General features: G+C 45.0%; 50 protein-coding genes (2 of these 50 cut by a window edge). 28 read left to right on the top strand and 22 right to left on the bottom strand.

Annotated features, from left to right (window positions below; genetic code table 11):
- Together R7Z78_RS14835 and R7Z78_RS14840 are read right to left on the bottom strand one after the other, a co-directional pair.
- Window positions 1–171: the 5' portion of a sodium-dependent transporter gene (locus R7Z78_RS14835; protein WP_104975487.1), read on the bottom strand. 1296 nt of this gene lie to the left of the window's left edge; the window shows 171 of its 1467 coding nt (coding positions 1–171); the start codon lies at window positions 169–171; its stop codon lies beyond the left edge, outside the window.
- A 569-nt stretch (window positions 172–740) separates the two neighbouring features.
- Window positions 741–1331 carry an outer membrane protein gene (locus R7Z78_RS14840; RefSeq protein ID WP_005372968.1) on the bottom strand — a complete coding sequence of 197 codons (591 nt, stop codon included), beginning with the start codon at window positions 1329–1331 and terminating at the stop codon, window positions 741–743.
- Between the two features lie 127 nt (window positions 1332–1458).
- Between R7Z78_RS14840 and R7Z78_RS14845 the strand changes: the two genes are divergently transcribed.
- Both R7Z78_RS14845 and R7Z78_RS14850 read left to right on the top strand, forming a co-directional pair.
- Window positions 1459–1551 carry a YnhF family membrane protein gene (locus tag R7Z78_RS14845; RefSeq protein WP_005372970.1) on the top strand — a complete coding sequence of 31 codons (93 nt, stop codon included), beginning with the start codon at window positions 1459–1461 and terminating at the stop codon, window positions 1549–1551.
- A gap of 44 nt (window positions 1552–1595) precedes the next feature.
- A complete protein-coding gene (locus R7Z78_RS14850) occupies window positions 1596–2747 on the top strand; it encodes a patatin family protein (protein WP_005372971.1) in 1152 nt (383 codons plus the stop codon).
- A 108-nt stretch (window positions 2748–2855) separates the two neighbouring features.
- Here the strand turns inward: R7Z78_RS14850 and pyk are convergent, their stop codons facing one another.
- On the bottom strand, window positions 2856–4298 hold the full coding sequence (gene pyk / locus R7Z78_RS14855; protein ID WP_005372972.1) for a pyruvate kinase: 1443 nt from the start codon (window positions 4296–4298) through the stop codon (window positions 2856–2858).
- A 410-nt stretch (window positions 4299–4708) separates the two neighbouring features.
- Here pyk and R7Z78_RS14860 point away from each other — a divergent pair, with 410 nt between their 5' ends.
- Together R7Z78_RS14860 and R7Z78_RS14865 are read left to right on the top strand one after the other, a co-directional pair.
- On the top strand, window positions 4709–5926 hold the full coding sequence (locus R7Z78_RS14860; RefSeq protein WP_005385828.1) for an ROK family protein: 1218 nt from the start codon (window positions 4709–4711) through the stop codon (window positions 5924–5926).
- Between the two features lie 362 nt (window positions 5927–6288).
- Window positions 6289–7242 (top strand): chemotaxis protein CheV, encoded by a 954-nt coding sequence (locus tag R7Z78_RS14865; protein ID WP_005372976.1) that lies wholly within the window; start codon window positions 6289–6291, stop codon window positions 7240–7242.
- Window positions 7243–7314: 72 nt separating this feature from the next.
- On the opposite strand, the gene R7Z78_RS14870 is transcribed toward R7Z78_RS14865, so the two are convergent.
- The 4 genes from R7Z78_RS14870 to R7Z78_RS14885 all read right to left on the bottom strand — a co-directional run bounded on the left by R7Z78_RS14870 (window position 7315) and on the right by R7Z78_RS14885 (window position 13393).
- Window positions 7315–10389, bottom strand: coding sequence for an error-prone DNA polymerase (locus tag R7Z78_RS14870; protein WP_104975486.1), 3075 nt, complete (start codon window positions 10387–10389; stop codon window positions 7315–7317).
- A gap of 27 nt (window positions 10390–10416) precedes the next feature.
- Window positions 10417–11820 (bottom strand): Y-family DNA polymerase, encoded by a 1404-nt coding sequence (locus tag R7Z78_RS14875; RefSeq protein ID WP_005372978.1) that lies wholly within the window; start codon window positions 11818–11820, stop codon window positions 10417–10419.
- A gap of 4 nt (window positions 11821–11824) precedes the next feature.
- The gene (gene imuA / locus R7Z78_RS14880) at window positions 11825–12517 is read right to left on the bottom strand and encodes a translesion DNA synthesis-associated protein ImuA (RefSeq protein ID WP_005372979.1); all 693 of its coding nucleotides are present in this window, start codon (window positions 12515–12517) and stop codon (window positions 11825–11827) included.
- A gap of 129 nt (window positions 12518–12646) precedes the next feature.
- The gene (locus R7Z78_RS14885) at window positions 12647–13393 is read right to left on the bottom strand and encodes a YciK family oxidoreductase (protein ID WP_005372980.1); all 747 of its coding nucleotides are present in this window, start codon (window positions 13391–13393) and stop codon (window positions 12647–12649) included.
- A gap of 254 nt (window positions 13394–13647) precedes the next feature.
- Here R7Z78_RS14885 and sohB point away from each other — a divergent pair, with 254 nt between their 5' ends.
- The 8 genes from sohB to R7Z78_RS14925 all read left to right on the top strand — a co-directional run bounded on the left by sohB (window position 13648) and on the right by R7Z78_RS14925 (window position 22770).
- Window positions 13648–14709 (top strand): protease SohB, encoded by a 1062-nt coding sequence (sohB, locus tag R7Z78_RS14890; protein WP_005385819.1) that lies wholly within the window; start codon window positions 13648–13650, stop codon window positions 14707–14709.
- 208 nt (window positions 14710–14917) lie between these two features.
- Window positions 14918–15598, top strand: a complete 681-nt coding sequence (gene cmk, locus R7Z78_RS14895) for a (d)CMP kinase (RefSeq protein ID WP_021033981.1) — start codon at window positions 14918–14920, stop codon at window positions 15596–15598.
- 110 nt (window positions 15599–15708) lie between these two features.
- Window positions 15709–17379, top strand: a complete 1671-nt coding sequence (rpsA, locus tag R7Z78_RS14900; RefSeq protein WP_005385817.1) for a 30S ribosomal protein S1 — start codon at window positions 15709–15711, stop codon at window positions 17377–17379.
- Window positions 17380–17592: 213 nt separating this feature from the next.
- Complete coding sequence (ihfB, locus tag R7Z78_RS14905; RefSeq protein WP_005385816.1) at window positions 17593–17874, top strand: integration host factor subunit beta; 282 nt, start codon at window positions 17593–17595, stop codon at window positions 17872–17874.
- A 281-nt stretch (window positions 17875–18155) separates the two neighbouring features.
- Entirely contained in the window at window positions 18156–18452 is a 297-nt protein-coding gene (locus R7Z78_RS14910; RefSeq protein WP_005376663.1) for a LapA family protein, read from the top strand.
- Window positions 18453–18470: 18 nt separating this feature from the next.
- Window positions 18471–19646, top strand: coding sequence for a lipopolysaccharide assembly protein LapB (lapB, locus tag R7Z78_RS14915; protein ID WP_005376665.1), 1176 nt, complete (start codon window positions 18471–18473; stop codon window positions 19644–19646).
- An 84-nt stretch (window positions 19647–19730) separates the two neighbouring features.
- Window positions 19731–20432 (top strand): orotidine-5'-phosphate decarboxylase, encoded by a 702-nt coding sequence (pyrF, locus tag R7Z78_RS14920; RefSeq protein WP_017821659.1) that lies wholly within the window; start codon window positions 19731–19733, stop codon window positions 20430–20432.
- Window positions 20433–20931: 499 nt separating this feature from the next.
- Window positions 20932–22770: an extracellular solute-binding protein gene (locus R7Z78_RS14925; protein WP_005376669.1), complete on the top strand. Its 1839-nt coding sequence runs from the start codon at window positions 20932–20934 to the stop codon at window positions 22768–22770.
- Window positions 22771–22830: 60 nt separating this feature from the next.
- On the opposite strand, the gene R7Z78_RS14930 is transcribed toward R7Z78_RS14925, so the two are convergent.
- The 10 genes from R7Z78_RS14930 to dsrO form a co-directional block, all read right to left on the bottom strand.
- Complete coding sequence (locus R7Z78_RS14930; RefSeq protein WP_005376679.1) at window positions 22831–23070, bottom strand: hypothetical protein; 240 nt, start codon at window positions 23068–23070, stop codon at window positions 22831–22833.
- A gap of 206 nt (window positions 23071–23276) precedes the next feature.
- Window positions 23277–24050, bottom strand: a complete 774-nt coding sequence (locus R7Z78_RS14935; protein WP_031778929.1) for a hypothetical protein — start codon at window positions 24048–24050, stop codon at window positions 23277–23279.
- Window positions 24051–24152: 102 nt separating this feature from the next.
- Window positions 24153–24731 (bottom strand): membrane integrity-associated transporter subunit PqiC, encoded by a 579-nt coding sequence (locus R7Z78_RS14940; RefSeq protein WP_017821657.1) that lies wholly within the window; start codon window positions 24729–24731, stop codon window positions 24153–24155.
- Window positions 24731–26377 (bottom strand): intermembrane transport protein PqiB, encoded by a 1647-nt coding sequence (pqiB, locus tag R7Z78_RS14945; protein ID WP_017821656.1) that lies wholly within the window; start codon window positions 26375–26377, stop codon window positions 24731–24733. The genes R7Z78_RS14940 and pqiB overlap by 1 nt, the downstream gene beginning before the upstream one ends.
- Window positions 26370–27701, bottom strand: coding sequence for a paraquat-inducible protein A (locus R7Z78_RS14950; protein ID WP_005376683.1), 1332 nt, complete (start codon window positions 27699–27701; stop codon window positions 26370–26372). The genes pqiB and R7Z78_RS14950 overlap by 8 nt, the downstream gene beginning before the upstream one ends.
- A gap of 303 nt (window positions 27702–28004) precedes the next feature.
- Entirely contained in the window at window positions 28005–29057 is a 1053-nt protein-coding gene (locus tag R7Z78_RS14955; RefSeq protein ID WP_104975484.1) for a c-type cytochrome, read from the bottom strand.
- A gap of 8 nt (window positions 29058–29065) precedes the next feature.
- Window positions 29066–29629 carry a c-type cytochrome gene (locus tag R7Z78_RS14960; RefSeq protein ID WP_372059261.1) on the bottom strand — a complete coding sequence of 188 codons (564 nt, stop codon included), beginning with the start codon at window positions 29627–29629 and terminating at the stop codon, window positions 29066–29068.
- Between the two features lie 277 nt (window positions 29630–29906).
- Window positions 29907–32999 (bottom strand): tetrathionate reductase subunit A, encoded by a 3093-nt coding sequence (locus tag R7Z78_RS14965; protein ID WP_104975483.1) that lies wholly within the window; start codon window positions 32997–32999, stop codon window positions 29907–29909.
- 17 nt (window positions 33000–33016) lie between these two features.
- A complete protein-coding gene (nrfD, locus tag R7Z78_RS14970; RefSeq protein ID WP_104975482.1) occupies window positions 33017–34147 on the bottom strand; it encodes an NrfD/PsrC family molybdoenzyme membrane anchor subunit in 1131 nt (376 codons plus the stop codon).
- The gene (gene dsrO, locus R7Z78_RS14975) at window positions 34144–34911 is read right to left on the bottom strand and encodes a sulfate reduction electron transfer complex DsrMKJOP subunit DsrO (protein ID WP_104975481.1); all 768 of its coding nucleotides are present in this window, start codon (window positions 34909–34911) and stop codon (window positions 34144–34146) included. Before dsrO ends, nrfD begins: the two co-directional genes overlap by 4 nt.
- A 178-nt stretch (window positions 34912–35089) precedes the next feature.
- On the opposite strand from dsrO, the gene R7Z78_RS14980 reads away from it, so the two are divergent.
- From R7Z78_RS14980 to R7Z78_RS15000, 5 genes are all read left to right on the top strand, one after another.
- On the top strand, window positions 35090–36922 hold the full coding sequence (locus R7Z78_RS14980; RefSeq protein WP_042523068.1) for a sensor histidine kinase: 1833 nt from the start codon (window positions 35090–35092) through the stop codon (window positions 36920–36922).
- 25 nt (window positions 36923–36947) lie between these two features.
- Window positions 36948–37550 carry a response regulator transcription factor gene (locus R7Z78_RS14985; protein ID WP_033905719.1) on the top strand — a complete coding sequence of 201 codons (603 nt, stop codon included), beginning with the start codon at window positions 36948–36950 and terminating at the stop codon, window positions 37548–37550.
- Window positions 37551–37652: 102 nt separating this feature from the next.
- Window positions 37653–38051 carry a hypothetical protein gene (locus R7Z78_RS14990; RefSeq protein WP_033905718.1) on the top strand — a complete coding sequence of 133 codons (399 nt, stop codon included), beginning with the start codon at window positions 37653–37655 and terminating at the stop codon, window positions 38049–38051.
- A gap of 64 nt (window positions 38052–38115) precedes the next feature.
- Entirely contained in the window at window positions 38116–40227 is a 2112-nt protein-coding gene (locus R7Z78_RS14995) for a protein-disulfide reductase DsbD family protein (protein ID WP_042523066.1), read from the top strand.
- Window positions 40224–40739 (top strand): protein disulfide oxidoreductase, encoded by a 516-nt coding sequence (locus R7Z78_RS15000; RefSeq protein ID WP_033905715.1) that lies wholly within the window; start codon window positions 40224–40226, stop codon window positions 40737–40739. Before R7Z78_RS14995 ends, R7Z78_RS15000 begins: the two co-directional genes overlap by 4 nt.
- A gap of 49 nt (window positions 40740–40788) precedes the next feature.
- Here the strand turns inward: R7Z78_RS15000 and R7Z78_RS15005 are convergent, their stop codons facing one another.
- Entirely contained in the window at window positions 40789–40920 is a 132-nt protein-coding gene (locus R7Z78_RS15005; RefSeq protein WP_258480658.1) for a hypothetical protein, read from the bottom strand.
- 515 nt (window positions 40921–41435) lie between these two features.
- Between R7Z78_RS15005 and R7Z78_RS15010 the strand changes: the two genes are divergently transcribed.
- The 7 genes from R7Z78_RS15010 (at window position 41436) to R7Z78_RS15040 (ending at window position 48534) form a co-directional block, all read left to right on the top strand.
- Window positions 41436–42248: a TIGR02594 family protein gene (locus R7Z78_RS15010; RefSeq protein ID WP_017821644.1), complete on the top strand. Its 813-nt coding sequence runs from the start codon at window positions 41436–41438 to the stop codon at window positions 42246–42248.
- A 2-nt stretch (window positions 42249–42250) separates the two neighbouring features.
- Window positions 42251–42685: a hypothetical protein gene (locus R7Z78_RS15015; RefSeq protein ID WP_104975479.1), complete on the top strand. Its 435-nt coding sequence runs from the start codon at window positions 42251–42253 to the stop codon at window positions 42683–42685.
- A gap of 227 nt (window positions 42686–42912) precedes the next feature.
- A complete protein-coding gene (locus tag R7Z78_RS15020) occupies window positions 42913–44046 on the top strand; it encodes an efflux RND transporter periplasmic adaptor subunit (protein ID WP_104975478.1) in 1134 nt (377 codons plus the stop codon).
- Window positions 44039–45310 carry a TolC family protein gene (locus tag R7Z78_RS15025; RefSeq protein WP_104975477.1) on the top strand — a complete coding sequence of 424 codons (1272 nt, stop codon included), beginning with the start codon at window positions 44039–44041 and terminating at the stop codon, window positions 45308–45310. The genes R7Z78_RS15020 and R7Z78_RS15025 overlap by 8 nt, the downstream gene beginning before the upstream one ends.
- Entirely contained in the window at window positions 45307–46521 is a 1215-nt protein-coding gene (locus R7Z78_RS15030; RefSeq protein ID WP_104975476.1) for an ABC transporter permease, read from the top strand. Before R7Z78_RS15025 ends, R7Z78_RS15030 begins: the two co-directional genes overlap by 4 nt.
- Before the next feature lie 2 nt (window positions 46522–46523).
- Window positions 46524–47807 (top strand): ABC transporter permease, encoded by a 1284-nt coding sequence (locus R7Z78_RS15035; protein ID WP_054574777.1) that lies wholly within the window; start codon window positions 46524–46526, stop codon window positions 47805–47807.
- A gap of 22 nt (window positions 47808–47829) precedes the next feature.
- Window positions 47830–48534, top strand: a complete 705-nt coding sequence (locus R7Z78_RS15040) for an ABC transporter ATP-binding protein (protein ID WP_025767247.1) — start codon at window positions 47830–47832, stop codon at window positions 48532–48534.
- Between the two features lie 65 nt (window positions 48535–48599).
- Here the strand turns inward: R7Z78_RS15040 and R7Z78_RS15045 are convergent, their stop codons facing one another.
- Together R7Z78_RS15045 and R7Z78_RS15050 are read right to left on the bottom strand one after the other, a co-directional pair.
- Window positions 48600–49283, bottom strand: a complete 684-nt coding sequence (locus R7Z78_RS15045) for a hypothetical protein (protein ID WP_053349643.1) — start codon at window positions 49281–49283, stop codon at window positions 48600–48602.
- Window positions 49284–49358: 75 nt separating this feature from the next.
- Window positions 49359–50276 (bottom strand): leukocidin family pore-forming toxin, encoded by a 918-nt coding sequence (locus R7Z78_RS15050; protein WP_005376731.1) that lies wholly within the window; start codon window positions 50274–50276, stop codon window positions 49359–49361.
- A gap of 1103 nt (window positions 50277–51379) precedes the next feature.
- Here R7Z78_RS15050 and R7Z78_RS15055 point away from each other — a divergent pair.
- Together R7Z78_RS15055 and R7Z78_RS15060 are read left to right on the top strand one after the other, a co-directional pair.
- Window positions 51380–52354 (top strand): DUF1852 domain-containing protein, encoded by a 975-nt coding sequence (locus R7Z78_RS15055; RefSeq protein ID WP_104975475.1) that lies wholly within the window; start codon window positions 51380–51382, stop codon window positions 52352–52354.
- A gap of 30 nt (window positions 52355–52384) precedes the next feature.
- Window positions 52385–53413 (top strand): methionine synthase, encoded by a 1029-nt coding sequence (locus R7Z78_RS15060; protein WP_047103352.1) that lies wholly within the window; start codon window positions 52385–52387, stop codon window positions 53411–53413.
- 817 nt (window positions 53414–54230) lie between these two features.
- On the opposite strand, the gene R7Z78_RS15065 is transcribed toward R7Z78_RS15060, so the two are convergent.
- Window positions 54231–55244 carry a DUF2955 domain-containing protein gene (locus R7Z78_RS15065; protein ID WP_169644163.1) on the bottom strand — a complete coding sequence of 338 codons (1014 nt, stop codon included), beginning with the start codon at window positions 55242–55244 and terminating at the stop codon, window positions 54231–54233.
- Window positions 55245–55253: 9 nt separating this feature from the next.
- Window positions 55254–56318, bottom strand: a complete 1065-nt coding sequence (locus R7Z78_RS15070; RefSeq protein ID WP_104975474.1) for an HlyD family secretion protein — start codon at window positions 56316–56318, stop codon at window positions 55254–55256.
- A gap of 99 nt (window positions 56319–56417) precedes the next feature.
- On the opposite strand from R7Z78_RS15070, the gene R7Z78_RS15075 reads away from it, so the two are divergent.
- Together R7Z78_RS15075 and R7Z78_RS15080 are read left to right on the top strand one after the other, a co-directional pair.
- Complete coding sequence (locus R7Z78_RS15075; protein WP_054577055.1) at window positions 56418–57278, top strand: LysR family transcriptional regulator; 861 nt, start codon at window positions 56418–56420, stop codon at window positions 57276–57278.
- A 150-nt stretch (window positions 57279–57428) separates the two neighbouring features.
- On the top strand, window positions 57429–57671 hold the 5' end (the start) of the coding sequence (locus tag R7Z78_RS15080; RefSeq protein ID WP_054577054.1) for an isochorismatase family protein. The gene runs 300 nt beyond the window's last position; 243 of the gene's 543 nt are visible here — the first part of the coding sequence; its start codon is at window positions 57429–57431; its stop codon lies off the right edge, out of view.

Genomic DNA, 57671 nt, shown 5'->3' on the forward strand with positions numbered 1-57671 from the left:
CATAAATGGAATACCGGCAGTGATCATGGCAAAAATGTAAGGAATAAAAAATGCGCCGCCACCGTTTTCATAGGCCATGTATGGGAAACGCCAAATGTTTCCCAAACCGATAGCAGACCCAACTGCTGCTAAGATGAATCCCGCCCGGGATCCCCATTGTTCTCGCTTCATATTTGACTCCTATAAGACTCCCTGAGGAATGAAGCTCTCTACGTAACACAGTAATAATTGCGCAAATAGTTGGAAGAAAGGACCGCTGTTATCCATCAGCTTTTCTATCCTTAATTCTAACTTCTTATAATTTTATAGAGCTATATTCTGGCTACTGTAAGAGAAAGTAGATTATTAATCTTAAAATTTTGATGTGTGTTTGATAAAACTGAAATATTTATCTGTTTTCACTGATCAGACTAACTTCTAATAATACTTAGCGCAATAGAATCTAAATGTTAATTCAGATGCGTTGTCTGGTTTTAATCTTGTTAAATTTGAGTTTGATTGTGGTTTTATGTGGGTGTGTGGTTGTTTGTCTGGAATAAATGACTGGGATCTAATAATTGCTTTGGTGTTTAAGACTATTTTGATTAATTAGGGCGTACGGCTATCTTTTGTGCACCTATCTAGATGATGCTTCGTTACTTTGCCAAACAATGGTGTTTAGACGATATCCTTTATCGGCTCTGTGCAGGACTCGTTCAGCGTTCTTTGTGACGAGTCCTATAAAGGAACATGCATAAAAATTAGAAGCGGAAACTAAAACCGACATTTGATTGGAATTGGTTCATCCAATCAGTATCGAACTTAATGATACAGTTTGAGCCGTCATTAGGTAGAGTACAGGCGCCAGATGTATCGTTATCAACGACCGTTCCTAACCATCTCAGTTGGGCTGTTAATGCAAAGTTCTTTGAAAATTCATATTCCAGCCCTGCAAAAGCGCTAGCCGAAAATCCGTATTTTTTGTCTACCCAATCCACATCGGCGTAAGAAGCGCCCAAACCTACACCGATATAGGTTTGCCATTTTTCTGCGACAGGATAGTACATGCTGCTTTGGAAGTGCAGATAATGGATATCTGCCGAGTTGGACAGCTTTTCAAGTTCCGTCGATTGATTGGAGTAAAACAATCCGATCCTTCCTTTTTCTAAGGGAGTCTCGACTGAAAGAGCGTAATTCACTGCGGGGTCGAGATCGTATGTATTACCACTTTCATCCTCTACTTGGCCGCCTCCTGTATAGCCTATGTATGGTGTAACGATGATATTCGCTTGTGCATTGATAGCAGTACTCATCATCATGATTCCTACTAGCCAGCTGAGTTTTTGGTTCATGCCCTATCTCCTTATTATGACTAAGCTAATTGTGATGGGTTAGTCAAAATTGCGCGACTAAATTAAGCAAATCTTGAACATATTTCACACCGGTGTTATTAATTTGTTACATATTAAGGAGGTGTTTATGGAACACGATCTAAAATCCGCATTAATCATTGTGGTGACTGTTTTTGCAGTGCTTTTGTCATTTGGCATCATTGCTATTACAACAGCTTAAGATAACCACTTTTACCAAACGTTTTAACAAAACGGCGTGAGCCTATGATACGTAACAGCGGTATAATCACAGAAAGCCATGCAGAGCTTGATGTAAAAGTTTATGAGCACTTTAGGCATGGTAAAACTGCTTTAGTCACGCAAGGTGGAGGGCAGAGAGGGATTTTTACCGCTGGCGTTTTAGACGCCTTTTTACTTTCCAACTTCGATCCTTTCGATGAATTCTATGGCACCTCTGCCGGAGCACTTAACTTATGTTCTTACTTGTGTCGTCAACATGGCATGGGCAAAGCTTTTATTACCGAGCTGACAACGTCTCCTGAATTTTTTAATCTGTTTCGCTATATCCGAAAGCAGCAGTACTTAGGTTTAGAGTGGGCATTAGAACGGATTCAAGATTTCCCATACAAGCTTGACCTTGATTTAGGTCGCAGTGCATTGGGAAAACGAGGGGCGTTTGCTGCGGTAACGAATATAGAGACGCTATCAGATCAATATCTACCAATCTTGGATGACTCGTGGTTTAACACTATGCTAGCGACATGTGCGATTCCCAAGTTATATCACGGACCTGTCGACGTAAATGGCAATAAGTTTGTGGATGGCGGCGTGTCTGCCTCTATCCCTGTTCAAGAAGCGTGGCGTCAGAATGCTCGCAACATTATTGTCATTCGCACAGAGCCGTTTTCAGAGATTGAAGCGAGAGCCCAAAGTGAGGTGGGGGATGTGCCTGTCGAATGGTATCGGGAGTCTATCAACTCAGTACAGCAATCATGGCAGCAAAAAGTGAATCAGTGGAAGCTGGATTGGGCGTCGTTCTTCCAACAAAAAATTAATGCAGCACATCAATCGAAGCTTGCAGGGAAAATGCTGTTAAATGGAGGCCGTTGGTTGTTCGGTGCCGATAACTTGTATCGTTTAAGTCATCTGATTGGTGAGAATTTTGATTCAGGTTTAGCCGACATGCTGATGATTCATTATCAAACATTTGAGCTCACTCAGGCCTTTATATCTGCTCCACCTGACGACACTTTTATTTTACAAGTTGCGCCTAAAGAGGGACTTCGTTCTTCTTCTTTGTTAAGTGACCAAGAGTCACTAGAGCATGACTATCAACTTGGGCTTCAAGCTGGGTTTAACCTAGTTCAACTCTATGACCAGCTGGATGTTGAAATTGATGGTAGAGAGAGTGCATAAACCTTCTTACGTTCACGATGTGCGCAATATACAAAGCATATAAATAAGGCTCCATTTTCGGAGCCTTATTTGCGGGTTCTTGTGGTTAACTCCGGTTAGGTATAACGACTACGCTTGTAGAATGCGCATGCAGTTGGTTGAGCCCACAACATCCATTACATCGCCTTGAGTAATAATGACTAAATCACCTTTGTGCAAGAACCCTTGCTCTTTAAGGCTAGTAATCGCTGCTTGAGCCGTTGGTAAACCCGCATCACTTTTTGACTCGAAATATACAGGTGTCACGCCTCGGTATAATGCTGCTCGATTTAGTGTCGATTCATTCCGTGATAAGGCAAATATTGGCAAGCCAGAGCTTAAGCGAGACATCATCAACGCAGTCCTGCCGGACTCAGTTAACGAGATCATCGCTTTAATTCCTTCCATGTGATTCGCAGAGTACATGGTTGCCATTGCGATGGTTTCTTCAGCGGTTTCGAAGGTTCTATCTAAGCGATAGGTTGATAGACTTGCCTCCGACATTTTTTCTGCCCCCACACATACTTCGGCCATGGATTTGACCGTTTCTACAGGATATTTACCTGCAGCGGTCTCTCCAGAAAGCATCACCGCGTCAGTGCCGTCTAGAACCGCATTGGCCACATCCATCACTTCAGCACGCGTTGGCATTGGGCTAGTAATCATGGACTCCATCATTTGTGTCGCAGTAATCACGATACGGTTTAAACTGCGTGCGCGGCGAATCAGTTTTTTCTGGACACCTATGAGCTCAGGGTCACCGATTTCTACACCAAGGTCACCACGTGCAACCATCACCACATCGGATGCGAGAATAATGTCGTCAATAGACTCATTGGTCGCGACGGTTTCTGCTCGTTCGACTTTAGCCACTAACATGGCTTCAAGGCCTGCATCTCTGGCTAAGCGTCGAGCGTAATGCATATCTTCGCCGTTACGCGGGAATGAAATAGCAAGGTAGTCTACTTGAATTGCTGCGGCGGTAAGAATGTCGGCTTTATCTTTCTCTGTGAGCGCATCGGCTGACAATCCGCCGCCTTTTTTGTTGATCCCTTTATTGTTGGACAGTGGACCACCGACAATCACACGGGTATGAACTTTATTACCCTCTACTTTGGTAACTTGCAGCTGAACGCGTCCATCATCGAGTAATAAAATGTCATTTGGTGAAACATCTTGCGGTAGTTCTTTATAATCTAACCCTACAGATTCTTGATTGCCTTCACCTTTTGGTAAATCACTATCTAATGTGAATTTATCGCCCACATTCAAAATGACTTGGCCGTCTTTAAACGTTGATACACGGATTTTAGGGCCTTGTAAGTCACCAAGAATTGCAACCTGACGCCCAAGTCTTGCTGCAATGGTACGGACTTTGTTCGCACGTTGAATGTGGTCTTCACTGGTTCCATGTGAAAAATTCATACGGACAACGTTTGCACCGGCTTTGATGATCTCCTCAAGTATATTGTCCTTATCCGTTGAAGGACCCAGCGTAGTGACAATTTTTGTTCGTCTTAATTTGGAAGTCATAGATTCTCCGATGAATGTGTGTGTAAAGGTAACTTGAACTCTATCCTTACTTTACGCAATCGCTCTCAAGGTTAGCCTCGTTGCTGAGCCCACACCTTAAAGCTATTTGAATATAAGTATATGCACAGAATGTTTACATTAAGAGTAACCCCGGTAAAACAGACAGATATTCGACAGGCAATGGCCTTATTGATAAAAATGCGCTGCTTTAAAGGCACTACTTCATAATTTAGTGGATAAAAATAAGTTATTTTTCAAACAATTTAACAGGAGTAGATTCTTCGTTATTTGATTGAATACACAAACAAACAGGTTTATACGTGATGCTTGTCACGGGGATTTATTAATTCACTTCACAATTAGTTCGCAAAGTAAAAAAATTGTCCCGTTATAGAATTTCGGAGTGCAAGATGTACATGGCTCAACCGGGCCATATTGATCATATCAAACAGGTCAATGCTGGTCGTGTATATAAACTAATTGACCTAAAAGGTCCTATTTCTCGAATTGATTTGTCCAAGCAGAGTGAGCTTGCTCCTGCTAGTATCACCAAAATCACTCGAGAATTAATTGAAGCGCACTTGATTCATGAAACGACAGTACAAGAAGCGACGAGTCGTGGTCGACCTGCTGTCGGTTTGCAGGTCAATAATGAAGGCTGGCAATTTTTGTCAATGCGTTTGGGGCGGGGTTATTTAACCATTGCTTTGCATGAGTTAGGCGGTGATGTACTAATCGATACTAAAATCGAGATACACGAGCTTGATCAAGACGATGTGCTTGAGCGCCTGCTTTACGAAATTGATGAATTCTTTCAGACTTACGCGGATCAACTTGATCGGGTTACCAGTATTGCCCTTACGCTGCCTGGTCTCGTGAACTCAGAGCAAGGTGTCGTTTTGCAGATGCCTCATTACAATGTCGAAAATCTTGCTCTTGGACCAGAGATATACAAAGCAACAGGCTTGCCAGTTTTCATTGCCAATGACACGCGAGCTTGGGCATTAGCAGAAAAGCTTTTTGGTCATTCTCAAGATAATGACAACTCCGTTCTTATCTCTATCCACCACGGTTTAGGTGCGGGCATCATTCTGGATGGGCGCGTTTTGCAAGGCCGTCACGGTAACATTGGTGAACTCGGGCATATTCAAATTGACCCAAATGGAAAACGTTGTCATTGCGGCAATATTGGCTGTTTGGAAACCGTTGCCAGTTCTCAGGCAATTCGTGAAGAAGTCGTAAGACGAATCGCTGATGGCGAAGACTCTATTCTTGCTAAACAAGAGGAAATGAGTATTGAGAGCATTTGTGAAGCCGCTGCAAACGGTGATCCTTTGGCCGTCGATGTGATTGAAAAACTTGGACGCTACTTAGGCTCTGCAATTGCTATTGTGATCAACTTATTTAACCCTGAGAAAATCTTGATCGGTGGTGTGATTAACCAAGCAAAAGATGTGCTTTATCCTGCGGTTCGTCGCTGTATCGAAGAGCAGAGTTTACCTGTTTATCACCAAGATCTTGAGCTGGTGGAGTCTCGTTTCTATAAGCAAGCCACAATGCCTGGTGCCGCATTGATTAAGCAAGCGTTGTACGATGGTCAACTATTGATGAAGGTTGTGGAAGGTTAAGTCTTTTTAACATGATGATGTGCCGGGCTGTTGAGACTGCATTTGTAGGTGATTTAGGGTGAGACTTAACGGCTCACCCTTTTTGATCGCCTATTACTAGAAAGGGAATTTGAGTTATGTTGCATTGCTATATCTGCGCCATTCATGTAATTTCCTAAAAAGCTCAAGTAAATAAACAAAATGGCTTTCAATGTGCTGCGTGACTTTGCGTCTGATGCAAAGAGAAGTAATACGCTAAAACTGTTGTACTTTAAAGCTGTGCTCGAAAAGCCAAATATTTTAAGGTTATTTGGTTATATAACCTTGCTGTGTCTGTACTGATTTCGAGTAAAATAAGAATTATCCATAATTTAGGTAGTAGTATGTCCGGAGTGTTAAATACGGTTGACCAGCGTACAAACTTGGTTGGTGAAAATCGACTAGAGCTTCTGCTGTTCACTTTAAATAGTCGCCAATTATTTGCGATTAATGTGTTCAAAGTGAAAGAGGTCATCAAGCTTCCACCGTTAACCAAGCTCCCTGGATCGCACTACAATATTCGTGGGGTTGCTTCTCTACGAGGTGAAGCGGTACCAGTGATTGATTTACGAGGCGCAATTGGTTTTCCTGCTTTACGTGGTGAAGCGGAAGAAGAAAATTTGATCGTGACAGAGTACAACCGCACGGTGCAGGGCTTCTTAGTCGGTCCGGTTAAAAACATTATTAATACGGCATGGACTGAAATTCAGCCGCCTCCTTCCACGTCTGGTCGCTCGAATTACCTCACGGCTATCACGCAAATCAAAGAGGGGGATGCCTCTCAAATTGTCGAAATTATTGACGTTGAAAAAGTTTTAGCGGAGATCGTACATTACGACGTGACTATCTCGGAGGACATTCTCGATCAAGAATTGGCCCAAGCAATGGTCGGGCGTAATGTTCTGATTGTGGATGATTCCTCTACAGCTCGTAATCAAGTTCGCGATACGCTTTCTCAATTAGGTATGAATATCATCGAGTGTCGTGACGGGCTAGAAGCGTTAACGGTTTTAAAACGTTGGTGTGATGAAGGTAAAGATGTAGAAAAAGAGCTGTTGATGATGATTACGGATGCTGAAATGCCTGAAATGGATGGTTATAAACTGACCCATGAAGTGCGCCAAGATCCACGTATGTCTAAGTTGTTTATCACATTGAACACTTCTCTGAGCGGTAGTTTTAATGAAGCCATGGTACAAAAAGTAGGCTGTGATCGCTTTATATCTAAATTCCAACCGGATCTGCTGGTTGAAGTTGCTCAAGACCGATTACGCCAGATGCTTTCTAAAAGTGCATGATTAGATCTAGTGAAATCAGAGGGAGCGCACCTCTCTCTGATTTTTAACATCTCTCTCCTTAATTCCTCTGTACTAATGGAAATCCCGAGATTTACTTTGTAGATTGTTCAAGTAGTGCGTGCAATCAATCAACTTACCAGCAATAACGTGCGTGACTTCTCCCTCTCTTTCAAGAATGCCTTTCACCATTAATACTTTAGCGCCTAAATACGCTTGCTTTTGGGCTCGTGCTGTCGCTTGCCAAACGACCACATTAATGTTGCCCGTGTCATCTTCTAACGTAAAAAATGTCACGCCAGCGGCGGTGCCTGGAGATTGTCTTCCTGTTACCACACCTACCACTGTGACCAGTGACTTATGCGGTTTCTCTGTCAGTTGCCTCATGCGGGTAAAGTGAGGGAGTTTGCCCGTTTCTTCTAATAATTTAATTGGATGGCGGCTAAGAGATAGTCCCGTGCTTGCGTAATCCTCAACTAAATTTTCATATTCAGAGGGTCGAGTCTGGTAGCTAACATTGGGTTCTTCGACCTTGTGAAACAATGGTAGGTCAGATAAGGAATCCATTGCTGCCCAGCGAGCGTTATAACGATTTCCCGATAAGGCCTGAAATGCATTGGCTGAAGCCAATAATTCAATGTCACTTCGGCTTCTTAATACCTGCTTTACTTCTTGAATCGATCGGTAACCATTAAGTGGTTTGCGCTCAATAAGCCTTTGTGCGCTTTCTGCGTTAAAGCCTTTCACCAAGCGAAAACCAAGTTGCACGCCGAGCCTGCCATTCGGACGTGAGACGAGATGATGTTGATATTTTGAATGATTGACGCACACCGGCAATACTTCGACGCCATGTCGGCGAGCATCTTGTACTAATTGCGATGGGCTATAAAATCCCATTGGTTGGCTGTTCAACAATGCAGTGTAAAATTCGGCTGGGTAATAATATTTTAACCATGCAGAACAATATGCCAGCACTGCGAAAGACGCTGAATGACTTTCAGGGAAGCCGTACTCACCAAAGCCGCAAATCTGATCGAAAATGCGCTCAGCAAACGCTAAGTCATAACCTCTCTCTTGCATACCATTGATCAGTTTTGGTCTGAATTTAGCGAGATCGCCATTCTTTTTCCATGATGCCATCGCTCGACGGAGTTGATCGGCCTCGCCGCCGCTAAACCCTGCGGCTACCATGGCTAGCTTGATGACTTGCTCTTGGAAAATAGGGACGCCCATAGTCCGCTCAAGAACGCTTTTTACTTCTTCCGATGGATAACTGACAGGCTCTTTGTGATCTCGTCGTTTTAAAAAAGGATGCACCATATCACCCTGAATAGGGCCTGGACGAACAATTGCAATTTGAATCACTAAGTCGTAATAACAAGCAGGCTTTAGGCGAGGAAGCATGCTCATTTGTGCACGAGATTCTATTTGGAATACGCCTATCGTGTCAGCTTTTTGGATCATGCGATACACGTGTGGATCATCTTGTCGGCGAGTGATTTCGGAAATAGAGAGGGATCGCTGGTGATGTTTCTCGACCAGCTGAAAGCACTTTTTGATGGCGTTTAACATGCCGAGTGCGAGCACATCGACTTTTAGTAGCTTCAAGCTTTCTAAATCGTCTTTATCCCATTGAATGATAGTGCGATCTTCCATCGAGGCATTTTCAACAGGTACCAACTCATATAAAGGGCCAGATGAAATTACAAAGCCACCTACGTGCTGAGATAAATGGCGTGGGAAGCCAATGATCTCGTTGACCAATTGGATAAACTGCTGCCCTTTGAGAGATTCTGGTTGTAAGCCAAGTTCAATAATTTGAGCTTGCCAGCCTTGGCTGCGATCTCGGCGATTAACATTCTTAATGAAAAAATCTAATTGGGTCTCTTCAATCCCTAGTGCTTTACCGACTTCACGCACGGCACTTTTAAAGCGATAGCTGATCACTGTTGCAGCAAGTGCTGCACGCTCACGGCCATATTTTTTGTAAATATACTGGATAACTTCTTCACGGCGCTCGTGTTCAAAGTCCACATCAATATCCGGCGGTTCCTTACGTTCTTTACTGATAAATCGTTCGAATAAGACAGCGATTTGTCGAGGATCGACGGCGGTAATTTCCAGGCAATAACACACCACAGAGTTTGCAGCGGAACCTCGCCCTTGGTAAAGAATGCCTTGCTGTTTCGCGAACATTACGATGTCGTGAATAGTAAGGAAGTAGTAGTGGTATTTCAGCTCTTGAATAAGCGCCAGTTCATTCTCGATGGTTTGATTGACTTCTGCTGGCACGCCTTCAGGAAAACGCAGCCTTTTACCACGTTCGACCAACATACGTAAGTAAGAGTCGGGTGTATAACCATCTGGGATCAGCTCGGTAGGATATTCGTATTTTAAATCGGAGAGCTTAAACTCGCATAAATCGGCGATGTAAGTACTTTCTTCCAGCCATTCTGGTTTGTAAATCCGAATCAACTTTTTAAAAGGACGAAGCGCTCGCTCAGTATTCGAAATACGGCCAAAACCGAGTTTATCGACGCTACACCCATGCTTTATAGCAGTAAGTACATGCTGTAATGGCAAGCGTTCAACATCATGCATGAGAACGCCTCCGCAGGCAGTTATAGGTAATTGAAATTCATGTGCTAACTGCTCGCAGTGCGCAATGTACTCAGTATCGTTGTTACTCAAATGGCGCTGAATCGCTACCCACAAACGATTAGCGTGGTGTTGATTGAGCCAGCGCCCCCAATAGTGATCACTCTCTTGATGTGTGGGCAGCCACAATACCAAACAATGTCGAACCGACATCAAATCCCATTCGAACAGTTGATAGTTGCCTTTTTCACTACGTCTTCTTGCGTTTGTGATGATACGACACAACTCGGCATAAGCCTTGCGACAAGGGCAAAGCAGTACGATTTGGCATTCATCATTTAACCAAAACATACTTCCAACGATTTGTTTGATATCGAGTTTATGTTGTTCGATGGTCGCATGGGCTTTGACAACGCCCGCGACTGAACATTCATCCGTTATAGCTAGAGCTTGATAGCGATAGAAAGCAGCTTGGAGTACCAGCTCTTCTGCATGAGAAGCTCCAGTCAAAAAAGAGAAGTTAGACTGACAAAATAGTTCCGCGTAACTCATAATGACCCAACAAAAATAACTGTCGATTTAACAAAAATAGCCATGAAGAAACCAGTGCTTGTGCTGATCGCGAAATATCCATAACCAGCGGCCTTGCTTGGTGTGTGCAATGTAGTAATCACGCATGATCTCATCACCATCCCACCACCCAGAAACTATTCGCTCAGGTCCGTGGACCAAAGAAACTTGTTCTTGCAATACAATGGGAGTGGGTAATTGCATTGCGGGGCGTAGTATGGAGGGTATGGCGTGCCCCTTTTTATCTGGAGCATCAGCAGGGCGATACTGACTGGCCTTTTCTGGTCTAGGATCGCAAGCAATATTGGGTTTTAAAACGGCACTTTTCCCCAATTTAGCTTGCAGTAAAGAGAGCAGCTCTAAAGCATTCATGTTTCCTTTCTGCCCAGCAAAGAGATCGCGTGATGCACTAAGAGGCTCACCTTGACGGATGACTTTTAACGTTAGCCCTGTGACTGGGCCATTAAGCGAGAGTGACTCTAAGCTCAAACTCGCTAACTGTTGCCAACGCTGACATAGGTAATCACCTTGCGCAGAAGTGAGTTGAAGGTGTTGCTCTTGTTTCTCACGCTGGTGGAGTGTTAAACACAGTTCAAAAGCGACCTTATCTCTTAATTTAAGAAAGGTTTCGAGTTGACGAAGTAATTTGGCCAACGGTTTTTCAATCCACTGAACGTTTTCGATCTCAAACAACAGCTCTAAATAAACTTGGAAGGATTCGGTAGGGTGATAAAGGTCGACAGGGTGTTTAAACTGCCCAGTCAGTCGACCAACGTAGTTCACCAAATCGATATCAAAGCGTCGTGCGATGTCTTGCAATGGCAGTTCAAGCAGGTTTTGCAATGTGGTGACGCCTACACGTTGTAACTTCTCTACTGTAGCGCTTGATAAATCTGCCAGTGTTAACGGTAATGGTGATAGGACTTTTTGTATGGCAGATTTGTCTTCACTGATGACGTTCGCTCCTGATATTGCCATCAATTTGGCAGCAAAAGGCGAAAAACCACATCCGAATTGAAAACTCAGTTTCAGCTCCGATAAGTGAGCTCTGACTTTATTCCAATAGTTTTCAAGCCCTTCATACAGAGCGAGCATTGGAGTAGCACGCAGTAAAATACCTTGGTTTGGCATCAACACAACGTCAGATGTGATCAAATACAGCCATTGAGCAATTTCTTGTAACTTGCTCCATTCGGTGTGCGGATGATAAGGATGCACTTGTAAATCTCGACACAAGGACGCAGCACTGCCTAGGCCCATACCTGGTTTAATGCCTTGTTGTTCGGCAATCTCGTTGTATTGAATAATCTGGCAACGTTGGCTTTCGACAATCACCACGGGTTGTTCTTGGTTATCACCAAAGAGTGCGTCTAGCTGCAGGCGAGGGAAGTGCAAGTAAATCCACAGAGCCATATCACTAACCTTGGTTCGCCAGTGGGAAATTGACCACAGTCGAGTGCACAGTTTCAGATGATGGTTTCACCAGTTGCGGATAATGGTGTTGGAAGCCGATACTAACGCTACCTCTATTCCAGCCTCCTTTCCTTTTCAGCACTTCAACATGAATCCCTTGCTCGTCGCCTTTCAGTTTTAAACTGAGTGACACAGGCAAAGACAAGCGGTTGATAGTATCTGTTTTAAGCATAAAGAGAGGGCAAGTACCTTGTTCACTCGCTACCTGTAAGCGTTTCACTTGGTGTATTTCAAGCTCTTCTTGCCATAACAAAACATTACTGCATACCCCACTTTTCAGACATTGCTCTGCAGCCCAAAGAGCATCTTTGGGGTGAGTTGGAGTAACAACCCACACTTGGTTTATATCCAACCCGATGTAGTGTAAAAACAGAGAATTCACTAGCGCAGGTGGTTGAATAAATGCGGTCATACCATTGGTCTGAGTGGCTTTTAAATAGGGAGCGAGCAAACGCAATTCACCAATACTACCAATAGATTCCATCTCCACTACGCCATGAGGTGGAAAGCCTCCGCCGAGCAAATCATCTAATTCAGAAAAACCGGAACTAGTCTGCAACTGCTGAGGATCTGCTTTCGTTAAATTTGCTTGCCAAACAAGGTGTTGGCTTTTTAAGTTCTGAATAATATCTTGCATAATAAATACCTGTATATATGTACAGTATATTTCTGTGGGAGAAAGTCGCAAGATTTTTATGAAGAGAGAAATGAAAAAAGGCAGCGTTTGCTGCCTTTTCAATCGATTATGTGAGGTAACCTGAATGAGTTATTTACGCTTCGGTTGAGCGTCGATGCACTGACCGTTCACATCGGTAACCGCAGGATCCATTAAGTGCAAATATAGCGGCATGATATCCAGTGGCGTTTTGAGAGTATTCGCATCTTCACCCGGATATGCTTTTTCACGCATGCGAGTACGAGTGGCACCAGGGTTAATTGCGTTAACGCGGATCGGTGTATCACTCAGCTCGTCAGCTAAAACTTGCATCATGCCTTCTACGGCAAATTTAGAGATAGCGTATGGCCCCCAGAATGCGCGGCCAGAGTGGCCGACAGTTGAAGAGGTAAAGATAATACGCCCAGCTTCTGATTTACGCATCACAGGCAGTAATGCTTGAGTCATTAGCACTTCGGCTTTCACGTTGATCTGCATGATATCGTCGAAGTCTTCCTCTTTGATTTGATCAAATGGACACAGCGAACTCAAGACACCTGCGTTGTGTAATAGACCATCCAAGCGACCAAACTGTCCTTCGATTGTCTCTGCCATATCAATGTAATTCTGCTGAGTTGCACCCTTGAGATCCAATGGAATGATAGCAGCTTGTGGATAGCCAGCAGCTTCAATCTCATCATAGATAGATTCAAGGTTTTGCACATTTCTACCCAAGAGAATAACAGTTGCACCGTGCTCGGCATAAGAAAGCGCGGCTTGACGGCCGATGCCATTACCAGCGCCAGTAACAAGAATGACTTTACCTTTTAGAGCATCAGCTGAAACGGAGTAGTTCACGGCGATAAATCCTTATTATTGTAAGAGGGTCCATGATAGTTAATTGACGCTAAAAAACGCCTGTTTCTCAATGGAAAATCTTGGTAATCGTGACAAGATGGTTACAATACACCAATTCATGTGTTATACCAATTCCAGAACTTTCGTTAGGTATGCTATCAATCAGAACAAGTGGTTACAAACCGCGCTGCCTTCTCGCTGATGTTTCTGCGTAACATACTAACGTCATCTGAAATGAGATAAAGGAGCTCTCGTTGGAATTTTTATTAGATTATGGTCTGTTTCTGGCCAAAATTATCACGGTGGTTGCTGCGATAATTGTTCTGCTCATTATTGCAAAATCGGCTGGTGGCAAATCGGGTGCGGCGAAAGGGGAGTTAGAGATTACCAACCTTTCAGAGCAACACAAACAATCTGTTGAGCAGTTAGAGCATCATTTGCATGACGATGCTTTCATCAAGGCTCGAGATAAAGCCGTCAAGAAAGAAGAAAAAGAGAAGAACAAATCTCGCGAGAAAGAAATCAAACAAGCGAGCAAAGACGGTTCATTAGATAGCAAGCGTGAACCACACCTATTTGTTCTTGATTTCAACGGTAGCATAGACGCAAAAGAAGTCGCGTCTCTACGTGAAGAAATCACCGCTATTTTGGCTGTCGCACGTGAAGGTGATGAAGTGTTACTTCGCTTAGAGTCTGGCGGTGGTATGGTTCATGGTTACGGCCTTGCCTCTTCTCAACTGGACCGAATCAAAGCTGCGGGTCTTCCTCTGACCATCTCTGTTGACAAAGTTGCGGCAAGTGGTGGTTACATGATGGCATGTGTAGCAGATAAGATTGTTTCTGCACCATTTGCAATTGTGGGGTCTATTGGCGTTATCGCACAAATTCCTAACTTCAACAAACTGTTGAAGAAACATGACATTGAGTACGAACAACTAACAGCGGGTGAATATAAACGCACGCTAACGATGTTCGGTGAGAATACCGATAAAGCGCGCGATAAGTTTAAGCAAGAACTTGAAGAAACACATGTCTTGTTTAAAGACTTCATCCGTGAGCGTCGTCCTAGTTTGGACCTAGACAAAGTAGCCACTGGTGAGCACTGGTTCGGTACACAAGCGAAAGAGCTTGGTTTGGTGGATGACATTAGTACATCTGATGATATCGTTGTTGCGGCATGCAAAGATAAAACCGTACTTTCTGTGCATTATGTGCAGAAGAAAAAGCTGGCAGACAAGCTAGCAGGTGTCGCGGGCAAAGTTGCTGACAGTGTGATCTTAAAGTTAGCTGAGCGTGGTCAAAAACCGATTGTTTAATCGAGCTTAAGTTCATGACATTTAAAACGGCGAGGGCAGAAGCTCTCGCCGTTTTTGTTGAACTTTATGTTTATTGATGAATCCAATTACGCATTAGGTGTAATGCTTTACACGACATTTTTCCTCGCTCCAAAGACTGATTACCCGTATAATGTGCGCCTCGAAAACCGAGCAAATTGCTGAAAAGAAACTATTGGTGGAGAAGAACATGTCCTCTCAAACTCCGGTTGTAACCGTAGATGGACCTAGTGGTGCAGGTAAAGGCACTTTATGTATGTTGCTGGCGAAAAAGTTGGGTTTCCAACTCTTAGATTCTGGCGCAATTTATCGTGTACTTGCACTCGCTGCGATTCACCACGGTGTCGACACCGAGTCAGAAGATGCTCTTGTCCCACTAGCAACCCACCTAGACGTTCAATTTATCGCGGAAGGTGACTTAGTTAAGGTCATTCTAGAAGGCGAAGACGTGTCAGGGGAGCTTCGCAAAGAAGAAACAGGCATGGCAGCATCTAAAGTTGCGGCTTTGCCACGTGTTCGTGAAGCATTACTACGTCGTCAGCGTGCATTTGAGACCGCTCCGGGTCTGGTTGCTGATGGTCGTGATATGGGCACAATTGTATTCCCGAGTGCGCAAGCAAAAATCTTCCTTGATGCGAGTGCTGAAGAGCGTGCAAATCGACGCCTTAAACAGTTGCAAGAGAAAGGGTTAGATGTTAGATTTGCTGACCTTTTAAGCGAGATCCAAGAGCGTGACGACCGAGATCGTAACCGCCCAGTGGCGCCATTACGCCCTGCTGAGGATGCGCTTGTGCTAGATTCTACGTCGATGACTATCGACGAAGTAGTAGAAAAGGCACTACAATATATCGAATCGAAGCTAGCTGAGTAATAATACTCGACTAGGCTAAGAGCGTTGGTCGCAAGGATGATGACTGGCGAATTTAATAACCCCATGCGGTAGGATACCCGTGGAAGTTTAATTTATTGAAGATTAATTAAATGACTGAATCTTTTGCTCAACTCTTTGAAGAGTTTCTAAACGAAACAGAATTCCAACAAGGCAGCATCGTTAAAGGTACTGTAGTAGCTATCGAGAACGGTTTCGTTCTTGTTGACGCTGGTCTTAAGTCTGAATCTGCTATCCCTGCTGAACAGTTCAAGAACGCTGCTGGCGAACTTGAAGTTGAAGTTGGCGCTGAAGTAGACGTAGCTCTAGACGCTGTTGAAGATGGTTTCGGTGAAACTCAACTTTCTCGTGAGAAAGCTAAGCGTCACGAAGCTTGGATCGTACTTGAGAAAGCTTACGAAGAAGCTGAAACTGTTGTTGGTATCATCAACGGTAAAGTTAAAGGCGGTTTCACTGTTGAACTAAACGGTATCCGTGCTTTCCTTCCTGGCTCTCTAGTAGACGTACGTCCAATCCGCGACACTGCTCACCTAGAAAACAAAGAGCTAGAGTTCAAAGTTATCAAACTTGACCAAAAACGTAACAACGTAGTTGTTTCACGTCGTGCAGTTATCGAATCAGAGAACAGCGTTGAGCGTGACGAGCTTCTAGAAACTCTACAAGAAGGTTCTGAAGTTAAAGGTATCGTTAAGAACCTTACTGACTACGGTGCGTTCGTTGACCTAGGTGGCGTTGACGGTCTTCTACATATCACTGATATGGCTTGGAAGCGCGTTAAGCACCCATCTGAAATCGTTAACGTTGGTGACGAGATCCAAGTTAAAGTTCTTAAGTTCGACCGTGAGCGTACTCGCGTATCACTAGGTCTTAAGCAACTAGGCGAAGATCCATGGGTAGCAATCGCTAAGCGTTACCCAGAAGGTCACAAACTAACTGGTCGCGTAACTAACCTAACTGACTACGGCTGCTTCGTTGAAATCGAAGAAGGCGTTGAAGGTCTAGTTCACGTTTCAGAAATGGATTGGACTAACAAGAACATCCACCCTTCTAAAGTTGTTAATGTTGGCGACGAAGTTGAGGTTATGGTTCTTGAAATCGACGAAGAACGTCGTCGTATCTCTCTAGGTCTGAAACAGTGTAAAGCTAACCCATGGCAGTCATTCGCTGAAGCACAAGCTAAAGGCGACAAAGTTACTGGTAAGATCAAGTCTATCACTGACTTCGGTATCTTCATCGGTCTAGAAGGCGGCATCGATGGTCTAGTTCACCTATCTGACATTTCTTGGAATGTTGCTGGCGAAGAAGCTGTACGTGAGTACAAGAAAGGCGACGAGATCTCTGCAGTTGTTCTAGCAGTAGACGCTGAGCGTGAGCGCATCTCTCTAGGCATCAAGCAAATGGAAAATGACCCATTCAATGCTTACGTTGCTGACAACAAGAAAGGTGTTCTAGTTAACGCTACTGTAACTGCTGTTGACGCTAAAGGCGCTACTGTTGAAATCGCAGAAGGCGTTGAAGGTTACATCCGTGCTTCTGAAGTATCACGCGATCGCGTAGAAGATGCTTCTCTAATCCTAAGCGCTGGTGATGTTGTTGAAGCGAAGTTCACAGGTGTAGACCGTAAGAACCGCGTAATCAACCTATCTATCAAAGCTAAAGACGAAGCTGACGAGCAAGAAGCAATGGCATCTATCAACAAGCAAGATGACAATGCATTCGGTAACGCAATGGCTGACGCTTTCAAAGCTGCTAAAGGCGAATAATATACTCGCTTAAGCAAAAAAGGAGCCGCAAGGCTCCTTTTTTATATTTGGTCATATTTAAGTAGTAATACTAATGACAGTAAACTATCTTAATAAAAGGCATTTCTTCATTGCGCATTTTGCATAAAATTTGTCTAGAATTGTCAGCAAGTGTTTGTTGGAATTAGTATTACTTACTATAATAAGTGATAAAGATACTCAAAGAGGGCAACTATGACTAAGTCTGAACTGATTGAAAGACTCTGCGCTGAGCAAACACACTTATCAGCGAAAGAGGTAGAGGATGCTGTAAAAGATATTTTAGAGCACATGGCCTCTACACTAGAGAGCGGTGACCGTATCGAGATCCGTGGCTTTGGTAGTTTTTCTCTTCATTACCGCGAGCCTCGCGTAGGTCGTAACCCTAAAACGGGCGATAAAGTGGAATTGGAAGGTAAATACGTTCCACATTTCAAACCTGGTAAAGAACTTCGTGAGCGTGTAAATATTGGTTAATGCACTCTTATTAGTTTGAAAAAAGCGGCATACGTTTGTGTATGCCGCTTTTTTGTAATGTATCCAAGTTAGTCATACATCCAAGATCGTTTACTAATCTAATTGTGGATTCAGCTGTTTTCTTTGCTGCTTTCTATACCCAAATAACTTTAACTTCTAAGCATGTCTACAAACTAAGCATCTTGAGGTTACTTGGGTATAGATTATTGCTAATATACGTAGTCTGAAGAAGCATTTTCCTGCATAATCTTACCGACTTACTCCTAGAAGGGTGATGTAACATGAAAATTATAAAAATCGTTGCTGTTTTAGCTCTCTTTTTAATTGCATTGGCGTTAGGTTCCCAAAACCAAGAGCTCGTGACTTTTAACTATCTTCTAGCAAAAGGAGAGTTCCACTTATCTACGCTATTAGGTGTAGTATTTGTGGTTGGCTTTGCTTTAGCGTGGGTTATCTTTGGTAGCATCCAACTGAAAACTCAGCTACAGGTCCGTCGTTTAAAGAAAAAACTGAAAAAGTACGAACCAACTGAATCAAACAACGCTGCTGATAAGCCAGCCATTGAAAAACAGGCATAAGGATAAGGCTTAACTTTAATGCTTGAACTACTCTTCTTGTTGTTGCCTATAGCTGCTGCGTATGGCTGGTATATGGGGCATCGCAGCGCTCAGCAAGACAAGCAGAAGCAATCTCATCAAATCTCTCGTCAGTATATGACGGGTCTTAATCTGCTGCTCTCTGACCAATCAGATAAGGCTGTCGATCACTTTATTGAATTGCTCCAAGTTGATAACGAGACCATCGATACTCACCTTGCGTTGGGTAACCTGTTCCGGTCTCGTGGTGAAGTCGACCGCGCAATCAGAATTCACCAAAATCTTATTTCTCGTTCAGGCTTAACACTGGACCAAAAGAACCTCGCCCTTCAACAGTTAGCGAAAGACTACATGGTCTCAGGTTTTCTTGATCGTGCAGAGAAAATCTTCGAACAGTTAGTCGAAGAGCCAGATTACAAAGAGGCGGCTCTTCAACAATTAGTGACCATTTATCAGCAAACACGAGAATGGGAAAAGGCGATTTATTACGCGAACCAATTGGCTAAGTTAGGTAATAAACGCTCAAGGATGCGTGCAAATATTGCCCATTTTTGGTGTGAAATAGCCATGCTCGACCAAGCTGATGGGAATACTAATAAGGCAATACAGCATTTTAAAAAAGCGTTAGCGGAAGACCCGAAGTGTGTTCGAGCAAGTATTGCTTTGGGACGAATTTATCTAGAGTCTGAAGACTATAAGCACACCATCAAATATCTGACAGGGGTACTTGAGCAAGATAAAGACTTTATCAGTGATGTCTTGCCAACTATTGCAGAATGCTATCATCATCTGGGCCAGGAAGATGAACTTGTCGAGTTTCTGCGAGCTTGTATTGATAAGAAAGCAGGCGTATCAGCCGAGTTGATGTTGGCTCAATTAGTTGCTCATCACGAGAACGTTGGGGCTGCTCAAGAGTTACTGACGAAACAATTGCTGAAAAACCCAACCATGAAGGGCTTCTACCGTTTAATTGACTACCACATTGCAGAAGCAGAAGATGGTCGAGCGAAAGACAGCCTATCAACACTACAAGCGATGGTGGGTGAACAGTTAAAAGTGAAACCACATTACCGATGCCGGAAGTGTGGATTTTCTACCCATTCCCTTTATTGGCATTGTCCGTCCTGTAAAGGATGGGGGACGATCAAGCCAATCCGCGGATTGGATGGTGAATAATTCTTAATGCAGCTGGCAGAGTTTCTGTCCGCTGCATTTTTTTAACTTTTTATTTAATAAGAACCAAAACAGTTAGGAGATGAAATGATCGACCAAAAAGTTATTGTCGCACTGGATTATGATAACCAAGCAGATGCACTTGCGTTTGTAGATAGAATTGATCCTGCGTCATGCCGACTAAAAGTTGGCAAGGAGATGTTTACGCTATTTGGTCCTGATTTTGTACGTGAACTCCATAAACGTGGTTTCTCGGTATTCCTAGATTTAAAATTTCACGATATTCCAAACACCTGTTCGAAAGCAGTTCGCGCTGCGGCTGAAATGGGTGTATGGATGGTGAACGTACACGCGAGCGGTGGTGAGCGTATGATGACGGCATCACGTGAAATTCTTGAGCCATATGGTAAAGATCGTCCACTTCTTATCGGTGTAACGGTACTAACCAGTATGGAACAAAGTGATTTAGCTGGTATTGGTTTGAATGTTGCGCCTCAGGAGCAAGTGATTCGTCTAGCAACCTTGACCAAAAACGCGGGCTTAGATGGTGTCGTATGTTCAGCGCAAGAGTCCTCACTACTGAAGAGCGAACTAGGCCAAGAATTTAAATTAGTGACCCCTGGTATTCGACCTGCTGGTTCAGAACAAGGTGACCAACGCCGTATCATGACGCCAGTAGACGCTATCCAATCAGGTTCAGATTATCTTGTGATTGGTCGCCCTATCACTCAAGCGTCAAATCCTGCAGAAGTGCTGAAGTCGATCAATGAGAGCTTATCTAAAATGTAAGCACTGTCTCGATTGTATGGAGAAAAGTGAGGCTAAGATGCCTCACTTTTTATATCGAATGAAAATACTGATCGCGGTAAACAACCATTCCTTTTAACCAGCTATGTCTGATCATTTACTCGCTGTAACTGGTATATCGGGGCCAATTGAGATAAAGGTTCTGCGGTTTATTCTGAGTAAAGTAGGGCTTGGTACTATGCTGATCACACTTTTGTAACATAACTCACTGTGATGCCTCGAAAATGCAATCATGTGTTATTGATGGCTTGCGTTACAAATATCTAAAGAATACTATGGCGAAGATGCATTCACTGCGTTGTAAGGTCTAGGATGACCTAGTGAAACTCTTTGAAATTAATATAGAAGCTGGCAGGACGTCACTTCATATTACGTTCCTATTATTTCCTATCTGCGTATTTTAAATCGCAGCTTTCTGTGAGCTTTCACACGCTGTCTTCCTTGTTACGACCTTAGTGCGCAAACACAACAAGGAAGAAACATGACTAAAAAACTGCCATTTTCAGTACTAGCAACACTGACCGCTGCCAGTTTTCAACTGAGTGCGGCAGAATTGCCAGCTGATATCGAATGGATTTCAAACAACAACGAACCTCTATTTGCCTCTGAAGAAGCGGTACGAGGTGGCACCTATCGCACTTACATTCAGAGCTTTCCGCAAACATTACGAAGTGTTGGTCCAGATGCGAACTCAGGTTTGCGCCAATACTTAATGGATGGTTCACCAAAACTGGCTCAGCGTCATCCAAATACTGGCAAATGGATCCCTCAACTTGCTAAGTCATGGGCATTTGGAGAGGACAACAAAACCGTATTCTTTAAACTCGACGAAACGGCCGAGTGGTCAGATGGTGAAAAAATTACAGCAGATGATTACGTCTTTATGATGAAGTACTACACGTCAAAAGACATTATCGACCCGTGGTATAACGACTTCTTCACAAACAGTATTGTGAGTGTTGAAAAAATTGATGACTACACGATCAAAGTCAATCTTGCTGTAGCTCAAAGTCATGACTCACTTATGGTTATGATTAACATGCCAAGTAATGGTTTTCAGCCTCGTCCTGAACACTTCTTTGAAGGAGAAAAGGACGCAAATAACGATGGCATGCCTGATAACTTCGTCAGAAAGTTTAACTTTAAATCTGAGCCAACCGCAGCGCCTTACTACATTGATCAAGTGAAGAAAGGTAAGAGCGTGACATTCAAACATGTCGGTGAAGATTGGTGGGGATACAACAACCGCTACTATAAAAACCGTTATAACGTTGAAAAGGTTCGCATTAAGGTAATTCGCGATCCTGATATTGCCATGAAGCACTTTGAGAAAGGCAACTTAGACTACTTTGAGATGGTGCTACCAAGCTTTTGGCATGACAAAACCAATAGTGATGTGTACAAAAAAGGCTATATCCAAAAGTACTGGGGCTTTAACGAAGCACCGCAAGGAGCAGGTGGTCTTTGGATGAACACAGCGATGCCGATGTTGGATAACCTAGAAGTGCGTAAAGGTGTTATGGCAGCCACTGACTATGACGGCATGATTGAAAACATCATGCGTGGAGATTATTCACGTAAACCGCATGGACTCGGCTTTGGTCATGGCGAATACGATGATCCTAACAATACACCGCCAAAGTTTGATGCTGATGCGGCGGTTAAACACTTCGAAAAAGCGGGCTTTGACAAAGTGGGCGCAGATGGTATTCGTATTAACGACAAGGGCCAACGCTTGAGCTTTGCTATCACCTATGGATACAACTCTTGGACACCGCGTATTGCATACCTGAAAGAGCAAGCGAAACTTGCTGGTCTTGAGTTCACGTTAAATTTGGTGGATGGCTCATCTGCGTTTAAATACATTCTTGAGAAAAAGCATCAGCTAGCGTTTTTGAATATGGGCTCTGGTGAGATCCCTGCGTATTGGGAATACCTACACTCGGATAATGCAAATCGACCACAAACGAATGCTCACACCAACTACAGCAGCCCTGAGCTAGACAAGTTAATTGAAGCGTATGATTCTGAGTTTGATCAGGAGAAGCGTTACGACTTGTCGCATCAAATCCAAAACTATGTCAGCAAAGCGAACATCATCGTTCCTGGCTACATGGTGCCTTATTCTCGAGTTGCTCATTGGCGCTGGGTTAAAATTCCTAAAAACGGCATGACAAAAGCGACAGAATGGGTGCTTCATCCAATGGATATCGGTAATTTCTGGATTGATAACCAAGTAAAAGAAGAGACAGAAGAAGCGATGGACGAGGGTAAAACCTTCCCAGAATTAACGGTAATTGATGATCGTTACAAATTGTAAATCAGTAGTTTAGATAGAAAATGATAGCCCCGGTAATGAATTTTATCGGGGCTTTCTTTTTTACTTAATAAGGTAAGACGCTTCTAAAAGGTAGGTTTTTGCATCACCAAGCAAAGAGAACGCTTTATCGATGGTTTTAAATCGATCATCAAGCGAGTCGCTTGATATCAGCTGGCTGAATGTTTGCAACGAGAAAGCTTCGTTTGCTTTGAAGAACTGATGTACGTTTTCAAGCTGCACTTTATGAATATGCTCCACCTTATTTAGGGCGGTGGTTAAATCGGAAATGTTAATCGACATTGCTATTCGGGAACCTTATCAACAAGACCTATATGAGGTCATAGAGTGGGGTTTTATATTTTGTGACAGAGAGTAGCACCGAAGAGCAATTTATAGTCTGATGAAGATCAATTTGCCTTATTTAAGCATCTGTAACGTGGCACTAGACGTGTACCTAGAGTTGGTACAAGTTACAACGCTTGAATATAGGCTAGGGTTCAACCTAATCAAAAGTAAAAGCCAAGTCCGACTAAAAGCCCTTGAGAAGCCGTATCATATTCAAATACCTCTTCATTTTTGTAATCGACCCAGGTCGACTTGTAAGCTAAGTTGAGATCAGACCATTCGTTAAAGCTATAACGAACACCAGTTTGAATGGCATAAGTGAAGTGAGTATCGTTGCCAAGTCCGGCGTCGATGCTGGCATGAAATCGCCAGTTTTCGCTCAATTCATCAATGAGTCGCAAGCCAACTAAAAAATCGACCCAATCTTCTTGTAATGACAGTCTATCTTCTAGTACCCGGTTGTCATTACGATACAGCTTGCCGGTGATGTCATTGTCCCACCAACGTAATCCAAACATATAATCCAGTTTACCAAATGAATATTGTTCGCGTTGGAATGCCTTTGCTTCTAGAACACCTTGCCGTATTTCGATGTCCGCACGATAACGAGCGTTAGGCAGAGCGCCCTTGATATTATTAACATCACCACTTAAGTTCATGAAACTATAATCTATGTAGTAGCCCCACTTACTTTGGTAAATACTCTCGAATCGCAACATCGCCCCAATATCGAGGTGGTCTACGATGAACTTAGGATCGACATCCACCTCTGATGAAAAGCGACCAATACTGGTATCCCCGTGGATATTCAGTCCTAGCATGTACACTTCTATGCTATTTCGCCAACGAGATTCTTGTGTCTCGGCTGAGAGCGCTACTGATGTAGGTAATACAAGAATGAGTGAGGAGAGTGATAGCAGGTTACATGGTTTCATCCAATTTCCTTTTCGGCTTTTCGTCAGCTTTCAGCTTAGTAGAAGTCGCTACACTCTGCATAAAAAAGGGAAGCAACTTGCTTCCCTGTAATTAACATTGACTTAGAGTTGTTTGGCAATGTCTGAGGTTAGGCTTTCTAAGCCTATGGATAAAGCGTTGACGAGCGCTTCATAGCCCTCATCTTGAAGCGGCTGAGAGATTTGTATTGGCGCGCTGTTTTCTACCTTACCTTCGGCATTAATGAGTAACCATTCCCCCTCAATTTCGATATTACCTTTGTAGCTGCCATTAAATTTATTTAACGTAAGCTGGAGTTTGGCTTCACCGCTTTGATCCAACAGATTATTCATTTCAGTCGGCCAGTAATGACTTTGCTTGTGACGTAGTTCCGCGACGACTCTCTGAGTGATTTGCTCAGAAATACTGTGCGCCCATTGATTGTGCTTCGCCTGAATAACTTGGGTCTCAGAGGTTCGATAAACAATGCCATTATCATTCAAATAACTTGCCAATGTCACTGGACGAACAACTAAAGTTGGGCGCTGAGCGATATCAGAAGAGCTCAGCGTCACTGGTTCCGCCTTAGGTAGAAGGTACATAGCTCCTTTAGTTTGCGGAGCGCTACTGCAACCCGTTAGACCGACAAATAGCGCGATAGACAGAAAGAATACTCGTTTCATTAGTTTTTGCCTTTAACTGGTATTGGGTCACTGATTTCATCTTCTCCAAACACGAGAGAGTTTGGCTTTTCGTTTAGCTGTTTAAGTACGGGTTTAAACTCTGTCATTACGCTTTCTAATTCTTTTAGCGTGGCTTCCATTTCGCTGTACATGGTTGAGTTGGGCCCATAACCATCGAGTGTTTTTTGTAATTGCTGTAAGCTTTGGCGAATATCTGTTGGGATCTCTTGCGTTTCTTTTTGATTCAAAAGTTTATCAATACTGTCCGCCACGCGTTCTGCTGAAGCTAACGTTTTTTCAGACGTTTTTAACGTTGAATTGAGAGAATCTAGCGTTTCTTCCATCGGTAAGTTATTAATCTTATTTAGGAAGTCGTTCACTTGGCGCTGAACCTGCGCAAAACCACCACGCATGGTTGGGAAAACATCTAAATCAGCAAACTTACTCGGGACGTAAGGCTCGTCATTTGGATAGAAGTCGGCGTCAACATACAGTGCGCCTGTTAATAAGTTACCTGTTTTTAAAGTACCACGTAGGCCTTTAGCAAACTCACTCTTCAATTTATCTTTTAACATTGGTAAAGATTGGGATTGGAAATCGCCATAAACACGGCCGAGCTCGATACGTACCAATACAGGGATTTTTTTCGCAGAAAAGTTCTCTTCTGGGGTTGGAAGTCGCATTGGTACACGCATCACAGTACCAATTCTCAAGCCTCGATATTCGACAGGTGCCTTACGTTTAAGTCCTCGTACCGATTCATCAAAAAGCATAACGAATTCAATATAATCATCGTACATACCTTCTCGAAGTTGTTTAATATCATCGTACAAGCGGAAGTTGACCATATTTTCAGTGAGCTGTTCACCGGATTCAAGACCTGGAACGGTATCGAAGGTAACACCACCCGTTAGCATGCTCTCTAATGAGCCAAACTTGACTTCGAACCCTTCAGCATTGAGCTGTAAATCTACGCCAGAATTCAGCCAGAACTTGGTACGAGTGCGCACTAAGCTGTCATAAGGCTTGAAAATAAAGAGTTGGTATAACGCTTTGCGAGTGTCAACATCAAAGCTAGTTTTCTCTACACGACCAACCGTAAAGCCTTTATAAATGACGGGGTCACCAACGCCTAGCTTACCAGCCTCGCGGTGTGTTAACACAAGGCGTAACCCCTCTGCATCAGGAGAGGCCACTGGGGGAACATCTAAGACCGTAAAGCGCTCTTTCTCTATCTTAGATTTACCCGGCTGAAGTTGGATATAAGCGCCAGAGAGCAAGGTCTCTAAACCTGAAACGCCATCACGGCCAATACGAGGCTTCACCACCCAAAACATGGTGTCATCTCGCAGCATGCGTTCTGCATCCTTGTTCATTTGTGCCTTAGCGATGATGTGATCGTAATTTTCACTGAGAGTGACTTCAGTAATCAGTCCGACTTTTACATTCAATGCTCGGATTTCGGTTTTGCCAACCTCAATCCCATCTGCGGTTGGCAGTTGGAGAGTAATTTGTGGGCCTGTACTGTTGATATATTGGAACAGCATCCACGCTCCCATGGCTAGCGCAAGGATCGGGACAATCCATATCGCAGAAATCTGCTTTTGCGGTTTTATTTGAGCGGTTACGTTGTTCTCATCACTCATATTTGGCTTTCTCGTTTAAGTTGTCAGAAATCGGCTCCTGCACTTCGTTTTGTGGCAATTGCCACAACAAACGTGAGTCAAATATCATTGCAGAAAGCATAGTAAAAATGACCACTGCCGCGAAAGAGAGCGCAGCAGGACCTGGATAAATCGCCATTAAGTTTTGCAGCTGAACCAGTGCAACTAAGATCGCGACGACGAAGATATCGATCATGGACCAACGGCCAATAAACTCAGTTATACGGTAGATCTTTAAGCGTGAAATACTCTCTTCGTGCGGAAGATATCGCGCTTTTTGCGCATTGTAATACAGCCACGCGAGTGCCAGCATTTTCGCCATTGGAATAAATACGCTAGCAAAGAAAATTACCATCGCAATAGGGTAAGAACCTAAATGCCAAAGCAATATTACCCCCTCCATGATAGTTGAACCTTCTGCATGTCCAAGGCTTACGGTGTACATCATAGGGTAGAGGTTCGCAGGGATATAGAAAATGATTGAAGCAAACAAAAGCGCCCAAGCTTTTTGTAAATTGTCTGCGGGGTTGTATTTGTGAATAGGGCTTTTACAACGAATGCAGTGTTGGTGTTTTTTAGCTTCAATAGGGTTGAGCTGGTGGCACGTATGACAACCAATATGGTTGTGGTTATGGTGCGTATCACCCTCTTTTACATCAGGTAGCTCGATAGCTGGAATAAAGTGCCCCCAGAGCCAGCTTTTGTCGACCATTGATATGCATTTGACTACCAGAACGGTATATACACAAAACGCCCAGAATGAAGTGCCCATTCCTATGTCTGCGAGGGAAGCGATTTTAATTAAGCTGACCAACACGCCAATCAAAAATACATCCACCATTAACCAAGGTTCGACTCGAAACAGAAGACGGCATAAAACTTTTGCCATTCGTTGCTGCTTTTTAGAGGGGGTATGTTTACGTGCTTTTAATGCTTCAAGGTGAAGAAAGAGAATGAGACCAACATAGATTGCAGGCAAAACGATAACTGTTGCGAGTAGCAGCACACCCAAAAGCACATTTTGAAACTCAGCCAGCATTTTGGCAGCGTGCAACAAGGTGATTTCTTGCGACAACCCTTGCACGCTGAACGACATAAAAGGGAAAGAAATGCTTAGCACTAACATGATCAAACATGCCGATGATATGGCGATCACGCTTTGGTAAGGCTTGGCATTCACTTTAGTCAGCGAATGCGAACATCGAGGACATTGTGCTTTTTGCCCCTGTTCGATATCGGGAATGCGAACAACAAGGCCGCACTCTTCGCATGAAATTAACTGACGGGAATTAGGTTGAATACTCATCGGGTAGGTTTTAGATTCATTTGCTTTAAGAATACTCTTTTTTCACTAGGCACGCTTGTTTTGATTCAGGAGTTTACGAGTTTCTTACTTTTGGCATTAGAGGATATGGGAGATCTAAGACATAAACGAAGTCACGTTTGGTACAAGATTTTACGGCGAAGATGAGTATGTTGGAAGTCGAAAATAATGTGATATTGCTTGTCTGTGGAGGGGGGTAATTACTTGTTTTTAAGGGTAAGTAACCCTGCCCAGATAATCTGAGCAGGGAAAAAGAGCATTTTATTTAAGGTGCTTAGTTGTACTTTACTTGACCGTTCCGCTCTTAAAGGCATTGGAGCCGACTTGCGTACCGTTGAGCGTTTTGCCGTAATAGCCTTGGTGCTGGTGATATTTCTCCGCGTTTGCGGTGACATTGCCTTTGAATCGAGGATCTTGTGGACGCTCATGGCTGTTGACGTATGCTGCGACATCCCAAGCTTCTTGCTCTGTCAGCTGTACACTTTTCCCAAGCGGCATGTTTTCGTAAATAAAATAGGCCGCTGTGTTAATCCGGTGCATACCTGCGCCCCAGTTATACGCATATTCGCCCCAAAGTGGTGGAATGTATGAATGGTCGTTGGTGTCTTTGATGCCTGAACCGTCGGCGCGATGGCAAGTTTCACAGTTCTTTTCGTAGACCAATGCGCCTCGCTCTATTGATGGTTCTTGCTCAGGGGCGGCGATTTTTGGGTAGCCACGCCCAGAGAGATTACCTCGCTTTTCAACTGGTAATGCTTGTGCGATGGCTTCGGGCAACGGAAAGTCTTTTGCTTTTCCACCAATTTGCAACGCTTTTGCGTCTAGCTCTGGAATGGGTTCATCCGCCATACCATGTTTGTCAAGCAAACCGCCCATCGCTAACCAGTAGGCGTAAGCACTAAGGGCAACAATTTCTGGCGAATCGTAAGCGGGCGCTTTACCGTTCATGGAATACTCGAAACAACCCTGGATACGGTCAGCATAGCTATTTACGCGATCGTTTTTCTTACGATATGCCGGGTATGCCATGTAAGCTGCCCACAGTGGCGCAGCGTTTGCTTTTCGTCCTGCCTCCATATGGCAGTTCACACAGTTTTGTTCGTTGCCAACGTATTTTCCGCGCATTTGTTGTGAGTTAGAAAAGAGCGAGTAACCGCGTTTTACTTGCTCACCAAATGCGGTGTTTGGGATTGTGCTGAGACCACGCGGTTTTAAGTATTCACCGTGCTTTTCTTTTTCTATCGAAGGTAGCTCTTTCTGGCGGTCCGGTAACAGATCGTTAGCTAATACGAGCGTAGAAATGAAAGGCAGTGCGAACAAAGAATAGAAACGTTTCATGACTGCTCCTAGTAACGTAATGAGGCAAAGTAGTAAGCAAGATTTTCGATCTCTTTGTCAGTGAGATTTTTTGCGATGGTCCCCATCATATTGAGCGGGTCGCCACTGCGAGTGCCGTTTTTCCATGCCATCAATTGCGTTTTTAAGTAATCAGCATGTTGGCTTGCGAGGCGAGGGAACTTGTCGACGCCCATACCGCTGGCTCCATGACAAGTTGCGCAAGCTGGAATATTTCTATCCCAATCGCCTTGGAAAATTAACTTACGATACGGGTTACGAATATCAGCTTGGTCGCCGCGTTGTTCTGGATTCGTGAACTCATAGCTCGGGAGGTTAGCAAAGTACTCCATAACTTCCTTACGGCCTGCGGGATCGCTGAGTTCCTTCGCCATGCCTTGCATGACCACATTTTGGCGTTCGCCACTAAGGAATAGTTCGATTTGAGTGTTGAGATAATTCGCGTTTAAACCAGCGATCATCGGCGCGATATTTGGCTGTCCCATGCCATCTTGGCCGTGACAACCGCTACATACGCTGGCTTTTTCCGGAATAGACGAGGCGCTTGCGCCCATAGTGGTTGCTAACAAACAGGCCACCACCACTGGAAGAATTTTTGACATGCTGACTCACTTTAATTTTTATTAATATGTCTAAGTGCTACTTGGTAGTCACTCGGACGATATTGTCGGCCTTGTCAATAATGAAAGGTATTGTGGATTTCCACATATTTAATAAGTGTAAATGGCCGTATTTGTTTTTATTGGTTGTTCTATAAGCTATAAAAACAAAGTGGTGAAGAGCTGCACAAATCGGCAGCTCTAAGTGGTAGAGACGTCTTAACGTGCGGCGTTACGCTTTGCGGATTTTGGCCGGCAAGGACTGACGTGCCGCCGCGCCCACTACCCAATCCAACAATACACCTTTACCTTCTCGGGTAGGATCAATTAAGCCAATGTCGTTAATGTTGACGCCATCTTGGCTGCGCGTTTTTACGGGTTGTTGTTTATCGCCGATCCAGTGCGAGCGTTGTCCTAGCTCGGTATGACCAAACCCATGTTCAAATCCGAGTGTGCCAGGGCGAATCCCGCTGACTATCATCGCAAGTGCTTTGGTGCTTGCAGATGGTGTCTCGATAACAAACTCATCACCCGTTTTAATGCCTGCGCGCTCGGCATCGATTGGATGGATGTACACTGGGTTTACGCCTTTAATCGAGTTCAACCTTGGCGATAGGTTGGATACCGCACTGTGAATGTTGGATTTAAAGTTCGTTAGGCTGAAAGGCCATTCTGAGCTTGGGAACTGGTCTTCCATTGGTGTGCCATCGGCCAGTTTTTGTGGATGCCATGTTGGGCAACCCGTGTAGAAATCACCGGTCATGGTGTTTCTTGCGCTGCCGACACGTTCATTCCATATCGCGACAGGTCGTGTCCATTTGTGCTTCATTTGCTCACCTTGATACGCTTCGGTTGCATTTTCAAAACGTCCACCGCGAGCAAAAATAAACGCCACACGTTTCATCTCATCCGCTGTCAGCGTCTTCTGCATGGCTGGCATTAAACGCTCTAGGCCGGACCACGCAATGTCTTCTGCCGAAACTTCAGGCACCCCGCCTTTCACATAAGCCAAGTTTGCCGCGGAACGTAAGTAGAAATCTTCAGCGCTGTGGAGAGCGTGCCAATTCCCTTGCGCATCTTGAATCGCGTTGTCACCAAAGCCGCCTAGTTGCATTTTCTTGGCGACATCAATCAAAAAGTTTTCTAAGCAAATTGAACGACCATCGGCGGTTTTCTCTGTTCGCGCTCCCACAATCGGCCAGCGAGCGGTGACGGTTTTCACCGGAACGTCGTGCCAAGGCGTTGCCATACCCCAGCTTTCGTAGGTGACCGTGTCCGGCACAATATAGTCCGACAATGCGGTGGTTTCGTTAATGAACGCATCAACAGACACAATCAAACCGAGTTGTTTTGGATCTTTAAGCTTGTCTTCCAGCAGCGCTTTCAAACCGGGTACACCATACATTGGGTTCGCCATGTGATTGATCCACGCTTTAACGCGGTATGGATAACCATCAATAGCCGCAGATAGGTGCTCTGTCAGCAGTGGCGCTGCAAACGGATACCAAGGTGCGCGAGTTGGGTAAGGGGATTTTCCTGCCTCAACGCGACGCTTGTATTCGCTGGTTTTGTGGTAGGGGAATTTACTGCGCGATAGAAAGACGCCTTTCGGGCCGACCTTACCCGCAAATTTGGTGAAGTCGTAACGAGGACCCGCAGCGGAAGTTGGGTAGCCACCCGCTTTGGCCATCGCGCCGCCTTTCATGTTGATATTACCAATCAATGCATTGAGCATCATGATGGTAAACGAGTTATAGAACCCATTGGTGTGCATGTTGCCACCGTGGGTATCGACCACCGCTTTTGTGCCGTAGCTGGTGAAGCGTTTCGCTAGTTCTGCGATTTGCTCAACAGGGATCTCACATTGTTTGCTGTAGAACGCAAGGCTGTATTTGAACGCCTCTTCTTTGAGCCTTTGTAGAGACGATTTTACTCGTACTTCGCCTGATGCAAGCGAAACCGTTTTATCGACAAACAGTGCCGCTTCTTCTGTCTGGGTATGCACACCAAATTCGCCGCTTTGATCATCCACGATGACGTACGGGTCGGAGTCAGACAACGCTTCGCCCTCGAATGGCAGATTCAAGTCCGACGCGCGTAAAAACGTGCCGTTTCTCGGGTGCTGATTATCGCTTATCACAAGATGCGTAGCATTACACCAGTGCGCGGTGCCGGCTCGTTTCATCGCGTTTGCCCCCGGCTGCGCCAAGAAGGTTTTGTTGTAGCGTTGGTTTTCGATGATCCACTGGATCATGCCAAGCACGAGGGCAGAGTCGGTGCCCGGTTTGATTGGTATCCAGCGGTTGTTGTCACCGGCGGCCAAGCTCGATGAACCCGCCGGCAAACTTGGTGTGATGATGGTGTATTCCAAGCTGCCTTCTGTTCGCGCATTGGCGAGTTGGCGCGCCTGACGCTTAAAAGGGTTACCCGCTTGAGCTGGCGACATACCGATGAAGATGATGTATTCCGCATTATCAAAATCTGGCTTTAAGTGTGCGTTCTTATCTAAGTCGTTCATAAATGCGCCGCTGCCAGCACGAAATGCATAGCCGCAGTAAGAGCCATGATGCCCAAAGTTACGTGTACCATAGCTGTTGAACGCGAAGCGTTTGAATATGTCGTCTCGGCCTTCGTTACCGGCGTTGGTCATTAACAATTGGTTGGCTTTCGGTCCATATTCTGGGTTTTCAGGATCTACGGGCGTTGTTAAATCGCGGATGTCGCGTAAGCCATCAATATGGCCTTCACCAAATAAATCACCACCCTCTACGACTTCTTCTATCAATTGCTCGTAGCTGATCGGAATCCATTTTCCTTCGCCGCGTTTTCCAACTCGTTTCAGTGGCTGAGTAATGCGGTACGGGCTGTTGCGAATTTCTAGCATCCCATTGCCACGTGCGCATGCTGTTGAACGACCGTCAAGGCCCGCTTCTCCTGCCAAACTTAAATAAGCATCTTTGACTGGCGTTTCGAACGGAATGTTTTGCTGATGAGAGAGTGGGTGATATGGGTTGCCAGTAATACGCAAAATATCGTCGCTGCGGTTATCAATGCGTACACGCAATCCGCACAGTGACCAACAACCAAAGCACATCGATGGCGCAACGCGCTGATTTGGATTAGGGATTAGGTTGCCTTTGCTGTTGACCGTGTACTCTGGTTCAAGCGAGTTACCGTGGTGAATATCACGCGTTTTTTCTCCCGCAGTGCCTTCGAGCGCACCCTCGACTATGTGTTTGGTGGTGGTAGCGTAACCCGCAGCGAATGCGCCAAGCCCACCCACTGCAATGCCTGATTTCAAAAACTGACGGCGTTTGTTATCCATGATGAAATCCTCTTTGATTAGCGTTCAGTTAAGGTGAGTGATGAGGCTTTTACTTCGATCTTTTGTTTTGACTGAACCAGCTCCGAACCGAGCAGTGCCAGTGCAAGCCATAATCCGAGCATGCCGATAATGCCTATCCAGCCATTTCCATCCATAGTGAGTTGGTATGGATACAGCCCTGCATCGAACTTGGCGATGGTTTGCACTTCCATGATGGTAAACCAGCGAATCAGCCATGCACTTGCCAGTGCGGCAGCAGACACAAAACTGAGCCCTATGACGTGACGAAATCTGGCTGATGCGGACTTTTTGGTATCGCGCAAGAAGATGAAAGCGAGCAAAACACAACCTAAAACGACAAAAGTGAGCAGGGCAATGTTGTGCATCCATTGTTCGCTAGAATAGAGCGAAAATGCGGAATTGTTGGATGCCCAAATCGGTAGCAGTATCAGCGTTAATACACCGCTGGTAACCACTGATTTTTTAAGTAAATTAGTATCGCCAGATGTCAGCGTCTTTGACTGACTAGGCAGCAAGAGCCAAATCAACAGAGAAAATCCGACCGCGCCCATAAATGCAGTGACAAACCAAAGAATTGGTGACGCGGGTTGGTGCCATAAAGAGCGCGATTTAACGACTGCAATTTCAGCGCCTGTGTAGACTGCAATGGTGATGCCTGATAGCACCGTGATAACAGATACCATAAGCATGAATCTACGAGAGAGCGCCCAGTCACCCAGTGACAGCTTTGAAATTAGAGGCAGTACTTTCCCTGGCTGATTACGTAAGTTGATCAGATCCTGGCGGAGATACAGCCATGCAGTCACTACCGCTAAACCTGAGAAAACAGGCAAGAAAAGCGACCCTAAAGACATCCATGACCACGGAGTGATGTGTGCGTAAAAATGCCATGCGCGTCCCGGTTGGTGAAGGTCGCCAGTTAACGCTAATGGCCCCACGATGGCGCCGATGGCCAGCGTCAGAACAAGCGCAGCGCGCAGTCTGTGACTGGTGTGTCTTTCAAATAATAGGGCGATTAGGAATAAAACAGCAGCCGCATAAGCCGAACCGATGTAGAAGAAATACTGCACCGCCCACGGGAGCCAAGCCATCGCTTGAGGTTGGACTAACACTTCGGTGATGTTCATGCGCGATCTCCTTGTGGGTCGTAAATAGCAGGTTGTCCGTCGATGTGGCTGGTGAAGCGTTCATCCATGCCGATGTAAAACACGTGTGGCTTGGTCTCTTCGTTGGGTTTTAGCACTTTGATGTCGTCTTGGTGCTGCGCAATTAAGCGGCGGACTTCACTTGATGGATCATTCAAATCACCAATTACACGTGCTCCGCCAACACAGGTTTCCACGCAGGCAGGTAATAGACCTTGTTCTAGACGGTGAGCGCAGAAGGTGCATTTGTCTGCGGTGAGGGTGTCCTCATTGATAAAACGCGCATCGTAAGGGCAAGCCTGTACGCAATACGCGCAGGCGACACAGCGACTGTTATCCACCATGACGATGCCATCTTCGCGCTGAAAGGTCGCTTGAACCGGACACACAGCCACGCAGGGTGGGTTTTCGCAGTGGTTACAAAGGCGAGGGAGCATAAAGGCTTTCGCTTCTCGCGTGGCTGTAGAGCCATCATCTAACGTAACTTCGTATTGCTTTACGGTGGTTCGGAATTGACCGATAGGCACTTGGTTCTCGATGCTGCAACCCACAGTGCAAGCCTGGCATCCGACACATTTACGCAAATCCACCACCATGGCATAACGCTTGCCGACTTGTCCTTTTCGGTCAGCGGACTGGTTATTTCGAATAATGTTTCCCGCAGTTGCCGTGCCAATGCCTGCGGCTGGAATTAACGCGGCTCCGGCTGTGACCGCGCTGAGAAAGCGACGTTTGGTGGAATCCATAACTCACCTGCTTTTTTGTTGTATTTGAATTGACTGATTCCATTGTGAGAAATGCGCCGCGAGGCTTATATTGTGGATTTCCACATACCCAGATCAAACTTGATCTAAAACAAATGTGGTTTAGGGAAGGTAGCTGTTATTCTTGTCGTACTCTCTTGACGGAACGATTCGACTCATCATGAAAAAAGCACTGTGGCTTCAGCTTTGGATTCTTTGCTTAGTTGCCTTTGCATCTTTGGCTCAGGGCGCAGTTTCTGAACAAGCAGATCTGCAAGGAATGCAAGAGCAAAAAGCAGAGCAGCCACAGGCCAAGCAAAAAGTCGAAGTGGGCGTGTTAGCGATACGTGGTCATCTTTATGCTGAGCAGAGATGGCAACCGACCATTGATTGGCTCAATCAGCAAATTTCCGATGTGCATTTTGTCCTTCATCCCCTTAACTTGGATGAAATGGGCGAAGCGGTGAAGTTTCAGAAGATAGATTTCATCTTAACCAACCCAGGTCAGGCAGTGCGATTGGGCAGGCAATACGCGCTGTCGTGGATGGCAACGCTAACCAGCAGAGCACCACAAAACTCGAATTACGGCATTGGTTCGGCGCTTGTGGTTCGAGCCAATTCAAGTTATCAAACGGTGCAAGATGTCTCAGGACGTCCCGTTGCAGCGGTATCAGAAAAAGCCTTTGGTGGTTATCTCACGATGCGCTATCAAATAGTCAAAATGGGTCTTAATCCAAACGATTTCTTTTCTGATGTCCGCTATCTTGGTTTTCCTATTGATGCCAACCTGTATCAACTACGTGATGGCAATGTGGAAGCGGCCGTTGTCCCTGCTTGTTTATTGGAACAGATGCTAAGTGAAGGGCTTTTACAACCGAGTAATTACCGAGTTTTAAATCAACAGCCGAACGAGCGTTCGTTATGCGCTGTTTCCACACCGCTTTATCCGAACTGGTCATTTGCCAAAACAGAGCGCGGCTCATCTCAGATTGCCAAACAGATTGCGCAAGTATTGTTAGCGATGCCACCTGAACACCCTGCGGTTATTGCGGCAGGCGCGTCAGGTTGGACGTCCCCCGTCAGCTTGCTGAGTATCGACAAACTGTATCAGGCGTTGGATCTCCATCCGTTGCAACAACCTTGGTGGAGTGAGGCTCTACGCTGGCTGCGTAGTCATCAAGAATGGGCATGGGCGCTGTTCATGTTTGTGATTGTGTTGAACGCGTACCACTTTTGGCTTGAGTATCGATTTAGCAAGAGTAAGCAAGCGTTGGAGCAGACATCGTTACGATTAAAAGAGAAAAGTGAACAGTTAGAACATTCACAAAGGGTCGCGATTGTCGGAGAAATCGGCACTAGTCTTGCTCATGAACTCAATCAGCCATTGGCAGCCATTCGCAATTATAGTGAAGGCGGTTTACTTCGCTTGGCCAAAAAACGCCCACATGAAGATATTGTCCCTGTACTTGAGAAAATACAGGGCCAAGTTGAAAGAGCCGATGCAATTATTCAGCGATTAAGAACGTTGATTCGCAAGCGCAGTGTCGACAAAACGTCGTGCGATCTTCAAGTACTCATTGATGACACGATTGAGTTGCTCCATTTTAGAATGCAGAAGCAAAACATTTCTATTGTGGCCAGTACAGAAGGGAACATTCGTCCGTTACTTGTCGATGCAGTTGGCGTACAACAGGTTTTAGTTAATGTGATCAGCAACGCGATTGATGCGTGTACTTTGTTCCAAGAGAAATATCACTCATCAGGCTATCAAGGTAAAATTGCCCTGCATTGCGATTACCAAATCAATCAACTCTCTATTCGAGTGTTAGACAATGGTACAGGGTTGCAGCAAGAGAATCCGACTCAAGCGTTTGTGAGTAGCAAAGAAGAAGGGCTTGGGCTAGGGTTAGCCATTTGTCGCGATGTGATGGAAATGCATGGTGGCGAGTTTGTCATCAGCTCGACAGCACCACATGGTTGTTTGGTTGAGCTTGTGTTTCCATATCAAAACTAATCTGAACTAGGCATAGGAGCATTCAATGAGCAGCGGTGAAAAGCAGCTACCTGTTTTTGTAGTCGATGATGATGAATCGGTGCGTGACTCGCTCGCTTTTATGCTGGAAGAGCATGAGTTCAAGGTGACGACTTTTGCTGATGGGCAATCTTTTCTCGATAAAGTGAACATTCATCAGGCCGGATGCGTGATCCTTGATAGCCGAATGCCCAACCTTCGTGGTCAGCAAGTGCACCAAGTTTTAAATAAAGCCAACAGCCCGTTAGCCGTTATTTATCTGACAGGGCATGGTGATGTCCCGATGGCGGTCGATGCATTGCAAGCTGGGGCGGTCAATTTCTTCCAAAAGCCAGTCAAAGGCGATGAACTGGCACGAGCCATTTTACAGGGACAGGCGCAGTCTGCCACAAACCTCGATATGGCAGCAGCTAAATCGGCTTATGAATCGCTCACACCTAGAGAAAAAGACATTTTACGTTTGATCATTGAAGGAAAGCGCAACATTCGTATTGCTGACGAACTTTGCATAGCAATGCGAACGGTTGAAGTACACCGAGCTAATCTATTGAAGAAGTTCTCGGCAAAAACCGTCGCAGAGTTGGCATATATTTATGGCAAGCTAGATTAAAGCTTACCGAGTGAAGCCTCTTAAGGCTATTTAGAGGATACAACTTGAGCTTTATGACGACTCGCGTATTATCTTCTTCGTTCTTACTTTATCTGAATTCTTATGAGTTTGTTGACTAAACGACATCACACGCCACATAAGCGGGCAAAATGGCTACTGGCGATTATTGGCTGGGTGGTCGTTGTGTGTCTGATGCAAAATTCAGGTTTTGCCTCGTCATGCTCTATGAAATATGAGACGGAATCGCCCGCGGTTTCACTTACTGATGAGCGTTCGAGCGTCAAGTCGATTGATACTAAAGAAACCAGCAAGTGCGAATTGTCTGAAAAGTTAATTCAGTTTTCTCAACATCAACTCGATGTATTTATTGTTGTTCTGTTTGTGGGTCTTTTTGCTTCGGCAATTTGGTTGTGCAGTGCCTATATTGGTGCGCAACATTGGACGGAACCGATAGGCCGTAAGTATCGAGTCCATCTGACTTTCTGTGTGTTCCGAGAATAAAAGCGTGCTTTCTGACCACTAGCGTCAGTTATTTAGCACCTTTGTCTTTTAACTAGGAATCACTATGAATCAAATTACTAAACTGACTCAGTTTGCGTCCATGTTTTTTATGACGCTTGCTTTGAGTTTGCTCTCTCTGAGTATTTCAGCTCAAACTACTGATACAGGTTGGCTAACCAACCCACAACATCCTCCAGTGCAAACGCGCTTTGTGCTCACTGGTCAACAAGATCCGCAAGCCAAAACAATTACTGGTTATCTGGACGTCAAGTTGGCTGGGGACTGGAAAACTTACTGGCGTTCACCTGGTGAGGGCGGCGTAGCACCATCTATTGATTGGCAAAATTCACAAAATTTATCCAAAGTGGATTGGCAATGGCCGCACCCACAAAAATTCGAACTATTAGGTATCGAGACTCTTGGGTATAAAGGCGACACTTTGTTCCCCATGACGCTGCACGTCGAAGACATGTCCAAACCTGTCACGATTGATGCGGTACTGACACTTTCTTCTTGTACGACGATTTGTGTGCTGACCGACTATCAAATTCAATTGACGTTCTTGCCTTCTGATCTAAAAGTCGATGAAGACGTGATGTTCAGTTACGCTCAAGCAGTGAGTAACGTGCCGCAGCCATCGCCGTTTATTGATGTTACTCAGGCGAGTTGGGATGCGAACCAATCGAAACTACAAATCAAGCTACAGAACAGTCAGGGTTGGCAACAACCACAAGTGCTGGTGGATGGTGTCGATGAAGCAACGCGAGACTATAGCTTCAAGCTTGAAGGAATGCATCCAGAAGGAAACATCGTCACCGCGAGCTATATCGTTGATACTTGGCTGGGCGATGTGGAGTTAGATGGTCAGTCGCTGTTTGTGACCATCAAAGACACCAATTTACTAGCAGAAGAAACCACTCAAGCAACTGCTGAGGCAATAGTTGAACCGCTGCCGAGCACGTCTCTAACGAGTGTTTTTCTATTCGCGTTGCTCGGCGGTTTAATTCTTAACATTATGCCTTGCGTTCTTCCGGTTTTGGGGATGAAGCTAAGTAGTATTGTTGCCGCTCAAGGTATCGAGCGTCGTCAAATTCGCGCTCAGTTTGTTGCCTCGTCACTTGGTATATTAACGTCGTTCTGGATTCTCGCTGGTTTTATTTTGGTGCTCAAGCTAACAGGTAATGCCATTGGTTGGGGCGTGCAATTTCAAAGCCCCTGGTTCTTAGGTTTGATGGTGTTGGTCACCACTTTGTTTGGGGCCAATATGCTGGGGCTGTTTGAAGTCCGTCTATCATCGGGTACCAATACATGGCTGGCCTCGAAAGGTGACAACTCGTTAGCTGGACACTATGTGCAAGGGATGTTTGCAACCTTGCTTGCTACGCCGTGTTCTGCGCCTTTCCTAGGAACGGCCGTGGCGTTTGCTTTGGGTGCCGATGTGGTTACGCTGTTTGCTATTTTCACCGCCTTAGCGTTGGGGATGGCGTTGCCTTGGATTATGGTGGCAATTTTCCCAAGTATTGCGCTTAAATTGCCGAAGCCGGGTCAGTGGATGAACGTGGTCAAAAACGTATTTGGTGTGATGATGTTGGCCACCAGCGTTTGGCTACTGTCTTTGATGGCCAATCACCTCCCAGTGTTTTGGGTCATTTTCGCCGGTTTAGTCGCGTTTATTGTTCTGATGATTCGCGTTAAACGCGTTCATGGCGATAAAGCACTCGTACTATCCGGCTCTGCATCGCTTATCTTAATTGCTGGCGGGCTGCTACTTGGTAGTATCACTGCCGACCAATGGGCGACACCGCTTCCTGAGGACTTAGCGTGGCAGAAGCTTTCTAACTCGGCGATAGAACAGCACGTCAATAATGGGCGAGTGGTGTTTGTGGATGTCACTGCGGATTGGTGTGTCACGTGTAAAGCGAACAAGATCGGCGTGATCTGGCAAGATCCTGTCTACTCATTGCTGCAAAGCCCTAATGTGGCGACGTTAAAAGGGGATTGGACACATCCGGACGGCTCGGTAACGGACTTTTTACGAGCTCATGGGCGTTACGGTGTGCCGTTTAACATCGTCTATGGCCCGGCGGCGCCACAAGGTATCCCGTTACCTGTTATTCTGACTGATGATGTTGTTTTAAGCGCGGTGAAACAAGCGAGTGGGGGAACCATTCAATGAGTTCGACAAAGCAGCGTAGAACATTCCGATATTGGCTCGTTCAAATCGTACAGATGGTGCTCATTGTCACCGCGATTTCTATCGCGATGGATTGGTATCGCACCAAAGATATTCCTAAACAGGAGGCTCCACCATTGAGCTCCGTATTGAGCGATGGTGAATACTTCGATGCAATCGCGCAAAGTTATGAACAACCTGTCGTTGTTTATTTTTGGGCTACTTGGTGTCCCGCTTGTAAATTTGTAAGCCCAAGCGTGAGTTGGCTGAGTGATGACTACACCGTAGTTGGCGTTTCTGGATCGTCGGGACCGAATGAGCGTGTGGCGCAGTTTATGAGGGCAAAAGAATATCGTTTCGAAAACATAAACGATCCTTCAAGCGATATTATGCGTGAATGGAAAATTAGCGTGACCCCAACCATTTATGTTTTAAGAAATGGTGAAATTTCCTCCGTCACAACTGGCGTTACTACTCCGATAGGAATATTAGCGAGAATTTGGTTAGCTCGATAACGTAATAAAAATCCGATATTCAAAATATTGAGTATCGGATTTTTTCTTTTTATTTTCTTGCTCTAACGGGAATAATAATGTGTGCGTATGGCATACCATTCCACATCACGTATGGGCCATCATAACTTGAACCGATGGGTAGATAGTCGAGCAACACTTGGTCTAGGGTAATAATCATCATGTGTGGTCCTTCCACAATCCATTGGTTATCGTCCGTTATTCCTTCTGAAAATGGGTCGGTGTTATTGGCGCCGCCATCACCCGCTAACATGCCAAAAAGTACAATTAACTGAAATGAAATTAGTTAAATAGTCAGATTAATAAATTAAAGCTCAATTTAATAAAAATTAAAGTTTGATAAATTTAATTATAGAGTGCCTTTAAAAAGGAAGTGTTATTTAAATTTAAAATAGTAATTGATAGTTTTACTATGTTAATTTAAGTGTTCATTTATAAACATTTTTTCGTCTATTAATACGCATGGTTTAAAACATCTTGGCTGTCCTGCTTTGAAGTGTGACCAAAAGGTGATAAATAGGTGTTTTTAGTGATATGAGCTGAGTTTATTTGTAATCTATATTTTCAACACCTAATTCCCCTCGTATGGCTAATCGTATAAAACAACATTTTATCTTTATTGTTGTCACGCTAAAGCGTACTTTCTTAATTATATGATTAGTTATAAAGGTAACGAGAATGGGATTAAAAATCCGTGGCTCTGTTGGTATAAATGGCACTAATTCGAAAAATGATGTTAAAGCAGTTCAACAATTTTTAAATGATAACCAAAAGAGAATAGGTTTTACCCGACTGTTGGTTGTTGATGGCTCGTTAGGGCGGAGTCCTCATTTGTCGAAAACAGTAGAGGCAATAAAAGTGTGTCAGCGTAAGCTACTTTATATGGTAAAGCCAGATGGTCGGATCGATGTAAATGGTAGAACTCATCGTAAGCTCAATGGATTACCATCCTATAGTTCAGTGAAAAATGATCCTCATGATGCTCAAAAACTAGTAACCAAAGTGCCTTGGATGAAAACAGCGTTGGGAGAAATTGGACAAAAAGAAGTTTCAGGCACTAAGGCCAATCCAAGGATTTTAGAGTATTTTACAGCATCTAAGTTCTGGGGCACTGATGACTCTGGAGGTCAAAATGCTTGGTGTGGTTCGTTTGCCGCTTGGGTTTTTAAACAACACGGAATCACTCCAGTAAAAGAAGCTTATCGAGCAAAGGAGTGGAAGGGTTTTGGTAAAAACATCTCAGAACCTATACATGGAGCTCTAGGGATTAAATCGAGAAAAGGTGGTGGGCATGTTGCTTTTGTCGTGGGAAAGAGCCCTGATGGTAGGCATTTGTACATGTTAGGAGGAAACCAAAGCAACCAAGTCAATATAGCAAAGTACTCTATTGATGTCTGGGACAAGTTCGTAGTACCGAGTAACTACGATGAAACAAAAGGTACTTTACCTGTATATACAAAAGGCTCTGCCTTAGCAGGAACGGAAAGTTAAACATGAAGAAATTTATAAGTTTGCTAGGCTGTGTGAGCTTATCAGCTTGTGCTTCACAGGGAGTGTACTCTCAGAATGAGGTACTCAAAGATGCGATATTTCAAACGCCCTATTCTGCAGTGGTGAAAATTACAGGTTTTGAAAAGTTTGCTGAACACGAGGAAGATGTTCTCTTTAAAGTTCAAGCAGAAGTGATTCAGAAACTTCGTGGAGACATTGGGTCTGAGATTACTTTCAGTATGTATGGCGAGCTAGGAGATGAGCCCAATATACACAATGATCCTGTCATTCTCACACTATGTCGTGATAAAGATACATATTATTGGCCTGGAACGGGGGCTGAGTTTGGGGCTAATCAAGAGAACATATTAAACGCTCAAGAAACAGCTGCTCACTTGGATACAGAACAGCGCCATTTTGCACATTGTTCAGAATGAAAAGGGTGGCGGTTGAAACGAGCGGTTACAGAGCATGTTAGTCGCCATCGTAGACAGCGTCTTTGCTGAATGATTCGTCGAGATTTTTTAGTCTTTGATTGTCAGAGGCGACTGACAAAACCATACCAACTGTGACAACCAAACCGCTATTAAAGCAGGATATTATTCCTTCAACTTTGTGTTTTAGGAGTAGTCATTAGACTACCCAATAATTTTTGGAATAAATAATGACGAAACGTTGGCTTGTCTCCGCAGTGAGCATTGCGCTGCTCGGCGGTGCTGCGTACTTCTATCTCCAATCTGCCGCTCAACCAGAATTACTGCCTACATTGATTGTGGAAAAAGGCACGATTGAAAAACAAGCGGTGGCTGTTGGTAAAATTGTCCCTGCACACTCCGTGTCTATCAAGTCACAAATCGACGGTATCGTCGGTGAAATTTACGCGAAAGTTGGTGAAAAGGTGAAGCAAGGCCAGCCGCTGATCAAAGTGCGTCCAAACCCAACCCCCCAAGCATTAACGGATGCATCGGCAGAACTCATGCGTAGTGAAGCCGATCTGGAATCCGCCAAACAAAAACAGTCCAACTTAGAAAGCTTGGTCAAGCAGGACATTATTCCAAGTAACTACGACGAATACGTAAGTGCGCGCTCGGCAGTCAAATCTGCGCAAGCGGACGTATTGCAAAAGCGCCAGAATCTCGAACTCATTCGCAGTGGTGAGGCGTCTATCGGTGATGCGCGTTTAACGTCGACGATCTACGCGCCAATTGATGGCACGGTACTCAACCAGAAAGTTGAGGTCGGAGAGCCGATCATCTCGACTCAATCAAGCCAAGCCGCGACTGAAATGATGTCATTGGCCGACATGAACAGTCTGATTTTTAAAGGTAGCGTCAGTGAGCATGATGCTGCGCAGTTGTCTCCGGGAATGCCCGTTATGTTGACGGTTGCGCCTTATCCTGATGTGGCGATTTCTGGTGTGCTAACCAAAGTGGCGATTCAATCTGAGAACCTTAACTCACCAGAGGGCAATGCTTCTGCAAAAAGTTTTGATAACGGTTTTGAGGTTGAAGTGGGAGAACTCAAGATCCCACAAGATGTGTTGCTTCGTTCTGGTTTTTCATCGACGGCTCAAATCATTCTGAAGAAGTCTGAAAACGTGCTCACTCTACCGGAGCGCGCTCTGCAATTTGATGGTGACGCACCGAATGTTCTGATCCCCGACAGCTCAGAACAAGGGTTTCATAAACAACCTGTGAAACTCGGTCTGTCAGATGGCATCAATGTCGAAGTGCTTGACGGCGTGGAGCTTGATGAAGAGGTTATCGACAACAGCATGATGGGAGCGGCGCATGGTTAAGCTGCAACGATCAACAATCGCCTTTGCATTGTTGGCTGCCACGCTCAGTTTGCCGACCTACGCAATTTCTATTGAACAAGCTTGGCAACAAGCAAAGCAGAACGATCCAAATTACGAAAAAGCGAAAATCGGCGTCCAGCTTGGCGAGGTTGGCGTACAGAGTAGCCGCAGTGCGTTATTGCCGGGTTTAAGTGCCAGTGCGTCAGCGGATTGGAATGAGTCCTCAAGCCATTCCAACAGTTACGGCGCTACCTTATCTCAAACTATTTGGGATAGCAGTTTGTGGTCGGAACTGGATCAAGCGAATGCCAATTATCTCAAAGCACAGTTAGAGCTATCTCAATCGCATAACGAGCTTGCGCAGAAGTTTCTCACTGCTTACCTAGACGTGGCAAGCGCACAGGGCGACCTCAAATTGGCGCAGTCCAAGCTGGAGGAGGGGAAAGAACTTCTCAACATCATCGAGAAACGCTATCGAGCAGGCAAAGTGAAGTCGGTTGATGTTGAAGAGATGCGAGCGAATCAAGTTTCTGAGCAAGCAAGTATCCTCAATGCAAAAGCCGATCTCGAAGTGAAAAAAGCAGAGCTTGCGGCGTTAATCAATCAAATGCCGGAGAGTGTCGACCAAATTCGAACGGATTCTTTGATTCAGCCGCCGATGCTGGTGGACTCTCAGGAGCAATGGCTAAAGCTGGCTAAAGACAGCAGTCCAGAGCTGTTGGTGGCGGCGCAGATGGTGAAAGCGAGCGAGTTCGCGAAAGATTCAGCTAAAGGTGGATACTACCCAACCGTCAAAGGCAGTGTGGGCTACAGCGATGGTGACAATCGTTCAAACGGCGAGTTTAACGCTGGGATTAGTTTGAGTTTGCCGATTGACCTCAATGGTGCAGTGCGAGCGAAAGTGGACGAAGCATCGTTGAACATTTTAAGCGCCAAGCAAGATATGCGTAGAGTGGAAATTGATATTCAGAAACGAGTTATTCAGCAGTTTACTCAGGTCGATATCAACTGGAATCAAGTTTTGATAGCGAACGAGCTGGTTGAGTCGCGCGCCAGAGTGTTGCAAAGCAAAGAGAAACTTTACGACGCTGGTCTGCTTGAAGTGTCGGAAGTTATCAGCGCACACAACAGCTTGTTTGAGGCGAAAAACAGTCTGCAAACCAACTTGTACAGCTACTGGCGTAAGAGAATCGGCTTACTGCAAACCGCAGGGAAACTCGATGACGATACCATGGCGTTGATCTCTCGGGCTTTTCATTCATGAGCAGCCTATTGCAACAAACTTGGCAAACGTTGATGGCGCACCGCATGAAGAGCGTTCTAGCCATTATCGCGATTGCTTGGGGCGTGATCTCTGTGGTGGTGTTAATCGCACTTGGCGAAGGCTTTTATCGCCATCAGACTCAGTCGTTTTCATTTATGATCAACAATGTGCAAGTGGTGTTTCCGTCGAGTACCAGTAAACCGTGGCAAGGGTTACCTTCAAGGCGACAAATTGATATTCCACAAGAAAAAGTCGACATGATCAAACAGTCAGGCTTTGTGCAACAGGCGTCGAGCGTTTACGCCAAATGGGATGCGAATATCACCAATCTCAAAGGACAGAATTTATCGAGTACGGTCAGCGGTATTGATACGTCTTACTTTCCTTTAATGCAACGCAAGCTGCAATCCGGTTCGAGAAACCTGTCACCAAGTGATATGGACAACCACACTCGCGTGGCAGTGTTAGGCGATCAAATTGCGCAAATGGGCGGAATCCAAATCGGGGATAGGCTCAAAGTCAACGGCATTCCGTTTTTGGTGATTGGGATAACCGTTGGTGAGGACACTGGCATTTCATTCGGCGATAGCCGCACGGTTTTCATTCCTCAAACAACGTACCGCGATTTGTGGGATGCGAAACCTTGGATGGTATTGATGAAGCCGAGAGAAGGGATGGATGCATCGTCATTTCGACAAAATATTGTGAACTTTTTCGCCAAGCAGCTTCATTTTGACCCAAGTGATAAAGATGCGGTCGAAGTACCCGATTTTAGTGAAGGTGCGGCGGTCATCAGTGGAATTTTGCGTGGCATTCAGATTTTTCTCGGAGCGAGCGGTGCGATGACCATGGCGGTCGGTGCGCTTGGTGTTGCCAACATCATGTTTTTATCCGTCACTGAGCGCACGCGTGAAATCGGTGTGCGTTTGGCGATCGGGGCGACTCAAAAATCCATACTCAGTCAGTTTATTCTTGAGGGGCTTATTTTGGTAGCTGTGGGCACGGCATTAGGTCTGATGTTTTCGTATGCCGTGGTATCTGTCCTAAGCAGCATGGGATTACCGGAATGGATTGGTTTGCCTGTGATCACGCCAGATTCCATTGCTTGGTCTTTACTTGTGACGCTTATCTTGGCATTGATGGCATCGTATTTCCCAGCAAGGCGAGCATCACGTCTCACGCCAGTCATTGCTTTGAGTGCGAGGGCTTAGCCATGTTGTTACCGATGAGACAAATTTTCCAAGAAATGGCCGCAGAAAAGCTGAGACTGGGTTTGACCATTCTAGCAGTAGCGTGGGCGACCCTTTGTATCGCTGCTATGTTGGCGGTAGGTGAGGGTATTCGTCAGGGCGTATTGAAAACCGCACAAAATGGTAACGGCAACTTGATTTATTTGACCGGAGGGATGGCCACCGTCGACCACGGTGCTTTTCACCAAGGTAAGTTTCTGACACTAAAAATGGACGATTCAGAGGTTGTTCGAGCGTTACCCGATGTAAAAAGCGTTGCGCCAACGGCGAAGTGGAAAGAGCGCATCACCGTTGGTGACAGAAGCTCGTGGCAAGAGCCGTTAGCGGTCACGAGCGAGTTTCAATCCATGACCAATTTGGTGCCGATGGCGGGGGGACGATGGTTAAACCCACTCGATCAAAAAGAGACGCGCAAAGTCGTTGTACTGGGTTATGAACTGGCAGCCGACTTATTCAACCCTAATGAGGACTTTAGTTGGTTTGCGACAGTCACATTGCAAGTCAACCCTGTGGGGAAAAAGGTAAAAATCGGCAATGAGGAGTTCATTGTTGTGGGCGTATTGGAGAAAAACAGCGCCCAAATAGAACTGGGGGATCTTATCAACTATTCCAGCTTTGTGCCGTTAGCGACGTGGAAGCGATTTCATGTCAACGGTGAAATTGGTGGCATCAATGTGCAGCCACAAGCGGATGTAGACCGAGAAGCCTTAGCAAAGACGATCAGGCAAGTGATTGCCCGTAAACACGGGGCAAGTGTCAGTGATGAACAGGTCGTCCAAGTCGATGATATGTTCCTTAAGCAAAAGAGTATGCAGCAGTTTCTGATAGGTTTGCAGAGTTTCCTTGGCATTATCGGCTTCGTGACGTTAGCTGTTGCTGGTGTTGGCATCGCCAATGTGATGTATGCCACCGTAAAGCGATCTACGCGTGATATCGGTGTGCGCATGGCAGTCGGTGCAACACCAACGGCTATTCGCATGCACTATTTAGTACAGTCTTTATTGACAATGATGATGGGGGGGGCGTTTGGGTTAGCCGTTACGTACGCGCTGGTGTCTGCCATCAGTTCCATTCCTTTAGAGGGCAATGCTTTTTATGAACAACTGGGTAAACCTGTCCCTGAGTTGTCGTGGGTCGTTGTCGCGATTGTCATCCTCACCTTAGTGATCATTGGTGTGGCATCTGCATGGTTACCTGCAAACCGAGCCGCAAAAGTCAGCCCGTTGGAGGCGCTACAAAGTGAATAACAACAATAACTCTGGAAAGAACATGTCGAACAAGCCGCTTGTTGAGCTGACCAACATCTGTAAATACTACTCAAGCGGGGAGGCGGAAGTTCGCGCGCTAGACGGCGTTGACTTAACCATTAATCAAGGCGAGTTTCTTTCGATTCTTGGCCCGTCCGGTTCAGGCAAATCAACGTTGATGAACATGCTCGGCTGTTTAGACAAGCCCACCGATGGCAAGTACCAACTTGGCGGCCAAAACGTCGCAAGTTTAAGTGCGAATGAGCTGGCTGGCATTCGTAACCAAAAGATCGGATTTGTCTTCCAAAGCTTTAACTTATTGGAATACGCGACGGCGCTTGATAACGTGGCACTGCCGTTGGTTTACTCTGGTATCAAAGCCAAAGAACGTCGCCAGCGCGCAGCTAAATTGCTAGAGCAAGTCGGGCTAGGGGATCGTTTAGACCATAAACCAAACCAGCTTTCTGGTGGTCAAAAACAGAGGGTCGCGATTGCAAGAGCCTTGGTCAACGATCCGCAAATCATCTTAGCAGATGAACCAACGGGTGCATTGGATTCAAAATCCGGCGCAGAGATTGAAGCCTTGTTCAACCAACTCCACGCCGAAGGTAGAACGCTGATCATCGTGACGCACGATAACGCTCTGGCAGAGCGCACTAAACGCATCATCACCATCAAAGACGGCAAGGTGATTTCGGATAGGGTGCCGGTAAGTAGGGAGAAATGAGCTTTTCTTAATTGAGAACTGAGTTTTAAGGGAAATAGCGATACAGAGGCTATCTCCCTTTACTTTTATTCGCGATGTTCGTTTTGTCTCTCTTTTATCAAGTCATGCTTTTGTTCTTTAAGTAGAGTGATTGCGAGCTTAGTGTCCTCAATCAATTTACTGTTATCGTTGAGATCTTTGCTCTTCAAAGGCAAAACTAGATAATGAATGCTGCCATCTGCATTCTGTACTCCGGTAGCGATGATGACATCACCTTCAGACGCCGTACCAAAATACTCTGATACGACTTTGGTTTCGCTGACACCGTAGCTATCCAAATAGGATGACTCCGTATTGTCAAACAAGATAGGAACCCCTTGCTTAGCTAATGTTCGCAATTGTTTTTGCTTTTTCTCGTCGAATGGATAGTCGGTCGTACTGATGTAACTTACCTGTTCAGCTTCAATAAAATCGTACAGTTCATTGCTCAGTTCACTTAATGGGGCAGATATCCAAGGTGTAGCTGGAATGACGTCGGAAGTATCATCATTGCGACTTAGTGGTGTTGGAGCGGTAACAACCTCTTGAGCAGCATTGCTCTCAGGAGGCGTTACACTTATTGTCGCAGCGTCTTCTGTCTTGATTTGCTCGTCAAGGCTTGCAACAGGTTCGGTCTGGGCATTCTTGTTATTTGAATTAATCAGAAATATGGCGAGTACTGCACCAAGTGCTAGCGCCGATCCAGTCAAGAGTTTTTTGTTACTTGTCATGTGTCATGTCTTACCGTTTATTTCATTAGTAAATGCGGCGGCCACTTATTTATTCCGTGGCCGCAGGCTAATAAGTTAGTGGTAGAGATCGTCATTCCAAGAGATAGTTACGGCTCGGCTAGTCTCTGTCCATTGACTGCTATCACGATTTTTCTTCCAGGTATTTTCTGGTGTGGTATACCAGCTACACCAGTCGCGACCAAAGTAGTAATTGGTTTTTCGCCAACCAGCAACCAGCTTGACCTCTGATGTATCTAGGCCATCTTGAATGTCATTTTTTCTATATACGACGCCGACTTGTGGTTTAAAATCTGAACGCATAACGACAGGTAACTCATTGTAATCAATCAAATTACCCATGTCACAACTGGTCCAGCGATACAATAACCAGTCTTTAGCTGGCGTATTATGGCGGATAGTCTTGTTTTCAATTAACCAATTAATGCTTTCGTTAGCTTGGTTAAAATCGGCAACCGTTTGAAACTCTGGCTGGTCGTACGTTACACGGTTGCTCCAGGAGATTCCCCCACTAATATTTGGAGAAGTAGAAGCACTGAATCCAAGGTTAAAATCTAGCGACTCACTGACAGATGCCGTTGCAATGGTGTTTTCTGGAGCATGGCTCATGTGGCGTAAAGGGGCGCCATTTAAATAGCTCAGTGCCAGCTTAAAAGCCGTTGGAACGGTGTAACGGTAATCTCCCCCAGTGGCAAAACCATAGATTTGTTCTTTGTTTGGAACATTAGTCATGTCGAAGCCAGAGCCGCCATTTAGGATCAACTTAGCTTCTTTAGCGCCATTTGGTAGTAAAGATTGGTTCCAGACATTTTCTAAAGAATAAATTAAGCGGATTTTTTTCGAGCGTGCATCACCATCATCAAGCTGAAGCAACGTCGAAGTGTAAGATTTTAATGTATCTTCAGCATGTGCTGGTGCTAAAGAACCAAGTAAAGCGAGTGCGATAATACTCGCGGAAAGATGCTGTTTTTCCATTATTGTTTCCTATTAGTCAGCCCATAAAGACTTTTGTTTTAAACTATCTTGATGGGCACTTTATAATTATGGACAGGTTATAAATTCAAGTTCAATAAATGAGCGGTGAAATAGTGCATCTTGTTTTTTATTAAAAAAAGAAAAAGGATAGATTCGTGGGATTAATGTCTCATAGTTTTTAAATTCACCTCTCAACTATAATAAATAAGTATTTGGTTATTAAGTTTTGCCTTTTTAAGTTATTGCTTAATTTTAATTTTCTAAATGTTATATTGAGCTTTTTTATTGATAAAAGTGAATTTTATAAATGTTAGCCATGTTATTTTTAGGGTTTTTGTTATACCAAACTAAGTAAAGTATCGTTATGTGGTCATCTCGGGTTTATGGGCTTAATTCAAATTAAAACAGTGGTTTATGTTTTTTTGTTATTGGTTTTTTAGAACTTAAAATGTAATAGTTGAGTGATAACGTCCGTCAATGAAGTTGTCATGTTCGTGTATGAAGTTATATATGCTTTTACAGCAGGAAATTAAACTTTACGTTTAAGATGGTAAAGATAGAAAAAGAAATAAATAAGATAATTAAATAATCATGTTTCCGAGAATATAAATGTAACGTACTTCTAATTAAACGAATGCTTGAATAAACGATGGAGCATGAAAAGTACTATTTAAGTTACGCTGTCCTATATTCCAGTTGGTGCCTTGTTTATACAATGCGTTTTCTCGGCTTAAAACTGGTTTACGTACTGCTAATCCCTTATCAGTTTCTTAATTACATATATTGGCAATATGCTCGCCAAGTTACGTGTATTGGTGTCAATGAAAAACAGTATCTACGATAGCTCTCTTAGGGTTGGAACTCCCACTATGAATTTCCTTCATGTTCAATGTGAAACAATACCAATATTACTCAACTCGTGAAGCAAGTATAAAAAAAGGACTGCTCTGGTGTTAGGCACTGCGACGGTCATTTTTGTACGAACCGTTCGTCGTAAGTGCTGTGCAACCTAACGATTGGGAAAACCAAAAAACAAAAAATGTCCCCATGCACAGAGTTAGGAAAAGTCTGCTTTATCTAAGGAAATAGGATACCAACTCACGATGAATAACGATTTCACATTTGCTATCAAAAGCATTCGCTTTGATGAGAATTACCAACCATCAGACAACACGCGAATCACTACCAACTTTGCTAATCTGGCTCGCGGAAACTACCGCCGAGAGAATCTGCGCAATGCGCTCCGAATGATCGACAATCGTTTTAATGCGTTGGCATATTGGGATAACGCGCAAGGTGACCGTTACTCCGTTGAACTTGAAATCATCTCCGTTGATATGGGTATCCAAGGTAGTGGAGAAGCCTTCCCATCGATTGAAGTGCTCAAAACCAACATTGTTGACCACAACACTAACGAGCGCATTGAAGGCATAGTGGGCAACAACTTCTCTTCATACGTGCGTGATTACGACTTTAGCGTTTTGCTGTTGGACCACAACAAAAACCAGCCACAGTTCAGCATCCCAGCGAACTTCGGTGATTTGCATGGCAAACTGTTCAAAGCTTTCGTTAATTCTGAGTCTTACAAACAGCATTTCAAAAAGCTGCCAGTGATTTGTCTGAGCGTATCGGACAACAAAGTATACCGACGTACTGAAAACCAACATCCTGTTTTGGGCTTTGAATATCAGCCGAACGAATCTTCGTTGACGGAGCAGTACTTCAAAAAGATGGGCTTACAGGTGCGCTACTTTATGCCGCCAAACAGTGTTGCACCATTGGCATTCTACTTCTTCGGTGACTTGTTGAACGATTATTCAAACCTAGAGCTTATCAGTACGATTAGCACGATGGAGACATTCCAGAAGATTTACCGACCTGAGATTTACAATGCCAACGCGGTTGCCGGTAATTGCTACCAGCCAAACCTAAAAAACCTAGACCACTCGCTAACTCAAATCGTTTACGACCGAGAAGAGCGCAGCCAACTGGCAGTTGAACAAGGGAAATTTGCCGAGGAGCATTTCATCAAACCCTATCAATCTGTGCTTGAACAATGGTCTGCAAGCTACGCGTAATCGATAACGAGAATCTAGAAAGGAATGACGATGAAAACACTATTACCGACTTCAACGGCTGGCAGCTTACCGAAACCTTCTTGGCTGGCCGAACCAGAAAAACTTTGGTCACCGTGGAAACTGCAAGGTGAAGAACTGATTGATGGCAAACGCGATGCGCTACGCGTCGCTTTGCAAGAGCAAGAATTGGCAGGCGTTGATATCGTCAGTGATGGAGAGCAAACTCGGCAACATTTTGTGACGACCTTTATTGAGCATTTAAGCGGCGTAGATTTTGAAAACCGTAAAACGGTGACCATTCGCAACCGTTATGAAGCAAGTGTTCCTACGGTGGTTGGCCCAGTAAGCCGCACAAAGCCCGTGTTTGTTGAGGATGCCAAGTTCTTGCGTCAGCAAACTAAGCAACCTATCAAGTGGGCGCTGCCAGGCCCTATGACGATGATCGACACACTTTATGATGATCATTACGGTAGCCGTGAAAAGCTGGCTTGGGAATTTGCAAAAATCCTCAACCAAGAAGCGAAAGAGCTTGAAGCGGCAGGTGTCGACATTATTCAATTCGATGAACCTGCGTTCAATGTGTTCTTCGATGATGTGAACGAGTGGGGCATTGCATGTTTAGAGCGTGCGATTGAAGGGCTGAAATGTGAAACTGCAGTGCACATCTGCTATGGCTACGGCATCAAAGCGAACACGGATTGGAAGCAAACGCTAGGCACTGAATGGCGACAATACGAAGAAGTATTCCCTAAATTGCAGCAGTCGAATATCGATATTATCTCGCTTGAGTGTCATAACTCACGAGTGCCTATTGAGTTACTTGAGTTGATTCGCGGTAAGAAGGTGATGGTTGGTGCGATTGACGTCGCTACCAACGAAATTGAAACGCCACAAGAAGTAGCGAACACATTGCGAGAGGCGTTGAAGTACGTTGATGCCGACAAGCTTTACCCATGTACCAACTGTGGTATGGCACCTTTGTCTCGTGAAGTATCGACCGCTAAGCTCAATGCGTTAAGTGCGGGTGCGGAGATCATTCGTAAAGAGTTGGTGGGTTGATATTAATACTTAGGCTCCGCACCATGAACTAAAATTAGGGTCATTCTAGCGAGTTTAAATGAGACTAGGAATCGGTTTACTGCTCGCTAGGAAATAGCGATAACTTCCGCACTTCAAAGCACTCGGTGGGTAGATCCTGAATCACGCTCGTCCCTCGCTGTTCAGGATGACGGATGTTGGAAGATACATTGCTCGCCACAACCCTAGGTATTGGATCTGCTCCAAGAGAGGGTCATTCCAGCGAGTCTAGACGAGACTAGGAATCTGATTACTGCTCGCTAGGAAATGACGATAACTTTCGCACTTCAAAGCACTCGGTGGGTAGATCCTGAATCACGTTCGTCCCTCGCTGTTCAGGATGATGGATGTTGGAAGATACATCGCTCGCCACAAAACCGATATTTGAGCAGCTCCAAGATAGGGTCATTCCAGCGAGTCTAGACGAGACTAGGAATCTGATTACAGCTCGCTAGGAAATGACGATAACTTTCGCACTTCAAAGCACTCGGTGGGTAGCTCCTGAATCACCTCGTCCCTCGTTGTTCAGGATGACGGATGTTGGAAGATATATTGCTCGCCACAACCCTAGTTATTAGAGCAGTTTCAAGATAGCGTCATTCCAGCGAGTTTAAACGAGACTAGGAATCTGATAACAGCTCGCTGGTAAATGACGAGAACTTTCGCACTTCAAAGCACTCGGTGGGTAGATCCTGAATCACGCTCGTCCCTCGCTGTTCAGGGTGACCGTTTTAAATAAAAATGCCGCTCACAGTAAAGTGAGCGACATACATTTCCCGTTTCCAGCCTCTGCCAAGGCTTAATTCAACTCCACGTTCTTCATCTCAGGATGCTTTAGCAATATCACACGAATCCAGTGATGCACCACCCACATCACCATCGCGGTGAGCAGAACAGCAACGAAAATCGAGCTGAAACGGTACAAGATCGAAAAGAACGCGTCTTTTTGTTCTGGCACCAATGAGGTCGTCAGCGGAACCGATAGGGCAGACATGGCAGAAAACGCGATAGCCGCTTTAATTTGCCCCTTGGTGAGCCACAAGCAGAATGGCCCCATCGCAATGGTAAAGGCGAGCCAAAAGAGTAGCCCATACCAACTACCCAATATGAGCTGAACAGCCATCCCTGCGATGCAGCCTAGTGCGGTGCCGATGATGCGAATTTTTGCCATGGCGAGCGAGCCCGCTAAAGTCATTGGGGTTAGGATGATCAAAATGGAAGCTTGTGCGGATAACGAGTCATATAAGTCCGCTACTTGGAATACGATAAACGCCGCCATCGCCACTACCCAACCCATGGCAACTTGGCTGATGTAGTCAATATCGCTTTTCACTGGGGTCGACATCTCAATGTGCTCGGTGGGGGACTTTGGCTCAGGGAACAACCAATACGCGAATGCGCAAACAAAAATATTGCTGAACGCCATCACCCACATGTTGACATTGAACTCTTCAATATCCATGAAGTTATAGCTGGCAAAATTCAACACAATTGAACCCACTAACAGCCCCATGTAACCAAATAAATAGGTTTTCTGGTTCATCATTGCAATACACTTGAACAGCATCATGATTCCGACGGCTACGGTCATTAATGTTGGATGAAACTGCAAGTATTCCAGCAAAAATGTGGCTTGTATGGTTGTCCACACCGCAGAGAAAAACACGATCAATAAAGCCGAAAGGTTAAAGTTGTCCATTCTGCCCAATATAAACAGCGGCATCATGATGGCAAAAAATCCGTAAGACCAACCGAAGATCATGCTTAGCGCGAGCCCTAAAGAGCAGCCGAACCAAATTCGTAAGGTTTTCATTGTCGCCGCCTAGTAAATGAAGTGGAACCAGCTTGCGAGGTGAATCTGTGCTTGCGCCATCAACTGCCAGAAAATGCTGTTGTCTGGGTACAAAACAATGGTAGCGCGAGAGCCGACAAACAGTGCTGGTGGTAACTCATCGCTGCTGGTTAGGTTCACTCGTGTACGCTGCGCATCACGTACCCAGCGGTTGTTCACTTCCACTTTGGTTAGTGCGCCATTAGGCGTTTGTTGTGCGGCTGCTACACCGTAATCGCGGCTAGCTAAATCAAAGTCGTACACCGAACCTGGGTTGGCATCAAATGTGACCAAGGCGTGGAAAGTCTTGTCTACGTTCGCGACGGATTTTTCACGAAAATCAGCGGCTACCCAGAGTGATCCTGTTGGTACAAACGTCAGCAATGGCATGTTGGTGTTTGCCATCGTGCCAACTTCTAGTTGCAGGTTGGTCACGACACCATCACTGGGAGCGAGTACCGCGGTATTTGCCAAATCAAGTTGCGCCTTTTCGATGCCGTTTTTGGCAATTCGAACGGCAGTGCTTTGACCTTTTTGATCGCCTAATTGCGCCTCAATGACTTTTAAGTTTTGTCGTTCCGCTTTAAGCGCTGCACGTGATACCTGATTTTGGGCAAAGGCATTATCGAGTGTCGATTGAGAGATGACTTTCTGCTTCGATAGTGTCAGTAAGCGGTTGTACTCGCGGTGTGCATTATCAAATGTCGCTCGTGCGCGGGCAATATTGGCAAGAGCGGCTTCGCGTTGAGAATACAGTGTTGCTTCTTTTTCATAGGCGGATTGCAGAGGCAGCTCCGCCTGTTCAAGCGCTATCTTGTATTTACGATCATCAATCGTAAACAACACATCGCCTTTTTGAACGGACTGGTTATTCTCGATGAGAACGTCGGTCACTTTACCAGATACCTCGGGTGCGACTTGGACAACGTATCCTTGCACTCGTCCTTCGGTCGTTAAGGGGACGTGGCGGTCAGCAATGATAATGTACAAAAATAGTACGATGAACAGGACAATCAAAGTTCGCATCCAGTGTTTGAATTTTTGGTCAGCCGTCATTGCAAGTTCCGTTAAACATATTGGATAGCGGATTATAGAGAAGTCACTCACAATTCAGTAGAATGATAATACGAACATAAATGACCTAAAAATAGGACAATGAACGTTAATTTTGATGATATTTACCTATTCACTCAGACGGTGGTTCACGGCGGTATAAGTGCAGCGGCAGAGGCGAATCAACTACAACGCTCAAAAGTGAGTCGTCGCCTGCAAGAATTAGAGAAATCGCTCGGGGTACAGCTTTTGATCCGCACAACACGCAGCATTGAGTTGACGGAGCACGGGAAACGCTTGTTTGAGTTGGTGGGGCAGCCTATTGACCATATTCAGCAAGGTTTAAATGCCATGCATGAATATCAACAAGAGCTGACGGGCAAGGTGCGTTTAGCCATTCCTTCCGCATTGATGAGCTCTGCCGCGTTTAACGCGATCATCACCGAGTACACAACGCGGTATCCGGAGATTTCGGTCGAGATTGAAAACCATCAAGAGAGTGTCGATCTCAAGCGTCAATCGTTTGATTTGCAGCTTCTTCCGAGCGTGGTCAAAGTCACCGATGACAGCTATGTGCAGTTCAGTCTTTTGCCTTATCGTAGTCACTTTGTTGCGTCAAAAGCCTATCTAGAATCGCATCCGCCAGTAAAAATGGTTGAAGATCTTAAGCAACATCGCCTTTTAACTAATCGTTACAATGCCGATTTGCTCGATTCAGATTTGCATGTCGCGTTGCGTTCGGATGACCTCAACTTGCTGCGCTCGATGGCGATAGCAGGAAACGGCATCGCGTTTATTCCTCAAATTCACTCCAAGCCTGCACTGAGAGACGGTTTGTTGGTCGAGGTGCTGCCTCAATTCGCGCATCCGAAGCAGCATCTTACTCTGATCTATCCCTCGGCCTTATTTCTGCCCAATAAAGTCAAAGCCTTGATTGAGCTAATTCGAGAGAAATTTAAATAGTCAGTTCAAACCACTCTTAACTAAGAGCAAATGTGTGAGCGAAGATCATCTTTCTAGGTTTTAGTGCTCTAATATGAAAGGATTCTGATACATTAACTGTTGCTCAACTTGTTGAGTATGGTTTGTGGTCGCACAAGATAGGAGGTGGAAATGTTATCGAAAGGAAACACGGGCCTGATTGTGGTAGATGTTCAGGGCAAACTCGCTACATTAATGCATGAAAGCGACTCACTGATTGAAAATATCACGAAACTGGTAAAGGGTGCCAAAGCACTAAATTTGCCTATTCTGTGGCTAGAACAGAATCCAGAAAGGTTGGGCCCAACCGCGGAGCCGATTCGTGAAGTGCTTGAAAGCACGCATTTACCTATTACCAAGTACACGTTTGATGGC

Source organism: Vibrio sp. 1167, assembly GCF_033340375.1.
Classification (GTDB): Bacteria; Pseudomonadota; Gammaproteobacteria; order Enterobacterales; family Vibrionaceae; genus Vibrio; species Vibrio alginolyticus.

Excerpts from the sequence above, each read along its gene's own strand:
- R7Z78_RS14840 (WP_005372968.1), bottom strand. The coding sequence starts at position 1,331 with ATGAACCAAAAACTCAGCTGGCTAGTAGGAATCATGATGATGAGTACT.
- R7Z78_RS14845 (WP_005372970.1), top strand. The coding sequence starts at position 1,459 with ATGGAACACGATCTAAAATCCGCATTAATCATTGTGGTGACTGTTTTT.
- R7Z78_RS14850 (WP_005372971.1), top strand. The coding sequence starts at position 1,596 with ATGATACGTAACAGCGGTATAATCACAGAAAGCCATGCAGAGCTTGAT.
- pyk (WP_005372972.1), bottom strand. The coding sequence starts at position 4,298 with ATGACTTCCAAATTAAGACGAACAAAAATTGTCACTACGCTGGGTCCT.
- R7Z78_RS14860 (WP_005385828.1), top strand. The coding sequence starts at position 4,709 with ATGTACATGGCTCAACCGGGCCATATTGATCATATCAAACAGGTCAAT.
- R7Z78_RS14865 (WP_005372976.1), top strand. The coding sequence starts at position 6,289 with ATGTCCGGAGTGTTAAATACGGTTGACCAGCGTACAAACTTGGTTGGT.
- R7Z78_RS14870 (WP_104975486.1), bottom strand. The coding sequence starts at position 10,389 with ATGAGTTACGCGGAACTATTTTGTCAGTCTAACTTCTCTTTTTTGACT.
- R7Z78_RS14875 (WP_005372978.1), bottom strand. The coding sequence starts at position 11,820 with ATGGCTCTGTGGATTTACTTGCACTTCCCTCGCCTGCAGCTAGACGCA.
- imuA (WP_005372979.1), bottom strand. The coding sequence starts at position 12,517 with ATGCAAGATATTATTCAGAACTTAAAAAGCCAACACCTTGTTTGGCAA.
- cmk (WP_021033981.1), top strand. The coding sequence starts at position 14,918 with ATGTCCTCTCAAACTCCGGTTGTAACCGTAGATGGACCTAGTGGTGCA.
- rpsA (WP_005385817.1), top strand. The coding sequence starts at position 15,709 with ATGACTGAATCTTTTGCTCAACTCTTTGAAGAGTTTCTAAACGAAACA.
- ihfB (WP_005385816.1), top strand. The coding sequence starts at position 17,593 with ATGACTAAGTCTGAACTGATTGAAAGACTCTGCGCTGAGCAAACACAC.
- R7Z78_RS14910 (WP_005376663.1), top strand. The coding sequence starts at position 18,156 with ATGAAAATTATAAAAATCGTTGCTGTTTTAGCTCTCTTTTTAATTGCA.
- lapB (WP_005376665.1), top strand. The coding sequence starts at position 18,471 with ATGCTTGAACTACTCTTCTTGTTGTTGCCTATAGCTGCTGCGTATGGC.
- pyrF (WP_017821659.1), top strand. The coding sequence starts at position 19,731 with ATGATCGACCAAAAAGTTATTGTCGCACTGGATTATGATAACCAAGCA.
- R7Z78_RS14925 (WP_005376669.1), top strand. The coding sequence starts at position 20,932 with ATGACTAAAAAACTGCCATTTTCAGTACTAGCAACACTGACCGCTGCC.
- R7Z78_RS14930 (WP_005376679.1), bottom strand. The coding sequence starts at position 23,070 with ATGTCGATTAACATTTCCGATTTAACCACCGCCCTAAATAAGGTGGAG.
- R7Z78_RS14935 (WP_031778929.1), bottom strand. The coding sequence starts at position 24,050 with ATGAAACCATGTAACCTGCTATCACTCTCCTCACTCATTCTTGTATTA.
- R7Z78_RS14940 (WP_017821657.1), bottom strand. The coding sequence starts at position 24,731 with ATGAAACGAGTATTCTTTCTGTCTATCGCGCTATTTGTCGGTCTAACG.
- pqiB (WP_017821656.1), bottom strand. The coding sequence starts at position 26,377 with ATGAGTGATGAGAACAACGTAACCGCTCAAATAAAACCGCAAAAGCAG.
- R7Z78_RS14950 (WP_005376683.1), bottom strand. The coding sequence starts at position 27,701 with ATGAGTATTCAACCTAATTCCCGTCAGTTAATTTCATGCGAAGAGTGC.
- R7Z78_RS14955 (WP_104975484.1), bottom strand. The coding sequence starts at position 29,057 with ATGAAACGTTTCTATTCTTTGTTCGCACTGCCTTTCATTTCTACGCTC.
- R7Z78_RS14960 (WP_372059261.1), bottom strand. The coding sequence starts at position 29,629 with ATGGGCGCAAGCGCCTCGTCTATTCCGGAAAAAGCCAGCGTATGTAGC.
- R7Z78_RS14965 (WP_104975483.1), bottom strand. The coding sequence starts at position 32,999 with ATGGATAACAAACGCCGTCAGTTTTTGAAATCAGGCATTGCAGTGGGT.
- nrfD (WP_104975482.1), bottom strand. The coding sequence starts at position 34,147 with ATGAACATCACCGAAGTGTTAGTCCAACCTCAAGCGATGGCTTGGCTC.
- dsrO (WP_104975481.1), bottom strand. The coding sequence starts at position 34,911 with ATGGATTCCACCAAACGTCGCTTTCTCAGCGCGGTCACAGCCGGAGCC.
- R7Z78_RS14980 (WP_042523068.1), top strand. The coding sequence starts at position 35,090 with ATGAAAAAAGCACTGTGGCTTCAGCTTTGGATTCTTTGCTTAGTTGCC.
- R7Z78_RS14985 (WP_033905719.1), top strand. The coding sequence starts at position 36,948 with ATGAGCAGCGGTGAAAAGCAGCTACCTGTTTTTGTAGTCGATGATGAT.
- R7Z78_RS14990 (WP_033905718.1), top strand. The coding sequence starts at position 37,653 with ATGAGTTTGTTGACTAAACGACATCACACGCCACATAAGCGGGCAAAA.
- R7Z78_RS14995 (WP_042523066.1), top strand. The coding sequence starts at position 38,116 with ATGAATCAAATTACTAAACTGACTCAGTTTGCGTCCATGTTTTTTATG.
- R7Z78_RS15000 (WP_033905715.1), top strand. The coding sequence starts at position 40,224 with ATGAGTTCGACAAAGCAGCGTAGAACATTCCGATATTGGCTCGTTCAA.
- R7Z78_RS15005 (WP_258480658.1), bottom strand. The coding sequence starts at position 40,920 with ATGATGATTATTACCCTAGACCAAGTGTTGCTCGACTATCTACCCATC.
- R7Z78_RS15010 (WP_017821644.1), top strand. The coding sequence starts at position 41,436 with ATGGGATTAAAAATCCGTGGCTCTGTTGGTATAAATGGCACTAATTCG.
- R7Z78_RS15015 (WP_104975479.1), top strand. The coding sequence starts at position 42,251 with ATGAAGAAATTTATAAGTTTGCTAGGCTGTGTGAGCTTATCAGCTTGT.
- R7Z78_RS15020 (WP_104975478.1), top strand. The coding sequence starts at position 42,913 with ATGACGAAACGTTGGCTTGTCTCCGCAGTGAGCATTGCGCTGCTCGGC.
- R7Z78_RS15025 (WP_104975477.1), top strand. The coding sequence starts at position 44,039 with ATGGTTAAGCTGCAACGATCAACAATCGCCTTTGCATTGTTGGCTGCC.
- R7Z78_RS15030 (WP_104975476.1), top strand. The coding sequence starts at position 45,307 with ATGAGCAGCCTATTGCAACAAACTTGGCAAACGTTGATGGCGCACCGC.
- R7Z78_RS15035 (WP_054574777.1), top strand. The coding sequence starts at position 46,524 with ATGTTGTTACCGATGAGACAAATTTTCCAAGAAATGGCCGCAGAAAAG.
- R7Z78_RS15040 (WP_025767247.1), top strand. The coding sequence starts at position 47,830 with ATGTCGAACAAGCCGCTTGTTGAGCTGACCAACATCTGTAAATACTAC.
- R7Z78_RS15045 (WP_053349643.1), bottom strand. The coding sequence starts at position 49,283 with ATGACAAGTAACAAAAAACTCTTGACTGGATCGGCGCTAGCACTTGGT.
- R7Z78_RS15050 (WP_005376731.1), bottom strand. The coding sequence starts at position 50,276 with ATGGAAAAACAGCATCTTTCCGCGAGTATTATCGCACTCGCTTTACTT.
- R7Z78_RS15055 (WP_104975475.1), top strand. The coding sequence starts at position 51,380 with ATGAATAACGATTTCACATTTGCTATCAAAAGCATTCGCTTTGATGAG.
- R7Z78_RS15060 (WP_047103352.1), top strand. The coding sequence starts at position 52,385 with ATGAAAACACTATTACCGACTTCAACGGCTGGCAGCTTACCGAAACCT.
- R7Z78_RS15065 (WP_169644163.1), bottom strand. The coding sequence starts at position 55,244 with ATGAAAACCTTACGAATTTGGTTCGGCTGCTCTTTAGGGCTCGCGCTA.
- R7Z78_RS15070 (WP_104975474.1), bottom strand. The coding sequence starts at position 56,318 with ATGACGGCTGACCAAAAATTCAAACACTGGATGCGAACTTTGATTGTC.
- R7Z78_RS15075 (WP_054577055.1), top strand. The coding sequence starts at position 56,418 with ATGAACGTTAATTTTGATGATATTTACCTATTCACTCAGACGGTGGTT.